This window comes from Halobacteriovorax sp. RT-2-4 (assembly GCF_047085445.1).
Taxonomy (GTDB): Bacteria; Bdellovibrionota; Bacteriovoracia; order Bacteriovoracales; family Bacteriovoracaceae; genus Halobacteriovorax_A.
This window is the reverse complement of record NZ_JBKIXY010000001.1, coordinates 1047705-1105375: the sequence shown is the minus strand read 5'-3', so window position 1 is coordinate 1105375 and position 57671 is coordinate 1047705. Positions and strand designations below refer to the sequence as shown.

Below are 57671 nucleotides of genomic sequence, written 5' to 3'. Positions count from 1 at the left end.
CAGCCTACATCTAAAACAACCTTATCTTTTAAATTTGGAAGAGATTCTTTTAGTCTTTCCCATTTTTTATCTGAGCGCCATTCGGCATCAATATCAAGCTCACCAACTTGAAAAGGTCCTTTTCGCCATGGAATAAGCTTTGTCGCAGTCTCAAGGGTTTCGCTCGAGTTCTCTTGAAGAGATGGGATGACATCAAAGATCTCTTTGTATTCTTTCTGATATTTTGTGCGAAACATTTGAAGCTTGTCTGCTTTAAGTTGTCTTAAAGATTCAATATCAACACGATTACCAAATTTTTCTAAATACTCTAAACTATCCATTCTCTTCCTATTTGATACATAGGTAACAAGCAAAATTATACCATCTAAAAATCATTTCAGATTTCTTAAAGCCTGCTTCATCTAACATTTTAAGTTGTTGTTGTGGAGTTAAGGGCCTAAGGACATTTTCTAGGGCCTCTCGTTTTTGAGCAATCTCCATCTCACTATATCCATTTCTACGTTTGAAATCATAATAAAGATCAATCAAAAGATTATCAATTTGCTCATCTTGGCAGATAATTTTTTCGGCCAAAATAAAACAGCCATTATCATTAAGCCCGTTATAGATATTTTTAAGAACATTAAGGCGCTCTTCAACTGGTAGAAATTGAAGAGTGTAGTTCATGATTGCCATACCGGCATTTTCAATTTTTACATCAGTGATCGACTCTTCTAATAACTCAACATTATCTTGTAGACCGTGAGACTTAAGCTTCTGTGCTGCCTTTTCAAGCATCGGTCTTGAAGTATCAATACCGATAAACTGTGGAAGCTCTTTGTCGTTTTGGCGAAAGTAATCGGCCATTAAAAGCATCGTCGTTCCTGTCGAACAACCAAAGTCATAAACTGTTCCAGATTGATAGAAGCGTCTAGTTAGGTCGATGATGATTTTATGAATCTCATGATAATTTGGAATACTTCGCGATACCATGTCATCAAATACAGAGGCCACATCTTGATTGAATTCAAAATCTGATATCTTTTCAATTTTCTTTGCAAAAACTTCGTCTTTGCCAGCGTTTAAAAATTTATTTTCCATGTGGCGAAACTAGAATATCTTTTGGATATTGTCCAATCTAGTATAAAAAATACTCCTTCTTTCTTCTTTAATTTCAATGATTTACTGATACGCGTGATTTTTTACTATGAATAAGCAATATTTATTGGTATGTAAACAAAATATATATTAAAAAACAGCGCAGGTTCTATGAATAATGAATTGGATAGAGGAGAAGCTTTTAACGAAACGCTAAGAGTTTTATCCCATGATTACTCGGGTCATATGCATTTAATTAGGTTTTGTATTGATGAATTGATGCAGGATCAGGATGAAAATAACCCATTTGTTAAAAAATTAAATCAAGGTCTTGAACGCTTTGAGAATGATTTAAATCTTCTTAAGCAATCAACACCTTATTTCTTAGATGAAGAAGTTCCAATTAGCAAAATCGCTACTAGGGCCTTCGGTCAAGCACGTATCTACTTAAAGAAACATTTTGCAGATTTAACTTGGAATATTGCTAATGATGTAACCGTAAAAGGTTCACAAGCTAACGATTTATGTGAAATCTTGTTCTCTTTTGCCCACTTATTCTCAACTTTGGCAAAAAAAGAAGGAAGAGATACATTCCATATCACCTTAGAAATTAAAGACGAGTTAAGAAAATTAATTTTTATTAAGTCAGAATTAAACAAATACTTAAGACAAGAGTTAGATTCCATCTTAAACTTAGGTGACGAAAACGAAAAATCATTAAGAAGATACATCGGAATTCATAACTTTTTAGCAAAGGGAAAGGATTACGAAATTCTTGATGGGGACAACAATTTATCGGTGAGGTTTGAATTATGACAATGGCAACGGACAAGGAAATTTGGATTTTAGAGGATGATGAGGGATGTCGTTTTGTTTACGAACAAACTCTCGTTCACCGCTACAACAACTTAAGATTTTTTACTTCTATTGAAGAGTTTCAAAATGCTCTATCAAATACTGAAAAGAATCCAGCACTAATCATTGCAGATCTTATGCTTGATGATGGTAACTTCATGACTTACTTAAATCATTCAAAAGATCGTCGTTTAATGGTGATTCCATTTATCATCGTTTCAAGTATCGATGATATTGATGCACTGAGATTCTGTTTTATGGAAGGTGCACTTGATTACTTAACAAAACCATTTAAGAAAAATGAGTTAATCGTTAAGATTGAAAATGTATTCAATGGTAGTCCAAGAAGAATGGTTCAACCAATTGCTCACAAGTCGATGCTGCTAGATGGTAAAGAAGTAGAGCACTTAACTAGTAAACAAAAACAACTACTGGGACTATTTATTAATTCTCCACATCGTATCGTAAGTCGCGATGATATCTTAGATAATGTTTGGGGAGATACAACTGTTCACCCAAAAACAGTGGATGTTCACTTATATAACCTAAGAAGAAAGCTTCATGACTACGGTTATATTATTCGTTCAGAAGGTGGCGGTAAGTGGTCACTTATTCCTGATACATATGAAAAAGTTGCAAGTTCAGATGAGTCAAATGTTTCATCTAGTTCTAATGACAGTGATAATTCTGTTTCAGAAAATACATATTAATATTTTTTTACATAAATCGCCTCTAATAAAATAGAGGCGATTTTATATTTAGAAGAAGTTGATTTAAAACAATCATTATCGCTATGATTGAGACGAGACGCCAAGTGAATAAACCGAATAGTAGCTTTCGCAAGGAGCTATTAAATTCGAATATCCATTACTGTCACATCGATTTTGATGGAGATTGCATTTATGTGAATGATTTATATCTCGGTTATGGGTTAACTGTTGGCACTAATTTATTTCAATATACTCCTGATGAAAAGAAGGGGTTCTTTCTTGAACAAGTCGAAAGAGTAAAGAATGGTGAAGCTTGCCACTTCTTTTCTGAATCAATCAATTTATTAGGCGAAAGAGATCAGTGGGAGATTTGGCTACAGCCAGGTTATTCAGCTACAGGGACAAGCCCGTCATTTATTGAGGTTTACAGTCGTAATATTAATGCCGGAGCTGAGAATTTTATCTCGACTCTGTTCAAAAATTTCTATACCGCCACCGATGATGATTTATTCATTCTTAATAATCAACTTGTGATCTTAGATATAAATAAGGTGACAAAGCAAAGTCTTGTGGGAAACAAGTTTTCAGAAGTTATCTTTGATGATGAAGAGTATTTGTTCTTCTTAAATACTTTTGAACAAGCAAAACGTTTGGACGGCGTGGCCTTAAAAGTTACTCATCCTATTTATCGCAAGCGTCGTTCTAAAAAAAGATTTTGTCGTATTAGTGTAACCTATATTGTTATTCAAGGTGTTGGACGTTATATGGTTCAAATTCGCGATGTTCATCAAGAACATATCAATCGCGTAACTTTGAAAATGCAAGAAAAGCAATTTGAAGAATTTGAAAGATGGCGCTCTCTTGGACAAATGTCTGCAGGAATTGCACACGAAATAAATAATCCATTATGTATCATACGCATTCAGGCCGAACAGTTGAAAGATCGTTATGCTGGTAAGATCAAGGATTCCGATCCTTCTTATATGAAAAAGTTAGAGAGTATTATTAAGCAAGTGGATCGCATTGAAAATATTGCTAATAGTTTAAAGATTTACTCTCGCTCCTCAAACTCAATTACTAAAGAGATACATAACCTTGATAACTTAATACAGGATTCATTGGGATTATTTCAGGCCCAAACTGGTCGAGAAATTTATATTGATTTTAAAAATCCGTTTAGTGACTTAGAAGTAGCGTGTAAAAAAAATGAGTTCTATCAAATCATTTTAAACTTGCTCACTAACTCTTATCAGGCGGTTCATCAATTTGAATCTCTTGAGAAATGTTGGATAAAAATTTGGGTTGAAGAGTCAATGTTAGATCAGTTCACTATCTACGTACAGGATGGTGGTGATGGGATCAAAGATAATGTTGCTAAAGATATCTTCACTCCATTCTTCACAACGAAAGATGTCGGTGAAGGAACAGGTCTTGGCCTTAGTATTTCGAAAAAGTTAGCATTAGAAAATAATATGATTTTAGATTTTGAAAAAGACTTTGAGTATACAACGTTTTCAATATCGCTAGGCCAAAACATAGTAAGGCCTAGCGTCGATGCTTAAATAATCAATTAGCTATTTAGAACTTCTTGTAGTTGTCCAGATTGGAACATCTCAGTGATAATATCATTACCACCTACAAGCTCACCCTTGAAGTAAAGTTGTGGGTAAGTTGGCCAGTTAGAGTAAACTTTTACACCTTCTCTAATATCCATATCTTCTAAAATGTTAAAAGTCTTATAAGGTTTACCAACAGAGTTTAGCATTGCAATTGTATTTGCTGAAAAACCACACATTGGCATATCAGGTGTACCTTTCATGAATAAGAAAAGGTCAGCAGATCCAATTAGTGCTTCGATTTGCTCATTTAGTTCTTTTGATTTATCGGCACCAGAAACAGCTTCTCCTTGATTGATAGGAGTAGATTCTTTACCTAGAATGTTGAATGGATTATCGCTCATATTGATTCCTTTATTTCCTGAGTTTCATTTGCTCCTATCTTACCTAATAATGGTAGTTTTGGAAATAGCTTAGGGCAAGTGTCAGAAATTATAGATGTTCATTCAACCAGTTACGTAGCTGAATCACTTCATCAATATCAATTTCATGCTCCATTTCATAGGCATGGAATTGTGCATTGGCCCCTAGGCTTACAAGATGATCAATTCCGGCCTTTGTTTGATGAATGTCAATTACTGGATCAAGGCTTCCATGAGCGCAAAAAATAGCCGTTTCTTTGAGGCATTTTGACAATTGCTGAGGTCTTCTTTCTGGATAAATTCTAGGGGACATTAGAACAATTCCTCCTAGTTTGTGATCGAGTTGATAGGCCGTCTCAAGGCTCACGCAACCACCTTGAGAAAAGCCACCGATAAAGATGTCCGAGTAGTCGATATTGCTATTTTTTTCTACAATCTCATCAATAATCTTCGTTAGAGTTTTTACGCTGTTTTCAATACCAGGCACTGGATTATTAGGTGGAATATCGTACCAACTGTAACCGAAGTAGTACTTCTTTGGCGCGTTTAAGAGCAAGTAGCTTAGACCGGTTACATTTATTTCTTGTGTGAATATTTTGTAAGACTCAAGGCTATCGCCTAGGCCGTGTAAGATAATCATAACCTTCTGGGCATTAGTAGGTGTGATGTCACTTGCAGGGATATAAAAAGAGTTTAGTAGTTGTGTGTTTAAGTCAGTTTTCATAGGAGAAAAATAGGTGATTGTGTGTTTTTATTCAAGTTTATTCTAAATTTTTTTTATGAACGGTCGATAGAATACTATCTATTGAATCCACGGAACACAGGAGGAAAATGTGTCAACAACTAGTATTTTAAAAGTTGAAACAAGAAAACCGGGAAGATCAACAACTCAAATGAGAAAAGACGGATATATTCCAGGAACTATTTATGGAAAAGGTTTTGCAGGAGCTCAATTTATGGTTCCAAAGCAAGGTCTTTCAAAATTCCTACATACTTCTGGAAAGGTATTTGAAGTAGAGTTTGAAGGTAAGAAGCACCTTGTAACTCTAGCAGATGTTCAAAGAGGTCACCTCGGGACAGACTTTGTACATTGCTCATTCCATAAGGTATCTGCAAAAGAGAAAGTAGTTATTTCTCTTCCAATCCACTTTGTAGGTGAAGCTATTGGTACAAAAGCAGGTGGTCTAGTTAACTTCAATATGCATGAAGTTGAAGTAGAAGGTCTACCAAAAGATATGCCAGAATTCTTAGAATTCGATATCACTGGTCTTGAGCTTGATGGACACTGGGCACTTGAGCACTTCTCTCTACCAACGGGTCTAGCTTGGTCAATCGATCCAACTGCATCAGTTGTATCTTGTCACCTTCCGAAAGTTGTCGTTGAGCCAGAAGTTGAAGAAACTGAAATGGTTGTTGAGACTCACGCTGACGCAGCTGAAGAAAAAGAAGAAGCAGCTTCATAATTTAAAAATCAATTATGATATAATGAGGGGAGACCAAATGGTCTCCCTTTGTTTTTTGGAGCATACTCAATGAGAAGTTTAGAAACGTGGCTTGAGATGTACGGTGAATCTCATCAGAATAAAACAAATCAACGCATTCACGAAGTATGTGTTCCATTGATTACTTGGTCACTATTAGGAATGCTTTGGGCGATTCCAAAGCCTGCACTCTTTGGCTATTTTAATTGGGCATGGGCCTTTGTTATTCTTGCTAGTCTTTTCTATCTTTCACTAAAAAATTTAAAGGCCATCACTGTCGCTCTTAGCTTAGTGATTCCATTTATGCTCTTAACACAATTCTTTCTTGTTAATTTTTTAGCGGAATATTTTTTTATTACTTGGATTGTTGTCTTTGTTGTTGCTTGGGTTGGGCAGTTTATTGGTCACAAAATAGAAGGAAAGAAGCCTTCTTTTTTTGAAGATCTTCAATTCCTTCTTATTGGACCTATTTGGATTTTTCTAGGTAAGAAGTCCTAGCGCTAGTTGCGCCAGAAATCTTCATGATAATTAAAGTTTGTTAGCTCTTTCACCTTTTGAAGGTAGATGTGAATTTGCGGAGGAAATTGATACTCTGGAAAGATGTACATTCCCCATATATGTGATGCTAGAAGGATATCTAGAATCGTAAACTTGTCGCTTTCATAGTAAGGTAAAAGTTTTGCTGGAAGCTGAGTCAGCGTTTGTTCAAAGCTATGTAAGTATTCTGCTTTATTTTGCGCAAGTAAGTGAAATGGGCCACGTTTAGCAGACTTTTTATTAATAAAGTATTCTCTTGCCTCTGGAGTGAACTCTTTTGACCACGCCCAGTAAGGCATGCATAAGTTATGAACATCTTTTCCAAGTTGATCGAGGTAATCATTAAGCAGCTTAAAACTTTCGCTATCTAATTTTGATAGATTCAAATCTTTATCGCTGTGAATTGCAAGGGCCTTGATAATATCAAGTGATTCGTTCATAATGACGCCATCAATTTCCATAATTGGTAACATCTTTGTGCCAGTAAGCTCGACAGGTGTCTTCTCATCATTGTAATCTAGTACAATTGATTCATACTCGATTTCGAAGAAACCAAGTGCCATGCGAACTCTTACACAAAATGGACAATGGATATAGTGATATAGTTTCATATAAATTCCTTTCGGGTTTATGCGTCATTACGTATTAGTAAATAATAGTACAATATTGTTAAGAATTATTTAAGGAAAAACAATGTCATTAGCAATGCTCTATAAAGAAAGAAAATTTTGGCCTCTATTTTGGACGATGTTCCTTGGTGCCGCAAACGATAACGTATTTAAAAATGCTCTAATTATCTTAATTACATATAAGAATGTCTCACTCTTTGGACTTGGTGCAGAATCATTAGTCGCTTTTGCTGGTGGTGCTTTCATTCTTCCTTATGTTTTATTTTCTGCTACATCTGGTCAAATTTCAGATCACTACGACAAGGCGCAAGTTATTAAGGTAACAAAATTTACTGAGCTTGCATTTATGCTTTGTGGAGCGATTGGTTTCGTTACAGAGAGTTACGGACTGTTAATGTTTACACTCTTTTTAATGGGTGCTCAGTCGTCATTCTTTTCACCAGTTAAGTTCTCGTCTTTAAGGACAATTTTAAAAGATGAAGAGCTAACGACAGGAACAGCACTTATTGGTGGAGGAACTTTTATTGCAATTCTTATTGGTACAATCATTGGAGGGCTTGCCGCTGCAGCACCTGATGCTACTGATACGGCCGCTTTTGCAATCCTAATATTTGCGGTACTTGGTGTTATTACAGCACGTTTTCAAAATAAAATTAACGATATTAATAATGATGTAAAAATTGATTACACATTTGTTAAACCAACATTTCAACTTCTCATTAACTCTGTAAAAGAGAAGAACTCTTTCCGTGCAATGATGGGAGTTTCATGGTTCTGGTTTCTAGGCTCATTTGTTCTTTCAGTTATGCCGGCCATTATTAAAAATGTTTTCTACGGAAGTGAAATGGTTGCCTCAATCTTTATGGCGACATTTACAGTAGGGATGGGGCTTGGTTCTTGGATTTGCTCAAAGCTATCTGGTAAGAGAATTGAAGTGGGAATGGTTCCTGTTGCAGCAGTGGGGATGTCGCTAGCTGTTTTTGATCTTTACTATGTTTCTACACAGTGGCCAATGTCAGTGACAGGCGCTTTGATGCCACCTGCTGAATTTTTTGCACAACCACTTGCTCTAAGAGCAATTATTGATCTTCTACTTATTACAATATTTGGTGGGAATTTCTATATCTCACAATTAACTTTTATGCAGCATAGTGCACCTCTTGAGAAGCTTGCGAGAACAATCGCGGCCAATAATATTTGGAATGCTATCTTTATGGTTGTTGCAGCTGTTTCAATTATTCTTCTTAAGAGTGCTGGCGCAACGGCTCTAGATAATCTACTCATTCTTGGTGGCCTTAATCTGATCTATGCAGGAATTTGCTACTACTTCTTCCATGAAGAAATGTGGCGCTTTGTTGTGCAGCTTTTTACGACTTTTCTTTATGATATTCAAATTGAAGGTGAAGAAAATATTCCAAAAGAAGGAAGGCTTGTTATTGCTGCCAACCACACATCATTTGTTGACTGGGGTGTTGTCATGAGTCTTTCTCCAAGACCTATTCGCTGGGTAATTGACCACCGCTATTATAATATTCCAGGGCTTAAGCAATTCTTTATGCAGGGACATTTGATTCCGATCGCTACAAGAAGAGAGGACCCAAGGGTTCTTGATGAAGCTTATTCAAAACTAAATAGCACTCTAAATGAAGAGCGCTGTGTAGGCTTCTTTCCTGAGGGGTGGATTACTCGTGATGGTGAGCCTAGAAAGTATCAGCCTGGTATTAAGAAGGTTGTAGAGCAAACGAATGCTCAAGTCGTTCCAATTGTTATTAAAGGTCTATGGGGAAGTTTCTATTCTTTTTCTGGAAAAGGTGTTTTTAAAGGAATCCGTTGGAATTTTTTAAAACGTAGAAAAATCAAAGTAGTTATTCTACCTTCTATAACACCTGAAAATTTTTGTTATAAAGATCTAGAAGAAAAAATGGTCGTTGAATATAAAAAGCCTCTGTAAAACAGAGGCTTTTTTTTAAGGTGTCACGATATTAAATGTATTAGGAAAAGTATCTAATGTTTCATTAAGGGCATCGAAAACTTTCTTATCCCCACTATAGTTAATATTTTTCTCATCAAGCTCAGCAAAGGAAACTGCTCCCATTGCAAGTTTAACTAATTGTCCATGCTTTAAGTTAATTGATGCATTATCATCTGAAGCGAGCTGGCGATTTTGTTCTTGAGGTCTTTTCTTTGAATAGTTAAGAACACTATTTCTAAGGGTTAAGTAGTACCTTTGATTCCTATCTGTAATATTTAATTCCAGTGTTAAGTCTGTGCCATTGGCCTTTTCAGAATTAACTCTAACAGAGAGATAATCTAAGAGTAATTCAGCATCCATTTGAGATAAAATTGCAGGTGAAGCCGTTGCCGGTGCTGGCCGACCAACTCCGTAACGTAATTCTTGAGCTGCTTGAACATAGAAATTTCTCCAAGTCGCATTCTCGGATTGATAGGCCAATTGTTCATAAGTGTCTGCCAGAAGTTGCTTTGCTTTCACATTTTTTGGTTGTGCAAAGACAAGCTTATTTAAGACTTCTGCAACAAAGCGATACTCCCCAATTTTATAATCTTTGATGGCCATTTCTAAGACGTCTCCGGCTCCTCCCATATAAGCAATCGTTCTCTTTGCTGATTCTACTTCTGGGAGCGGATTTAGGTGAGCAGGATTACCATCAAAGAAGCCAAGGTATTTATCGTATACTGCACGTGTATTGTGACTTAGGCTTCCGTAATAGCCACGATTGGCAAAGTTTCTGGCGAGATTTCTATTTAACTTAATACTATCTGATAGCTCAGTTCCAGAAAGACCTTTGTTTAAACGGTTTACGGACTGATCATGAATAAATTTGTACAAGTCTCTTTGAGAGGCCATATGAGAGACGACTCGGTCATTTCCAAAAGTTGGCCAATGATGAGAATTAAAAAGGACTTCAGCCTTACTGTACTTTTCAAGCCCTCTTTGAATATGCTTTGACCATTTTAGACTATCTCTTACCTGTGCACCTCTTAAGGTTTGTATATTATGCATTGTATGGCTTAAGATTTCTGCTCCACAAAGTGCATTGTCTCTTGGGAAGTAGGCCATCATCTCTGTTGGAGCTTCCGCTCCTGGTGTAAACATGAACTCAATAGTTACTCCGTCTACGACTAAGCTTTTATCTCTATCAATTATTGTTGTGGGTTTAGCAATGGCGTATTCACCATTAGCAGTGTAGCTTCCTAGTCCTGTCCCAACAGAGCCTTGAGGCCCGAAGTCTAATGTTCGAGCATACATATATTCTGCACGTCGACTCATGGCCGTTCCTGCAATGACATTTTCACTTACTGACTCATAGACAAAATCCTTGGAAGCGATAACTTGAATCTTGCCGCTTTCAAGTTCACTTTTACTCGCAACTCCGTAAACTCCACCAAAGTGATCGATATGAGAGTGAGTGAAAATAACTGCTGTCACAGGAAGATTTTCTACATTTTTTCTAACTAGCTCTAATGCAGTTTTCGCAGTCTCTGTTGTCATTAAGGGATCAATAATAATCCATCCTTTTTTTCCACGAATAAAGGAAACATTTGCAAGATCAATTCCTCTTACTTGGTAGATATGGTCAGTGACACGAAAGAGTCCATTGATTGATGTTAGTTGCGATTGACGCCAAAGACTTGGGTTTACTGTTTCAGGTGGCTTTCCTTGTGTGAGGGAAGGAAATTTAGCAGGATCAAAAATCTCTTTCATTCCATCTTTTGATTTAATTGGCCCTTCAAGTTTTGCAATAAAACCCTTTTGAGAATCTTTAAAGTCTCGATCATCATCAAAGTTTAACTCTTGGGAAACGGCCTTGTGAGAATCCAGAGTGTGCCTTGATGCAGGCTTAGGATCATTAGTGAATGAATATCTTTCAGCTCGGGTACAACCTAGTAGTGAGATTAAGAGTAGGGCGGGGGTAATGAGATAGAGTAATTTTTTGGAATGAAACACGATTCCTCCTTATTGCATTATTAGAGTTACTTGAAGGGGATATCGGTTTTAGCGTATTTTAAAATGGCCTAAGAAAGGTAATAAAAAAGGCCTCATTTCTGAGGCCTATATTTAATTAGAATTGATTAATCATTGCATCTGCATCAAAGCCAAATTTCTTATAAAGCTCAAGTGCAGTGTATGAAGACTGACCAAAGTGGCCATCATTTCCAAGTGACTTCATATTAAATTCAAGTCCTTCTTGTTTTAGAGCATGACAAAGCATTGCTCCAGCACCAGCTGTTAGTTGGTGATCTTCAACAGTTACAATTTTATTTCCATTCTTTGCTAGCTGATCCTTGAATGTTTCAACATCAATCTTGTTAATAAATGGATTATTGATAACAGTAATATTTTTACCTTTTGCTTCAAGTTCTGTCGCTGCTTTAAGAGCTTGTTGTACAAGTGGACCGTGAGTTACGATAATTCCGTCCGTACCTTGTCTTAGAACTTGAGCTTTGGCCCAACCGTAGTTTGCACCATCAATATATGAAACTGGATGTTTTTCACGGCCAAAGAAAAATACAGTTGTTTCTGGTGTTTTTCCTTTGTTTACTGCTTCTTCGTATCTCTTAATTGCTTGATACATTAGGCTTTCAGCTTCTTCTTTCGTTGAAAGAGCAATGACTGTTGTATTTGGAATTCCTGCTACAGCAGAGAAGTAAGTTGTTGCTTGGTGTGAAGCACCGTCAGCAGCATCTTGGAAACCTGTATGTGAGAACAAACAAATCACAGCACCTTGAGAAAGCTGAGACATGATTAAAGGAAGATTTCCTTTTGTTACACCAAATTGTGCAAAAGTATCAACAACAGGAATGAATCCTTGTTTTGCCATACCAACTGCTGTTGAAACCATATTCGATTCTGCAATACCAATATCAACATAGTGATTAGGGAATTCTTTATGGAAGCCTGAAACACCAGTTGAACCTGCAAGATCTGAAGTTACAGAAAAAACTGGAAGCCCTTCTTTTGTTGCTTTAATCATAGCATTTGCAAGACCTGGCTGAACCTTGTCTGAAGGGGCCGAAGACTTAGAAGCCTCTTTTGGAGCTGGCTTTGAAGATAGGATTTCATTTGCCCAATTTTTAAACTCTTCTGGACAAGTTTCACCAGTATAAATTTCATCAAGAAATGAAATTAATTTTTCATCATATGCTCCAAGAGGATAACCATGACCACCAGACTTTGCTTCTTCAGTTGATTTTACACCGTAACCTTTGATTGTTTTGATAACAAGAGCAATTGGCTTAAGTTCATTTGATTTTGCTTTTGCAATATTTTCTTCGATTGCTTGATAAACTCTTTCTAGGTCGTGTCCTTCTTCAACTCTTACAAGATCCCAACCCATTTCTCTAAGAGCAAGGAAGCTTCCTTTCATATCGAAGCTATCTTCAGTAATACGCCCACCAAGTTTTGTATTATTATCACTGATAATCATAACAAATGGATTCATTTTACCTTTTTGTGCAAGACCAGGAATTGCGGCCATCGCTTCACGAGCTTCACCTTCCATACAACCACCATCAGAGATTGTACAAACAGTTACACGATCATTTCCAATTGCCTTATCTGCAAGAGCAAGACCTTGTGCCTGAGGAAGTCCTGAACCAAGTGGGCCATTTGAAATGAAAACACCTTCTGGATTTAAGTGAGCTTCACCGTGACCAGTAAGTTTTGATGTTATTGAACGGAAGCCTCTTAGACTTTCAAATGTAAGTCCATCAAAACCAAGATTTGCACGAAGAGCGTAAATTCCATTTTCTGCGTGACCAGCATCGTTTACGAAGTTAAATTTCTCAAACCAATTTGGTCCTTGTGAGAACATAATCGAGTGAAGAGCACTCATCATCTCTGCGAAGGCCGCAGGTCCACCCCAGTGGCAAGCTGCTCCACCAATAACTGCGTGTTGATTCATTAGGGCCACAAGAGCTCTTGTTGCTTTTGGGTCTGCAAGAGTGATTTCCTCTCCCGCTAAGTTATGAATTTTAGTTGCATAGATTGGGGCATTTGTTGGTGCCGTTGCAAGATGATTTTTTACTTTTAATGGGCTGATAGTTGCAGTCATTAACTTCTCCGAATTCGTTGATTTTCAATAACTTATAAAAGGTATCATGAGGGAATTTTTTCTGGCCAGAGAATATTTGCTGACCCATTAGATTGGCACTTTAGGCCAAATGTGTAAAACCTAAATACTTGAAAATACAGTAACTATAAATTTATTAAGTTTTATTTTAGAATGACGATAAAATCTATAGAAATCGTTGTTAAACAGTTTTTATGTATCTGAAATAACATGAAGGTGATAGCTATGTGTGATGCGTGTTCAGCTGCAGGGCGTAACTGGTCTTTGGCCAACGGACCTCGCAGAAGTAAAATGATTAAGGCAAGACTATACTCAAGCTTCAATGGAAGAGAAGTTAAAATTAAACTTTGCTATCTGTGTTCCATCAAATTATTTATGGGTGGAGAAGAACTCTTTTTAAAAGATAATCCTTCATTAAGTTATGAATTATCGACTCAACACGCTGGTAGTGAATTTGATTTTTAAGCAATATTAATTGACCCATTATTTTTAGAATAGATACAATACCACCTTAGCAAGGTGGTTTTTTTATGCAAAATTTTTCGCAATTTCGTTCCTCGTTCGTGAATGATGAATTTCTCTATGGTGAAAGCTCTATTGAAGTCCTTAATAAATACGATCAAAGTATTTTAAATGAAGTTGATCTCTTAGCTTCTCACCAATACGAAAAGGTTATTCAATCTTCACAAAATGCATTCGAAGAATATAAAAATTTTGATAGTGCCCAAAGAAGTAAATTACTATTTAAGCTTGCTGACTTTTTAGAAGAAGAGGCTTCGTTCTTTTCTCATTTAATATGTATGGAAGCGGGAAAGCCAATATCGTATGCAAAGGGTGAGGTTGCTCGTTGTGTGGAAACAATTAGGCTCTCTGCTGAAAAAGCTCGTCATCACAGCAGTGAAACACCTGACCTTTCATATGGGCCTGGTGCAGATAAGATGGCCATGATTCGCCATGAACCGGAAGGGATTATTTTTGGTATCTCTCCATTTAACTTTCCACTAAACCTTGCACTTCATAAAATCGCTCCTGCACTTGCTGTCGGATGTAGCATTATTGTTAAACCATCACCACAAACTCCAATTACTCTACTTGCTTTTGCAAAGCTACTTTCAAGAGTTGGTTTTCCAAAAGGAGTTGTGAATATTGTTATTTGTGAAGATGCTCTTGCACAAAGATTTTTAGAAGATGAAAGAATTAGTGTTTTCTCTTTTACGGGAAGTGCAAAAGTTGGTTGGGCGCTAAAGGCCTTAAGTGGAAAGAAGAAGTGTCTTCTTGAGCTTGGTGGTAATGCGGCCGTTATCGTTAATGACGTTGAAGATATGGAAGCTGTGACAGCTCAAATCGTTAATGGCTCTTTCTTATATTCAGGACAAATTTGTATCTCAACTCAGAGAGTTTTTATTGCCAGTGAAATCTTTGATGAATTTGTTGAATTATTTCTTGAGCAGGTCGAGACAATTGGTTCAGGTGACCCAAAAGATGAGAGTGTGATTAATGGCCCTGTCATCAATGAAGGTGCTCTTGAGAGAATTCATCAGTGGGTACAAGAGGCCATATCAAATGGGGCCGAGCTTCTGTGTGGTGGGCATATTATTGATGAAGACCACCATATTTATGCTCCAACAGTTTTAACTAATACAGATTTGGATATGAAGGTTGTTTCAGAGGAAATCTTCGGTCCTGTCGTGATTTTAGAGCCTTATGACTCATTTTCAGAGGCCATTGAGCTTGTAAATGATTCAAAATATGGACTCCAAGCTGGTGTTTTTACAAACAGCTTAGTAAATATGAAGGAAGCAAGTCAAAGAATCGATGTTGGAGGAATTATCTTCAATAACGTCCCAGGATTTCGCATGGATGCCATGCCTTATGGAGGGATAAAAGATTCTGGACTTGGACGTGAGGGAATCGCGTATGCGATGGAAGATTACACTCGAAAGAAGTTAATCTTATTCTAAAAATTTAGAGGGGAGAGAGGATGAAATCACTACTTTTACTACTAATTAGTTTATCTGCATTTTCATACGCACCAGATTGGGGACGTGATGCTAAAATTGAAAAGGGTGAGAATCGCGAAAACCTCTACCAACTATCTCAAGATGAATACGAACAAGTAACTCAAGATGGACTAAAGCACGCACTGGTTTGGCCAGTTAGTGTAACAGGACTTCTTATTCCATATGAAGCTTTTAATAATTTCTTTGAACTACGCGACGAAAAATTTGTAAACTTTGTTTTAACGACACTTGGTGAAAAGAAGTTTGGTGTTAATAGTGTTGAATCTTTCTATCAATGGCTAGGACTTAATCCATATAATAATGAAGATGCAACGGGGATTTATCGTATCCCTTATCCAGAAGGGCACAAGCCTGATTATTATATGGGAGCTAGTATTGTTGATACTCAGTGGGGAAAAGGGCTAACTTTTAGCTGTGCCACTTGTCACTCAGCAAGCCTTTTTGGAACAACTGTTATGGGCCTAACAAATAAAACAGTGAAGGCCAATGAACTTTTTGTTAAAGCAAAAAAACTTCTTCCATTTATTCCGACGAAGACATTTCAAAAAGTAACAAATGCAACAGATGGTGAAGTTGCAATGCTTAAGAGAACAAAGAAGAATATCCACTCTGTTGGAGCAACATCACCAATGGTACTTGGACTTGATACTTCACTTCCTCAAGTTGCTCTCTCTCTTGCTCATCGTAAACAAGATGAGTACGCATCAAAGTCTAAACTTAATGAAGTCTTTCCAAGATTTAATCCTCTTGTTTCAACAGTTGCCGACTCTAAGCCAATGCCATGGTGGACGCTTAAGTATAAAACTCGTTGGCTATCAGATGGATCAATTGTTGCAGGTAACCCAATCTTCACAAACTTCCTGTGGAATGAACTTGGGCGTGGAACAGATTTATATGAATTAGAAAAATGGTTACAAGATAATCCTGAAATTATTAAAGAGCTTACGGCAGCGGCCTTCTCAACAAAAGCACCACGCATTGATGACTTCTTTGATGTGTCACGTATTGATATTGAATCAGCAAAGCGAGGACAAAAGCATTTTGAGAATCGTTGTCAGAAATGTCACGGAGAATACCAGAAGAATTGGGATCTTCCTTTTTCTGCACTTATGTCCAAGAGTGAACAAATTAAGACGAAAAAGCTTATCTATCATGAAAAGACACCTGTTAAGGATGTTGGAACAGATCCTCTTCGCTATCAAGGTACAGCATACTTTGCTGAGGCTTTAAATGAATTAGCAATTTCTAAATGGATGAAAACTGTTGTGGAGCCACAAAAAGGATATGTACCACCACCACTAAACGGAATCTGGGCCCGTTGGCCATATATGCACAATAATTCAATTCCAAATCTTTGTGAGCTAATGACTCCGCCAGCGCAAAGAGTAAAAGAGTTCTATCAGATCCCAGCAGTTGATCCGATGCTAGACTTTGATTATGATTGTAATGGCTTTCCTGTTGGAATGGATATTCCTGAGGAGCGCAGAATTAGAGAAGCTTACTACAATACAAAGTTACCAGGGCTTTCAAACTCAGGTCACTACGAACGAATCTTTACGGATAAAGAGGGTAATGAACTACTTAGTGATGAGGATAAATCGGATCTTCGTATGTTCTTAAGAACATTATAATGACATTTTATCTCGATACTTATATTGCTCATCGTGGTTTACACGACGAAAAAAAACCTGAAAATACGATGGCCGCTTTTAAGGCGGCCATTAAACATAATTATGCTATTGAGTTAGACGTACACTTATCAAGTGATGGCCATGTGGTGGTCTTTCACGACGAAACCCTAGAGCGTCTAACGGGCAGCAATGGCAAAGTATCTCAATACACTCTCGATAGCCTAAAACAGCTCTATATCAAAGAAACAAAAGAGAAGATTCCTACTCTTAAGGAAGTCCTCGATCTTGTTAATGGACAAGTTCCACTTATCATTGAATTGAAGGTTATCGAACACAATGGAGAGCTTGAGTCTGAAGTCATGAAACTTCTTCAAGGCTATGAAGGGGATTATACGATTCAATCCTTTAATCCATTTTGTTTAAAGTGGTTTCGAAAGCACTATCCGGCCGTTATTTTGGGCCTACTTGTAACAAGAGATTTTAGTGATACAAGCCTTAATCCTCTCAAGCAAAAGATTCTTGAGAATATGACTTTTATTCCAGTTATCAGGCCAGATTATATTGGACTAGATATCGATACATACTCAAAGCTACAGCTTAGCATTATCAAGCATTTTACTTTTAATAATATTGTCTTTTGGACAGTAAGAACTAAAGAACAAATGAGGACAGCTAAGCGATTAGGTGCTAATATTATATTTGAGAATATTAAACCTTGAGTTAATTTATGAAAAAAATCGTAATTACAATTATCATACTTGCCATCGCAGCTGGTGGTTTCTACTTTTTCAATACAAAACAATCTAAGACAAATATTGCTAACGATAAAAACTCTCTAGAAGTGATGACTTCTCAAGTTAATGTCGTCGAATTTGAGGATACTCCTGCTAAGAAAGTTGCTGCAGGAAGTGAGGAGGCCCAAACTCTTGGTGCCAATGAGGGAACTCCTAACCTAGATCTTGATGTTGTTGATGATGAAGAACTTGAAAGAAGGCTAGAGGCAAAAGAAGAAGAATTTGATCGCCTTGAAGAAGAGTGGCTTACAAATGTAAAAGAGTTATTTATTAATGACCTTGGGCTTACTGAGAAAGAATATAAAGATTACCTCAGTATGAGAGAGGGTCTTTTCAATGATAAGGTTTCTGCATTTGAAGAAATGCATGATCAATTAGAAGAAAAGTATGGTGAAAACTATACATATAATCCAACTGAAGAAGAAATGGCGTTTGATCGTGAAATTCAAAAAAAGTATGACGATCTTCTACTTCAAAAAATTGGAAAAGATGCTTTCATTAAGTATCTTGAACTAAGAGATCGCACAAATGAGAAAATCTTAGAGGCGACAAAGGCAAATGACGCCGCCATGCTAATGGAGTTTTAGGGGCCGAAATGGAAAAATGGATTATTAAAGAGAGAAAGAACGTTTACCGCGGAAATATCTTTTTGTATGAAACCATTGTTGCCAATCATCCTACAAAACCAATTGGTGCAGGCCCTTATGATATTATCCGTCTTGCTGATTGGGTAAATATTGTTGCCATTACCGAAGACAATAAAGTCGTTCTTGTTAAGCAGTATCGCTTTGGAAAAGATGTAATCACAATCGAGACTCCTGCCGGTGCAGTTGAGCGCGGAGAAGATCCACTTGCTGCAGCTAAAAGAGAGCTAGAAGAAGAGACTGGCTATATTAGTGACGAGTGGGAAAGCCTAGGGCCTGTAAGTGTTAACCCTGCCTTTATGAGCAATACTGCTCACTTTTATCTCGCAAAGAATTGTCGCCCAGATGGGAAGCAAAATTTTGATGAAGATGAAGATATCGAGCTAGAGCTTGTTGCTGTAAATGATCTAAAAGATAAACTACAGGAAATAGATCACTCTCTTTCGGAGCTTTGTCTAAGTCGATACCTACTTAAGTCTTAGTTTCTTTTGTTCTTGCTATACTTCTTAGGTCTTGTTTGTCTTGTCTGGCCTTGAAGTTCAAACCAATCACTTTCATCAATTTCGTGATAATAGTCTGCTTCTTCAACAAGCAGGCTCGAAGTCGTCTCAGGGATTGAGGCGATTTCAACACGGACACCTTCTGCTCTTAAGTGGCGAACTAATTCGATATAATCAGAATCACCTGAAAGGATAATAATCGTATCAACCTTCGAGGCAAGCTGTGTCGCTTTAATTGTCAGAGGGATATCGGCACTCTTATGACATGGAATTACTGATCCATAGTAGTGATTGTGCAGACGCTCAGTTAGTTTAGAAGAGATATTCTTTCCTTCTCTAAAATAGATAAGGCGATTTAGCCCTCGATTATCTAAGAGTTTTGGGATGAGCGTATCAAAATTAACCATGGTATTTGAGTTATTTGTTACGCTGTGAATACTTCTTTCGATATTGTTGCCATCGATTAGGATGGCAACAGTTTGATTAATGAAAATTTCCATAAAATGCTTCACTTCCGTTTGATTGAACGTAGTCAGCGTGACATTTCTTAATTTGTGCTTCGATCATTTCAATACTCATTCCTTTGAAAATCTCGTTTAGCTCATCTTCATCAACGTCAGATCTACCTAGAGCACAAGCAGCTAATTCTTCTTTAAACATAATAGAAGGATCTTCTGGCTTACGCTTGTCAACTAAGAATCTCAATAGCTCACTGATATCAAGACGCTTGGCCTCAAAATCATTGAAGTATTTCTTAAACCATACGTGAGTCCAAGCGATATTAACTACACCTGGGTCTTTATGGTACTTTAATAGGTAGAAAAATGCTGTACGTCCAAAGGTCTTTAATTTACCTTTTAGTTTAGCAATACTAATGATTGCGTTCTTATATGCATCCTTATAACCACGATCTAATTCACCGCGGTCTAGTTTATTATCTGCATTTCTATCAAAACGAATATAAGTCGATTCGATATTTAACATTGCGCCAATAACAAGTGTGAAGTCTTTCTTTCTCCACCAAATCTTATCAACATCTTCAACACTTCTTGAGAAGATCTCAACACCTTTGATAAATTCAACAACATGCTCTCTGCTGTTGTTCTTTACATACTCTTTCAGGCGAGGGAAGTACTTTGAAAGATTCAGCTCGCTCTCACCAAATAATTTATCAAAGAATTTTGTACGAATACACTTTGAGTCCATTACAGAGAAGCCTGCTTCATCAACTCTAGTGTCACACTCTTTCTTCTCATAAAGATTTTCTTCTAAAAGAGTCGTGATCTTAGCTGCAGTAAAGATAAGTTCGATAAACTCACTTACTTCATCTAGGTTAATGAAAAGGTCACCACCAGAAGTTGCCTGGAAAAGATCCGATAGAAGAAGAATATTTTCACCAAAAGTTTTAAAGTCTTCAGTCCAAAGTCCCATTTCTTCAAGAGCGGCCTTAAGTCCAACTAGTGCGTTGTTAAGTTGGTTATCTGATAAACCTTTTGACTGTCTTGGAGGAGTTGTATCACCCTCTGTCTTATAACCCTCTAGCATGTGTGGAAGCACATTTCTAAAGAGCATGATCGAATTGAAACCAGTCTTGTTTCTTACGATATTCGCCTGATAAGTAGGGAATCCGTCTTTATTTCTAAAGTAGCGATAGTCACGAGCAACTTTAGTAAACTCTTCAATAAGAACAACATATGATTTCTTAGTGATGTACTTATACTCTGGAACTTCTCTCTCCGTTGGGTACTCACGACGATCAATATAAAGTGGCTTAGGCGAATTCATTCTCTCGTCAAAGAACTGGAAAGTTGAGTCTGAGAATAAAAGTGTCTCAAAAGCACTATCTGCAATATCTAGGATGCGATTAACAGCATCACTTGTAATCATTAGGTCAAAATTCTCACTTCCCGGAGGATCAAGCTCTGAACAAATCCACTTAGAACTACCTTGCTTATCGGCATCGTAAGCTGGGTTTGGTTTACATGGAATTGGATACATCAGCTCTGAGCGAGGGATTGGATCAAAAATACGCTGAGTAAAGTCGATTAGTGTACGCTTAAAATTTGAAACTTTAAGAAGTTCACTTTCATCCTTTGGATTATCCGACTTGCGATTAAGCTCTTTAATTAGCTCATCACCAAATGAAAGGATCTCTTTTGCTGTAAAATAATTCTTCTTCTCTTCAATAGGGTGGAAGATTGAGCGAGTCTTACGAAGCAGCTCAAGAACTTTTGCAATATTTTGAACTGATTGAGTATCATCAGAGAAGTCCGTAAAGAAGGCATCATAAAGTACTTCTGCTAGAGATTCTGATTTCTCAGTTAAATAATAAAGATCATCACGATTTAGAATAAGGTTATTTCCACCTAGTACTAGACCTTTAAGTGCCATGGCCTCTGAGTAAAGCTTCCAGTTAAATGGTTCTTTAAACATTCCGCTTGATTCTTTAAGACGAGCAATAAGTGACTTGATAAGACCATCTTGGTTAACAAAGTCTTTATCCAGTAGGTAATTAGCTAGTTCCGTTTTAATCGAAAGGAATTGATTTACATATTCCTTTCTCGAAATAACTTTTCTTGCCGTCTTTGAGTCTTCATCTTTAAATAGCTTAACATTCTCAATGTGCATATCAAGGAATGCTAGGTAGCGGTAAACGATTGCAACAACATTTACAGTTGATTTAAATTGCTTAAATGAAAGATAATCAATTTCTGGAGCAAGCCTTAGAATATTATCTTTATAGTTAAGAACAAGATTCTTAATGGCGATTCCCTTATCAAGGTCTTCTGGCTTACTAAAGAATTGTTCAATTAGCTTATTAATATCTGTAACAGTAATTACTTGGTCATTTTCAAGATCACTTAGAATAAGGTCTTGAACTGATCTAACTTGAGCTAAGAAAAAGTTGTTCTTTTCTAGTGGAGTCTTCTCAAGGTATTCCTTTGCAAGAAACTTAAGGTCAAAGAATAGGGCCGCAAGTGGATCTGTCTTTGTCAGAAGTGTCATTAACTCTGGGAATAGGAGAGTTTCACGGCTACCACCAGTTGTTACTACTTTCAGTGCCATAAATGACTTAACAACATCTTCGATTAGGTCGATGTCATAAAGCTTGATCGTATCATTAGCGAACTTAAGAACATTCATCTCGTGGTCACGAGGGATTGAAATATCTTCGTCTAATAACTTCTTTGCATTCTCACTTAGGCGCCCAACTTCGGCACGGAATTGCTTTTTAATCTCAACTTTTCTATTGAAGTCTTTCTCTTCAATGTCTTTAACTAGATCATTTAAGACATTTACTGACTCAAAAGATCTAAGTGCAACGTTAACAACTCCAAGAGATAGCTCAACGTCTGCATAAGAGAAAACTTCTGGGTTTCCACGAATTAGATCTCTCTTTGCAAAACGAATAAGTGACTTAAGTTTAACGTTGGTATCTTTAGTCGTACCGAGAATTGTTGAAATAAAGTCATCATCTTCGTTAAAGAATTCATCAATGATATTGTTGATATCGGCAATCGTGATGATATTTTCTTCTTTTTGGTGCTCGTAAACATAGAGCTTAAGCTCTTCTAGGTTATTAGCAAGCTTGTTGAAGTATTCTGATCCATCTTCGAAGTATTCCTTTTTAAGGAAGAAGATATCGATTGTATTCTGTAGGAAAACTGGGAAGAAAGTAAAAAGTTGGGCAAACTCATCTGAGTCAACGTAGATACGTGAACCACCAAGAAATAGTTTCTTAGCAAATAGAAGAGAGTTTAGAAGTTCCTTACCAAGTTTGAAGTCTTTTAGGTCTCTTGTAATGTCGAGGATTAGACTTTGAATATCGATGGCCTGTGCAGGTCCAGGAATTTGTTGAAGGATTTCATTTAAGTTTGAAGAAAACGCATCGGCCTGTGCTCTTAAGATGGCAGAGGTCTTATAGTAATCTTCTTTTGATTTAACATCTTGTAGGTCTTTAACTGTTGCAACGATTTTAACGGCTGAACGGTTAAACTCTTTTAGGATTTGAAAGAAAGAATCAATCTTCGTGCGAGACATTTGTCCCGGAATATCTCTTTGTAAAAGAGTGTTTAATTTAAAAAGAAGATCAAGGCCTTCAATAATATCGTCAGCAGAACCTGCTGGGTTATCCATATACTTGCGAGCAAATTTCACGATATCTTCACGGAAGAAGAAACGATTATCTCTGGACTCAACATATTTGAATTTATTTAGTGTATCTTGAACGCAATTAAGGTCTTTTTCGATATTAACTTCGAATAATTTTTTGATACGATCCGTGTCGATTTTGCAACTAGCTGAAATTCCGTCATACTCGGCGATGTCTGCACCTTCGACAGGGTCATCGTTGACGAAACCACAAGACGAAACTAGTAGTGCTACCAGAAGGTAGGTAATGAAATCTCGTAATTTCAATAACTTATTGTGTTTAATCATAATTCCCTCACCCAAATTCTAGAAAATTTCTAGTTAAATGAAAAGGAATAACCGAATATTTTGAAATGTTTTTACGTATTGCGTTAAAAGTGTGCACAATTCCTAACACTATACTGTCAAAAGTGTTAACACCCAAGGTAATAGATACCAAATCCGAGTTAAAGACTTCTATTTACGAATCTTTTCTGATTTAATTAACTTTAATGAATAAATTCATCAAAAAAATTACATTACTATGCGTGTCGCTTTCTGGCCTTGCTGTCTACGCACAGCTAGATGGAAGTGTGTCATATGAGAAATTTCAACGATTAAATGACCCAGCTAAAAAGTCTGAGTATGACGATTGGGCCCAAATCGAAGGAAATTACGAGACAAGAGCGTGGAATGGTAAGGTTTATGGTGAATTTGCTGCTAGGGCCTATGTTACAAAAGAGCCTGCTTTCAACTTTTCAATGCCTGAAGCTTATATTGAGTTTAAAGATGAAGATAATCGTATCTCTCTTGGCCGCCAGCTTCTTAGATGGAATGAGAACGAAGATTACTGGCTACTTAGTACTCTAAATCCAAACCAAGGTTTCTACTTACTTTCTGAAAAGAAAGAAGGTCTAGTTGGTATTCAATACGATCGCAAATTTAATAAGAATTTAAATTTTTCAGTTTTCTTCTCATACTTCTTTGTTCCAGGAATGAATCCAGGGCTTGAAATTGAAGATGGGAATGTATCGAGTAAGAGTGAGTGGGTAAGACTTCCACCAAAGTACACTGTGCTTGAAGGAAATGTTCTTCCTCTTTATTACACGATCGATATGCCTAATATCTATAATGATGTTGTAAAGAATAAGTCTCTTGGTTTTAGACTTTCTGGAACGAATGAGCAGAAGAGTTCTGAGCTTTCGGCCTTCTTTATCTATAAGCCACAAAATAGTCTTCAAATGAATGCTGATGCTCGCTTTGACCAAGATCGCGACGTTATTGCAGTTGATGCTTCACCGGTTGTTAACCACCATCTTTATTATGGGATTCAATATAAGCAGCAGTTAGGTGACGTGCAAATGGTTGCCGGTGTTGATATGAGTGATCCGACGGCAACTTTTGGAAACGACTTTAAGGTTGTTGACTTTAGCCGTGAAGAAAATAAGAAATTCGAATCTGAGTATTTCAATATTGAGCCTAACTACGAAAAAGAAAGTTACGCCTCTGTCTCATTTAACGTCAATCAAGGTTACTATATGTTTTCTTTAAACTATATCAACCTTCTGACAAATAATGAGCGTGGATCAGATGATTTCTTCTCTGATACTGCGAAGTGGAGTAATGCTCTTGGTATGCGTGGGCGTTATTATTTTAATGACTTCATCAATGTGATGGGGGACTTAAAGTATGACTTTGATCGCGATGATATCATCCTAAAGGCTGAAGCGACTTATGCTTTTTGGCGTGGCGCTGCTAGTTTAAATTTAGGTGCCGAGCTGATTAAGTCGCCAAATAAGAATTCTTATTGGTCGGCTTACCGAGCTAACGACACCATCTATTCGTCTTTGAAGTTTGCTTTCTAAAATTTGCTTTCTAAGCAGTTCCTGTCTGAACACTCCATAGTGCTTTATAAAGACCTTCTTGAGCGATAAGTTCTTCGTGAGTTCCACGTTGTTCAATCTTTCCTTCATTTAAAACACAAATCTGATCCGCATGAATAATTGTTGAAAGCCTATGGGCAACCATGACAGTAGTGCGTCCTTTTGTGATCGTTTTAAGAGAGCGCTGAATGGCCGCTTCTGTTTCATTATCAATGGCACTTGTGGCCTCATCAAAAATGAAAAGTTTCGGATCCTTTAAGATGGCACGTGCAATGGCAATACGCTGTCTTTGACCACCTGAAAGTTTTTGCCCGCGCTCACCAACGATTGTCTGATAGCCGTTAGGTAGAAGCTCGATAAAGTCATGTGCCTCTGCAAGTTTTGCGGCCCTCATGGCATCAACTTCAGATGCTCCTTGCGAGCCGTAGATGATATTTTCTAAGACAGTCCCATGAAAGAGGTAAGTTTCTTGTGAGACAAACCCAATGTGAGAGCGCAGTGAATTCTGCTTTAGCTCTCTAATATTGTGGCCATCAAAATTAACGGAACCAATTTGTGGATCATAAAAACGCTGAAGAAGTTTAAGCATTGTGGACTTTCCTGAGCCTGTTGGCCCAACAAGTGCAATAGTTTGTCCTTCTTCAATTTTAAGATTGATATCTTTAAGGCCAGTGTTGTCTTCTTCATCGTATTTAAAGTTAATACCACTAAATTCAACAGCTCCTTTAAATTCTTCAAGCTCTTTATCACCATCAGTTACTTTAACTTCTGTTTCAATTAGCTCCATCACTCGAGATGTTGAGGCCATTGATCTTTGGTAAAGATCAAAAGTTTCACCAAGTCTTGTTAGTGGCCAAAGTAGTCTTTGAACTAAGAAGATTAGAACAGAGTAAGAACCAACTTCTAGCTTTCCATCAAGAACATCGATACCACCGATGATTAGAGTGAATAGGAAGCCACAAAGAACGGCCATTCTAATGATTGGACTAAAAGAAGAAGAGACGCGAATGGCATCTTTATTGGCCTTAGCATATTGATTTGATTGCTTCTCTAAGCGGTCATATTCGAATCTTTGAGCAACGTATGACTTAATCGTCATCATCCCTGCAATATTATTTACAAGCATACTCGCAAGTAGTCCGGCCTCACTTCTAACATTTTGATAGCGAGGTTGTACCTTCTTTTGAAAGTAGAAACTTCCCCAAAGAATAAATGGGACAGGTGTTAATGATAGTAGGGCAATTTGCGGAGAAAGATAAAAGAAGATTCCACCGATAGAGACAACTGTTGTTAGGGTTTGAATAATATCATTGGCCCCAACATCTAAGAAGCGCTCTAGTTGGTTGATGTCGTCATTTAGAATTGTCGCTAAATTCCCAGAGTTATTATCTTGATAGAAAGAGATGTGTAAGTTTTGAAGATGATCGTAGGCTTCCATACGAAGATCGTGTTGAACTTCTTGGGCCAGTCCACGCCACCATAGTTTTAATAAGTATTCAAATAATGACTCCAGGGCCCAAATCACAAATGTGAGAAAACCTAGAATGTAGATTTGTTCAACTTTGTCTGTCACTCCCATGCCTGCAAGGAATGAGTCTTCTTGCTTGACGACTGTATCAACGGCAAGACCGATTAAAAGGGGAGGAGCAATGTCGAATACTTTATTTAAAACTGAAAAGAACGAGGCCGTATAAATTTGGCCGCGCTTATTTTTAAAATGATTGATTAGTTTTTGTAATGGGGATTGAGTTTCCATTTAGACCTCGTATGCGTGTACTTTTATGTGTATGCATTATGGCCTATTATTCTCAATTTGAAAAAAGTTCCTCAGGTGTACTCAGATTATATTGAATCGAAGTGCTTTTTAAGTACACCTGAGGGGAATTTAGTCACCTTTCCTAGTGACTTACTTAGATTACTAAACTGCTGGCAAATTCAAAATTTCCCTTTCGTTCCTTATCTTTTGAAGAAGCGTCCCTCGCTTCTACAATAGTGCTTGCCTCTTCTTGGGCAGCTTCTGCAAAGTAGTTATCAATAGTTTGCTCATAGTCTTTTAGTAGTACTTCTTTAAGTTCTTCCTTAGATACTTTTAGAACACTACATACAGTATTTAGTGAACGTAGTGGTACTGAGCAAAGCCCACGTTCAATATTACTTATAAATTGCCCGTTCTTATAACCTAGGCGGTACGACAATCCTTGTTGTGACACCTTAGGTGATAAAGAACGTCTTTTGACTCTAATTAATTCAGCGATGTTCTCAAACACTCTTCTTTCTTTCATCCATAACCTCCAGTTTTATTATTTACCAACTATTGTTATTGGTACAACATGATGATAATATGTTTAGGCAATATTATTTACTTACAAATACGTAAGGTTTACTATGTCAATAAAATTAAAGGCTTACACATCTAATCATAAGAAAATCTTTAGGGAGGCGGAAATCGAGGCCCTCTATGGTGCCAAGTTTGAGTATTTAGATGAATTACCATTTGACCTTCGCCCTGGAGAAATTCTGCTTTTAGACCTCGATGAGATCACTGATGAGTTCATTGATATGGCCCAATATACAAGAGTTAAGTTCGTGACGCTGGTTGATACGCTTAAGCAGCACAACTTAAATCGTTTGCTTCCAATTGGTGGAAATTTATTTGCTGTTAAGGGCACACCATTTGAAGACTTCATGGAAATTCTCACAAGTCGCATTCATCAAATGGAGATGTTTAAGATACTTCACCTAGTTAGTCATACCGATGTTGAATTATTTCGCTTTATTCTAAGGGCAGGTAATGGAGAGAAGTCTAAATTAAGTGAACTTATTTTTGGCTCCACTAGTGAAAGTACGATGGACGTAAATTTAAGTCGTTTAAGAAAGAAGCTGCGTGATCCAAATATCGGCGATGACTTCTTTCGTATTATCACAAAGAGCGGAAGACTCTATGTGGTCAGTCGTTTAACGAATTACGAAATACCAAAACATTTATTAGAAAAAATTAAGATTCCTACCTAGTCGTTTCAAGTAAAATTACTTAGAGGTAGAAATGAAAATTTTGGCATACACAAGTGATAAGAGAAAACTCTTTCATGCGGATGCTATTGAAGAAGCGTTCGGACTTACAATTGAATACTTAGATGTCCTACCTTCTCAAACAGGAGTTGGAGAACTTCTTATTATTGAACTCGATACAATTCCAGATGAGCTCATTGAAGAAATCAAATATACCACTCTAAAATTTGTCTATGTGATCGATGACTTTACTCAGCCAAACCTTAATCGCTTTCTACCGCTTGGAGGAAACCTGTGTGTGCTAAAGAGCATGGGGGAGAAGGAGTTTATCGACGCCCTCTATGGCCGCTTTCACTTAATGGAAATTTACAAACTCTTTCACATCATAAGCCGAACTGACATGGAACTCTTTCGTCTCATCAATCGCGCGGGTAACGGAGAAAAGGGAAAGCTTACAGATATTCTCTTTGGTTCAACTAGTGAGAACACAATGGATGTGAGTTTAAGTCGTCTTAGAAAAAAACTTCGCGACCCTGAAATAGGAAATGACTTCTTTCGTATCATCACAAAGAAGGGAAGACTCTATTTAGTAAATCAATTAAATCACTATAAGATTGAAGATTATCTAATTGTGGAGTAAGTCTTATTTCTGACAGTGAGGACAGTAGTAAGTCCCACGTTGAGCAAGTGTGATCTTCTTAACTTCTGTCTCTTTACAAAGTCCACAAATCTTTTGATAGAACACCACAAGATTTTTTACACCTTCTCCTTTTTCACCAAAGGCATCTTGATAGCCACCAGAGAAAGTCGTGCCACCAGTACTAATAGAATCATCTAAAACAATCTTTACGGCCATGAAAACTTTTTCAAGCTCAAGCTTTGTAAGTGTCTTCATACGACGAGTCGGGCGAACTCCCGCACGGGCGCATATTTCACTGGCCATATAATTTCCAACACCAGAAAAAAAGTTCTGCTCTAAAAGAAACGGCTTTAAAACTTTATTAGGCCTTTCTTTTTTAAGCATCAAAAGATACTCAAGTGTGAACTCTGCTTTTGAAACATCAGGTCCTAAGCGCGTAAGCCAAGTCGCTTCATTTGGTGGAGAGTAGAGGTGAAAGACTCCAAAGCGTCTCGGGTCGATGTAGCCCAAGTGCAGAGGGCCTTTGGCATTTGTTCCTATGAGTTTTATGTGAGTGTGTTTTTCTGTAATTTCTTGCGTAGCAATTCGCCACGACCCCGACATCCCTAAACCTGAAATTGCACGCCATTCATTTCCGTCTTGATCAGTGAAGAAAAAGCGCAGAACTTTTCCTTGGCGCTCCACTCGCTCAAGAGTCATGCCTTTGGGGTTGAAGTCCTTGTCTTTCACAATCGAGTCACTCACGTCAGAGTAGACGACGTTTTCGATCTCCATTGGGAGAACGTGTGAGATTTGTGATTTGATGGTTTCGACTTCGGGTAATTCTGGCACTTTGAAAATCCTCTTTTGTGTGAGGAGTAGCTTAACATTTTCGAAAATTTATTTGAACTTTTTTTGACTTTAAAATCTTGAGGTGCAGTTTAGGTTGGAATTGTAAGGTGTTCATTTTGTTATTGGGGTGGGTTCGGGTGGTGCGTATGTTGCTGGAATTATTGAGGTTTTGGTGGTGTACGGGGTTAAGTTTTGGGTATTAACGAGCGAAGAGTATAAAAGTCAGTTATTAATAAAGCCTTATTGCGAGGGAGAAGATGTGATTGATAAAGAAATATCAGCAGGAATATTTAGGCGAATTGTTGCAAACTTTATTGATGGTGTATTTATCATATTAATTAGTGCAACAATTACACTTCCTTTCAGTTCTTACTTTGTTGGAAAAGATTTAATTGCAAATATTATTTTTATGATCTTTACGCTTCTATACTTTTCATTTTTTGAAAGTAGTGAGAAGTCAACATTTGGAAAGAGGGCCCTTAATATAAAAGTCATTAACGAAGATGGTGCTCCTCCGAGTTATCTTAGGGCATTCGGAAGAAGATTTATTATAGCTGTTGTATCTTTTAATATGGTATTTGGAAGCTTGCCTATATTTATAAACCCATCATATGCAAAAGTGACTCAACCGATCTTTTATAGTCTTATAGGTATAATAACGGTTGGTCTTTTGCTTTTTACATTCTTTCATCCTCAAAAGAGAGGAATACATGATCTTCTTTTTAAAACTCGTGTGGTGTTAAAAGAAGAACGAAATGTAGCTTTTTCAAAATTTAAAAACTTTACACCTATAGCGAGCTCCATTGCTGGTCTAGTTTCTTTGATCATTATCTCTGGTGTAACTTATGTCTATATGAATCCTAGCTTTATTATGAGTGATAGCACTTATAATGAAATTAATTTCTTAAGAAAAAAGATTTCTCATTATATCGACAATGAAAATGTCCGTGTTACATTTACAAACTTTACTAGTAGTTCAAGTAACAATAATGGAACTTATCTTAATGTGACGATTCTTGTTCCAGAATTAAAATACAAAGATTTAGCTTATCAGGAATCTCTCATGGCTGATGTTAGTAAGGCAGTTATGGAGTTGTACGAAGTTGATGATTTTAAAAATGTAAGTGTGACTTTCTATAGACAGAAGTACTTCGGAATTATTGAGTTTAAGGACTACGATAAAAAAACACTTGATTTGCAAGAATACAGTAAGAGAGTCCCTACTTCTGTGTAGTGAGGATATAGTGTTGTAGTAAAAAATGTATATTAACTTGAATAAGAGGCAATTTTGAATAAAGCTAAAAATATTATTACTTCGTATTTTTATCTACTCGTTCTATTTTTATTTTTCATTACGTGTACGACAGTATCTGAAATAACTAATAATAAAGATTACGATAATGAAATTAAGACTGCCCTTAAATTATCTTCCTTGATTTATAAAACTAATGATGGAAATCTTTTATGTGAAAATAATAGCGATTGTAAGTTATCAGGTCACATAGGACATGCGGGGATGTATATCCAGGATGATAAGGTTTATGTAGTATTCAAAGGAACTGACTTCTTTTCTAAAGAATTATTTTTTAACTTCTCAAGTCATTTAAAATTAAAAATATTATTCCTTGTGATTTGTTCTCTGTTCCTTTTGTTTCGTAAACAAATTGAGTTACGAAGGAATAGAATGTTTGCTAATTATCTTCCTAATAATTTAATCTTGCTTGCTAAGGTTGTTAGTTCGATTACGGTTATCCTGTTCGCATCATGTACTTTTTTATATTTACTTCATTCATTTAAAAATGATATTTCATCTTATTTAGCTAGCGAAGTTTCTTTAACAAAATCATATAGTATTGAACCAAAAGTTAGGGAAAGTTTAGGTAAACGAAAGTTGATTGTAACAGGGCATAGTAAAGGTGGTGTTGAAGCATCAATTTTTTTAAATAGATTCAATGATGTCAGTGAGAAGAGGCTTATTACTTTTGCTTCTACATTCACACCAACTAACTCATATAAATCTACTAATTATTTGACTGGGTTTGATTTGACACAGTACTTTATTTCAAATCGAATACATAATGCGGGGAATGACTATAAATATATAGAAAGTATGCCGTTCTTTTATGTTATGTCTATTTTTCTTTTTCTTGCTTTAGCTGTATTTTCTCCAATAACTCTATTTTTCCTCTTAAAGATTGCAATTTTTAATTTTAGTGGAAGGGCGAGTTATGTTAAGTTTTATAGAGGTTTATATCAGAACTCTATTGTAAGATTTCTTCGTGAACATCGATTAATAGTCACTCTTTTTGTAGATGCTACCTTACTTCTTTTGATATTTTTATCTTTCGCATATTTTGGTCATAGTATAATTTTATTCGAATTTATTATGCTTTAGGTTTTTCTTATAACACAAGTAAGGCATCAGTTTCGCTCTGTACAGAAACGCCACGAAAAGGGATCTGAGACCTAGTTTTCAAAAATATATTTAGAATGAGGAGTCATGTGAATTATTTAAAAATAATTAATTTGAGAAATTTTCTAACTGTTTTAATTGCATTGATAAGTATCAATGTTTTTTCATCGGACGAAATCAATGAGATAAAAAACATGAAAATAGAGAACTTAAAATTGCAGAAGAAACTTTCTGCTAAGGAAAGTGAGTATAATCAACTTAGTATTAGTATTAAGAGAGAGATAGAAGAATATAATTCACGATTAGAACGTTTAGAAAAAATAAAAAATTATAAAGAGATGATACTCAGTGCTGTAGAGGAAAAAGGGATAGAGAAAATATCGGAAAATGATTTGAGTAGGTATCATTTAATTAAGAGAGAGGAAATGCTACAGAATAGTGTAGAGAATATCGGTCATGCATTTACAATCTTCTCGACATTCTTAGCTCTGATTTCTATTTTTTTAGGTGGGGTTGGATATATCTTTAATAATAAACTGAAAGAAGCTAAAGAGCATTTAGATGAGTTCAAGACAGCTCAAAAAGAAACGATGGATTTCAATAATTATATGTCTAAAAAACGCCACGAGTTAGAAGAGCAAGCACATAAGTATAGAGAACATTATGAAGATAGTAGAAAAATGATTCAAAAAATTGAAAATGGTACAAAAGCTTCTAAAGATATAGACAAGTTGATTGAGGAACAAAATCAACGAATATTAGAACTAGAAAAGTTTGGAGTTACACTTTCATATAGAGATTTATACGACAGAGCAGAGGCTGAAAAGGTGAAGAATAATTATATGGAAGCATTACTGTTAATTAATAAATCTATAGAGCTAGAGCCCGATTATATTTATTCACTTTATTTGAAGATTGATATTCTCATTGGATTAAATAAAGCTGATGAGGTAAGAGAATTGGTAAATATACTTAAAGCTAGAGATAAGAACAACGGGACAAGATTGTCATCTCTAGGACATTCAATGAGTAAGGTAGGGGATCACACAGCAGCGTTAACTCTGTATGATGAAGCTTTGAAGTTAGAACCTACTCTATTTGCTACATATATAAATAGGGCGATATCATATACGCATTTGAATCAGTTTGATAAGGCTGGTGAGGATTTAAAGAGGGCATCTACTATTAAACCAAATGACAAAAATTTAATGTATAATTTCGGATGCTATTACGCAAGAGTTAAAAATAATGAGCTTGCATTGGATTATTTAAAAAAAGCAATTGATATGGATGATAAGTATATAGAAATGGCCCATAATGATCCAGACTTCGAATGTCTGAAGGATTGTAATAACTTTATTGAAATGACAAAGAGAGTTTGAAACTCTTGTATGTGTTTTTTATTTCCAACAGCATTTCTTCATAATGTGTTATATGGTTCCAAGTGCCTTTTCTTTACGCAAGGTCAATGAAAATGTACCAGGGATCAAATTTTAAAGTTAATCTTTCGGAGCTGTAATGAATAACTGTATATTTTGTAAAATCTTAAAAGGTGAGGCTGATGCCAGCTTTGTTTACAAGAGTGACAAGGTCACGGCATTCATGGACCTCAATCCGATTAACAGAATAGTATCCAGGTGCTTTTTCATTACGCAAGGACAACGAAGTAGCACCTGAGATTAGTTTTTATTGAGATATATCAATAACGAATTTCAATGAATACCAACTCTGGACGACAGTTAAACCTTATCGGTAAAATTGAATTACCTATTCCTCGACTGACAAAGAGTTCTTTGTTTTCCTTCTTATACCATCCCGAAATATAGTTATCTGTGCCATATGGAGTCCATAAAGGGCCGTAGAGTGGAATTCTTACTTGTCCACCATGTGAATGTCCTGCGAGAGAGAGGGGGATTGAGTTGGGAATGGTGTCGAAGAAATCAGGAGTATGAAAGAGTGCGATATTTAGTAGAGAACTATCTACACTCTTTAATAATTTGGTTGCAGGTACTCCAATTAGATCATCAAATCCAATTAAGTTTAAATCTTTGTCTATTTGTTTCATTGAATTAGTCAGATCGATAATGCCTGCTTTTTGGAATAGTTCTTCTTTGTTTGGGAGTTCTTCCCATATATCCCAGTTACCTTGGACAAAGTAGACTCCTTTAGGAGCTTTCATTTCTCTTAGTACTTCTAGGTAACCTTCATATGTTCCATCAGGCGTCGCTAAGTCTCCTGTGATAACTATAATGTCAGGCTTTTCTTTTTGTAGAGCTGAAATTACTTTCTTTTCAATTGTACCTAAGCCCTTAGTATGGAGGTCAGAAATGTGTGCTATTTTAAGAGTTGTCTTACCATCATTATATTTACGATTGTAATGGCTAATCTCTAAGTCACTTGGGCAATAGTAAAAGCTATATAACCCTATAACGAATAGAATTAGAAGAAAGGCGAGTTTTTTATTCATGACTTATTTTAGCATCATTTAATAATGTTGAAATATTTTTTATTTGCATGATAATATTCTTATGAACGAGATAGAGAGAGCAAAACAAATTAAAGTCCTTTTGAGTCTAGCAAGCGTTGATGACGACATTCATCCGTACGAAATTCGCTTTCTAACAAAGTTTATCAAGTCTCATTTTAGTGAAGAAGTAGCACGTGAATTAATAGGTGAGATAACAAATCCTAAGCGTAGCTATCTTTCAGTATTTAAGACAATTGATAATTTTTATCATCGAGGCGCTACGTTAGAATTAGCGCGATCGCTTCTTCACATGGATAAGAAGTTCACACCTGAGGAAAAAGTAGCTTTTGATCTTCTAAGTCAGGCGCATCGTGAAATGTCAGGTGACTTAATTGAGACGCAGAAGAAGGCAATGACCGAATACTTAAAAGCTGAGAATGAAAAGGAGTACAATAGAGAAACAGCAAGTGTAATAAAGCTTCTCAATCAGCGTTTTTACTATCAGCATACTTTCTCTTTCGGTTTTTTGTTTTTCAGATTAGCCTATTTAATTTCGAGGTTTTTTAGAAGACGTAGTCGTTTAGCATTTGTTATTGGCTTAATACTTGCCGTCTGGATGCTTGTTTTGATGGTGGAAAGAATTATTCTATCTGAATATATAAAAAAAGCCTTTGCTGTTAATTAAACTATTGGAGTCGTAATGAGTAATTGTATATTTTGTAAAATCCTAAACGATGAGGCTGATGCTAGCTTTGTTTACAAGAGTGACAAGGTCACGGCATTCATGGACCTCAATCCGATTAATAAAGGGCATGTACTGGTTATCCCTAATGAGCACCATGAGAGATTCTCTTACGTAAATAGTGATATGGTTGCTGAGATGTTTAAAGTAGCTCAAAATATACTAAAGGCCATAGAGAAGTCTGACATATCTTGCGAGGGAGCGAATCTTTTTCTTTCAGACGGTGAAATTGCTGGCCAAGAAGTTCCACACTCTCATCTTCACATAGCACCAAGGTTCACAGGTGACGGTCATCGAATGGGCTTTTCAGGCACTGATCCTGATGAGTCATCAAGAGACAAGTTAAATGAAACAGCTAAGTTAATAGCTGATAAACTTTAAAACAGTTCTCGACTAATTCTCATTTAAAGTTCTAGGTAATTTCCCTTAGAAGCCAATGAAGGATTGGGCAAGAGTGGTTATAGTCGAATTTGGGTAATGCTTTGATTTCAGAAACTTAGACAGTGCGAATCTATGATAAAATATCTTTATGAAAGACGGTGAGTTCAGATTTGGGCCCGAATCAAAAGATGAATTTAAAAAAGATATGATTGAATTAATTTTCAATCTTTGGGAGCTATGGCTATTTGTTATAGTTCTAATTATTGTCTTTATCCGCTTTCTCTTCTAGAGGAGTCTATGGAATATAAGTATACACAAACGTTTATTGGGAAAATACATGCCGCTCTGGTTGCTCCGACAATTCCGCTGCTTATCATTTTATATTATCTAAAATACATTAAAGACAAAGAACCTAATCTTTGGGGACTCATAATTTCATTTATTGGCCTAGGACTTTTTCTAAAGGCCAAATTTTCAATAATAAAGAACAAAAAGCTTATCTCATTTGGTTGTGATCTTATGGACCAAAAGAACTCTTTATTTTACTTTGTTGGTTGGCTTCTAATGATTGCTGGGTACTTTTTATCTTGGAGTTAATTCAATAAATAGTTCCAGATGCTTTTTCTTTACCAAGTTTAACGAAAAGGTTCCTTGAATGGATCAACGCCACTATCAAAAGCTCCTTTAAATAAGCTTTCAGTTGCTTAGATGATGAAAACAAATTAATCCAAAAAATCAGGATTAAGATCCTGCTCAAAGATCCACTCAACGACATCATTGTAGTGCTCGATGGACTTGGCCTTTTTCACTTTCTTGTAAACCTTATGCTCATTTTCAAAGATATCTTTGAAGTAGAGCCAATGGCCACGCATCTTTTGTAGGTAGTCTGATTTGGCATTATCCATTGAGAGGTATTCTTCAGTCATTAGCTTATGCATTTCAATGAATTTTGCCAGATAGGTTTGTTCGTTAAACTTAGAACCTTTGATTTGGGCCATGAGCGCTGGATTTGAAAGGCCCGCGCGTCCTACCATCCAGCGATTAATCTGCGGAAATCTTGCCTTGTAAGTCTTGAAGTCTTCAACTGTATTAATGTCACCGTTATAGCAAGGAGGTGTATTTAAAAGAGGTAGGCACTCTTCAAAAGCATCAAGGTCAACACCGCCAACATAGATCTGTTTTCCGTAGCGAGCATGGATTGTGAAATCATTAATTTCTAATTTATTAATCATGGGAATGATCTCTTTAATTTCTGAGACATCCTCACGCCCAAGGCGAATCTTAACCGTAAATTCGATGGGACATTTTTCTTTAATTCCTGTTAAGAGCTTTTCTACTTTTTGAGGATGAAGAAGAAGTCCTGAGCCTTTTGTTCGATTGGCCACCATTGGATATGGGCAGCCCATATTCAAATTAACTTTCTTAACACCAAAGTCTTTATAGATATTGGCCACATAGAGGAATTGATCAATTTCCTTTGTAAGAATTTGGGCCGTTGTAGGAATGAGATTTTTTTCGGGAAGAACATCGTGGAGTTGACGTTCATTGAGTTCATTTGATTCTTTCGTCACGATATAAGGAGCGATGGCACTATCAGCGCCAGAAAAGGTCTGCTCCAAGGCATTGCGATAAACATAGTTGGTTACGCCGCGAATAGGGGCGAGGACCAGGTGATCATTAAAACTCATTTGTCTTTATTACTCTAAATTTATTATTTGTCATTCAAATGATTGATAATTTCAGGGTTAAGCATTTGATACGATCTTGAAATTGTCATATCACTTCCCACTGTGCTTCTATTTTTGTATCCGTATATCTCAGCACCATTACCTCCAACCTGAATGAGTGTACCGATATAATATGTTTGCTTGTATGGGTTTTCGATATCTTCCTCTGAAAGATCTGTATCGATTAGAAGAGCACCGCCACTTGCACCAGAAAATGAAACAGTTTCAAAAGTAATACTTGAGATGTGATTAAACTCGTCTGATAAAGACCTATTAAGGTGGTTGTAAGTAATTTGGTCGTCGTAAGTTAAGACCTCTCCATTCTTTCCAAGGTAGTCATCAGTGCTATAACCGGCAGCGATAATTTTTGATTTCTCATTATAGAAAATCATATCACTTGGATCGAAGGCCACTTCATTCTCATAAAGAGCAGGTGTAATCGTTGAAAATGGAATTTTGTACTTCATAGAAAGTAGAGCATTGTCATGGTCAAGGTTTAAGTCTTCTAGAGTAAGGTCTGCTGCGATTTTCTTTCCACTCTTTGTCGTCGTTATCCATGTGATATATTTGATATCATACTTTGACTTTGTCTTTGTATTTCCAAAGCAGTGTCCAGCGGAGCTAATTGTACGGCTAGATTGTCCCGGTTTGGCCGCAATTAATGTTCCCGAACAGCTCGCTCTATCTCCATTTGAAAAACGAATATCAATTCTTCCTACCGCATCTAAAATTTTTGGTGAGTTCTTATTCTTTTGCTTTCTACGATCGATCTTTTTAATTTCGCTTAGGTCTGTATTGATATCAAGATTGCCTCTCTTAATACGAAGGGCATTTGTCGCAACTTCTATAAGCTTAATATTTCCGATGATCTCAGCTGAAGGGTCGATGCTCTTCTTATTAAAATCGCAGTCACTTGCTAGTGTATTAAAAGTAAACACTGTCATTAAACTAATCAAATTTATAAGTGAAAGCTTCATATAAATCCCTTAATTATAGGTAGTTTAGCTATATATAGAGCAATTTGAATGCCAGAAATAGGGTTCCATTACCTCCTCTGGATATAGTGTTGCTACGATGGTAAGAAATAAAATAATCTTATTATATAATCACTTAATACTTATTTTTCTTATCCATAAAGTTTGATCATTATTAGTTCAACTAAATGGAGGAAAAAATGAAATCTATCATTATCATGGCCTGTGCGCTCTTATCACTAAATACTTTTGCACAAGATATTTTCACCGCTAAGGGGAAGGCCCTGTACTTTCACACTCATTCACGAGTCGCTAATATATTAGCAGGTAAGCATGCTGAGCTTGATGCATTTGAAATGGCCCTTGATTCTATTGTTAATATTTGTGGGGGCGAGAGCTTTAGGCTACATGACGACGTTAAGTTTCATCATCGTATTGACTTCCAATCACCAAGTATAATGGCGACTGCTGAACAAAAGTTTTCTTGCATTAATTTCTAAAATTTTCTGTTTCGGTTATACTAAGAGAAATTAGTTTAACTAGGACTTAGATTTGGAAAGAGATTTGAAAGATGTGGGCCACTTTGTTGATATTACAGAGATCAATGATGATCACTTTAATGAAGAATTAAAGATTGGTGGAACAAATGCAAATATGTCAAAGCACTTTGGATTAAAAAGAGTAGCGGCACATTACTTTAAAATTCCTCCGGGGTATCGAACATCTGAGCCTCATGCAGAAAGCTTAGAAGAAGAATTTGTCTATGTGATCTCTGGCGAAATTGATCTTTGGTTAAATGGAAAGATTAAAAAAATGAGCAAAGGTGACAGCATTGGCTTTCCTGCGGGGACAGGTGTCGGTCACTGCTTTATCAATAATTATGATTCTCCTTGTGAGCTATTTGTTTCAGGGGATCGAACTAAACCTGATAACCAATACCACTTTCACTTAGATCCAAGTTTAAAAGCTGAGTGCGGGGATAAGTGGTGGGACGATATGCCCAAGCAAATTCTAGGGGGACATGATGGACTGCCTGGTACATTTGCTGAGAGCTTAAGAGATGATTCTATTGAGGTCTATAATGGATTTGATAACCTAACGAATGATAGCTTTTCTTATCCAGGAGATACTGAAACGTTCTCAAATGGTGTTTGCTTAAGCCGAAAATTTGGGATGAAGAATATCGCAATTTGGCTTGAACGAATTCCTGTGGGGAAGAGGACGTCATGGCCACATGCCCACTCTGTGGAAGAGGAGTTTGTCTTTGTTCTTGAAGGTGAGCCTCATGTCTACTTAGATGGTCAGGAGTCAGTTGTTAAACCATTTACTGGCATTGATTTTAAGGCCGGCTCAGGTGTTGCCCACACCCTTATTAATAAATCTAGCGACTTTATTTACTATCTCTGTGCAGGGGAGTGTGAGCCTGACAATGATAAGATCTACTATCCAGAGCACCCTGCTCGAAACGAAGAAATGCGCCAGAAGGGTGAATTGTGGTTAGAAAAGGCATCTCGTTCTTAAAAAAATCAACTTTTCAACCTATGTAAAGGAAATCAAAAAATGGCCACGCTATATTAACTCCATAATCAACAAACGATAAAGGAGAAAATATGCGTATGTTATTTAAAATTTCAGCTTTACTACTTACTCTTGGTCTAGGAACTAATACTCTGGCCAAAACAAATCAAAGGGTTCTAATTGTCGTCACAAGCCACGATAAATTAGGTAATACTGGCAAGAAGACAGGTTTTTGGTTACCGGAATTAACACATCCTTATTACGAATTAATTAAGGCCGGTATTAAAGTTGATATCGCCAGCCCACAAGGTGGAAGTGCACCGATTGATATGAATAGTTTTGCCGAAAAGGACAGCTATAATGATCGCTTCTTAAAAGATGCGAGTCTTATGGCCAAGGTTATTCGCACGATTCCACTAGCAAAGATTAATCCAAAAGATTATACAGCTGTGATCTATAGTGGTGGCTCAGGTGCAATGTGGGACTTCGCCAATAATAAAGAAGTCAATCGCATCTCAAAAGAGCTTTATGAAATGGGTGGAGTTGTCTCAGCAATTTGTCATGGAACGGCCGCGCTTTCAGATATCAAATTATCAAATGGAAAGTATCTTATTGATGGGAAGAAGTTCGCTGCTTTCACAAGAGAAGAAGAGGCATTGATTGAGCAACTCGATATCATTCCTTTCTTACTAGAAGAAAAGCTTGCTCAAAGAGGTGGAAAGCATATCTATGGAAAGGCCTGGAGTGAAAATGTTATCGTCGATGAAAGATTGGTTACAGGGCAAAATCCCGCATCTGCCAAAGAAGCAACTCTAAAAGTGATTGAGCTGATAAAGAAGTAGGGGGCATTTCGCCCCCCTAATTTAGTTTAATAGTCTCTCCATCTTCAGGAATGATGACTCTCTTACTTGCTTCTTTACCTATTAATTCCTTTAATTCCCTTCGTGATAATCGGCAATGATCAAGAGCATCCATGTGGTTTGCAATGATTGTTCCTGTGCTTATCTCGATTAATTTCTTTATGTCTTTCTTAGGAAGAAGTAGTGGTGAGCCAATATCAAATTGGGCAACTCCTGTTGGCGCTACGATATAGTCAGGTTGTTCTTGTTTGATAAACTCAATAATTCGAGGTGTAAGAACAGTGTCTCCCATAAGGTAGAGAGAAGGTTGATTTGGTAATTTAATAAAATAACCAACTCCATGCTCAAGGAAAGGATAGAGAAAGCCTCTTACGTGTTGGGCCGGAATTTGACGAATTGAACCATCAAAGAATTTATCTTTTTTTTCAAGTGGCCATGATTTGATTCCTTTTGACTCTAAGTATTTTGCATCTTTTTGAGTCGCAAATGTAGCAATATTTTTTCTTCTTAAAAATTTTCTACCGGCACTATCAAGATGATCGAAATGCCCTTTTTGACAATGAGTAATTAAGGCATGAGTGATCTGTCCCTTTTGCTGATGAAACGTTTCCGGAAGTTCAACTGTTGGGTTCTTTACGCTTGAACCAAAGAAACGAAGACGTGGCAGCATGCCTTTATTAGCAAGCATTGGGTCGACTAAAATAAGATTTTCTTTGTAGCTAATCAAAATTGTTGCATTTCGCACTTGAGTTATTAACATATAAGCTCCTTTGAATTTATAATAGGGTATGGAGTAACTCCACAGTAAAGGGAAAATATGAATATTTCTGAACTTGAGAATATTAGTGGTTTATCAAGAGATACGATTCGTTATTATGAGAAGATCTCATTAATATCACCTCCGCAAAGAGATATTAATGGTTATAAGATCTATACAAAGATAAACTTGAAAGAGATTCGTTTTATCTCTAGTGCAAAGGAATTGGGCTTTACACTAAGTGAGATTAAACGTGGGATGGACTCTTTTATTAAAAAGGGTAAGCCTTGTGAAAATTTCAAAAAGAATCTTGAACAGAAGAAGGCCATTATTAAAGATAGAATTAGTGAAGATAAGGCCAAGTTAAAGAAGATCGAAAAGTTTTTAAAACTAAATTAATCCATCTAACATACTGATATCTTGAAAAAGTGGCGCGTACCTTCTTGTCAATACTATTTGGTTAATATAGCCTTTGAATTGTTATGGTTAAGACAAAACACCTTCTAATACAATTTCTTATTCTCTTTATATGGTCTAATTTGAGTATTGCAAGTGAGATTAAAACAATTGAGATCTCAACGCCTGAATGGAAAGATTTTACAAATAAGGATGGAAGTGGCCTCTACTTCGAAATTGTTAGGAAAGCTTATTCACTCTCTGATATCAAAGTTAACTATACCTTCGTTCCTTGGCCTAGGGCCGTTAAGTATGTGAATGAAAATCACAAAGATGCCATGCTTGGAGCATACAATACAGTCAAAGAGTCAATTTACCCTCAATATCCAATCGATGTTGAGTACACACTGGTCGTCTTCAAAAAGGGGACTTTAAAAGACTGGCAGGGCCAAAAGAGTTTAGCTGGTAAAAGAGTTTACTGGGTTCGTGGTTATGATTATCACAAATATTTAAAAACTAAGATGGACTGGAAAGAGCTTCAGGATACGGATAATGGTCTTAGGCTTTTAGAAAAGGGACGTATTGATTTCTTCATTGATTCTAAAAATACGATTATGCCGAATTTTAAGGCGCTAAAGCTAGACCCTTCCAAGTACGTAATGAAGCCTGTGATTACAAAGAACCTCTATGTTAGATACGCTCGCACAAAGAAGTCTGAAGAGCTAATTAAGATCTTCGATAAGAATATGGAAACTCTTCTAAAGTCAAAAGAGCTCGAAAAAATCTATCAAAAGTGGAATCATGAAATGCCTGATTTCTCAAATCTAAGTAAGTAGTAAGTAAGAGTTTCATAATATTAAAAATTAAAATTAAAAAAATAAGATTTTGAAGCTATATTACTAGTCATGGAAGAGAATTATACAGATATTTTAGAAAGGATTTATTCCGAGATTTCACCTATTATCGGAAAAGGTAAAGTTGCTGACTATATACCAGAGCTTGGAAAGATTGATCCTAATCAATTTGGAATGTCTATTTGTACTAATGATGGACACGAGTATATTATTGGGAATGCCCAAAAAGCGTTTTCTATTCAATCTATTTCTAAAGTTTTTTCTCTTGTTCTAGCTTATCAAAAACTAGACGCCAAACTTTGGTCACGTGTTGGCCTAGAACCATCTGGAAATCGTTTTGATTCTCTTGTTCTTCTTGAAAACGAAGAAGGAATTCCTCGCAATCCATTTATTAATGCCGGTGCAATCGTTGTTATCGACACACTTATTGATCTCTATAAAGATCCTGTAAATGAAGTTTTAAAATTTATTCGTGAGTTAAGTGGAAACGAAAATATCTTTATTAATGAATCTGTTAGAATGTCAGAGCTTGCTACTGCCAATCGAAACTATGCGCTAACGTACTTCATGAAAAGCTATGGCAATATCAATAATGAAGTATCGAAGGTAATTGATATTTATACAACGATTTGTTCTATTGAAATGTCATGCGTTGATCTGGCCAGATCGTTTAGGCTTTTTAGCTCAAATGGGCAAAACCCGTGGAATGGAAAAAAGATATTAACTAAGAGCCAAAATAAGAGAATGAATGCCATAATGATGACGTGTGGCCTTTACAACTCAGTCGGTGATTTTGCGTACCGAGTAGGGATACCTGCTAAGTCTGGAGTTGGAGGTGGAATTGTCGGCGTTATCCCAAATGAAATGTCTATCTCAACTTGGTCTCCTGCTTTAGATTCCACTGGTAACTCTCTGGCCGGTATCGAAGCTTTGGAATTATTTACAACTTATTCTGAGCAGTCGATCTACTAATTACTTAAAATTGTAGCAGACACTCTTTTGCTTTGAATGGAGCGAATTCTCCACCATTAAGTAACTCTTCAAAACATGGGGCCAAGTCGTCTTCAGATAGATTCTTATCTGCCGTTAGTTCCAAACAATTAAATGTATAAGTTGCAAAGTCCTTTGTCTCTTTTGCCATTGCTGTACAAAATTCGGCAGCAGGGGCACTAAAATTCGAATTAGCTGCGTAACTTAGGCAGTGGTACCCATTAAACGTTGAGTAGTTTGCCAATACATCACACGTTTTTAAAATATTATTATCAAACTCTTTATTTACAGAAACTTCAACACAGGCAATAGCATTGACTGAATTCTCTTTAACTTTCTTTGCGATATTAATGCAGTTTTGAGTGGCATTCTTTGGAAATTTTTTACCCGCAGCTTTTTCTACACAAGTCATGCCATAGATTACTGAGTGGTTTGCAATTTCAGAGCAGACAGGAATAACATTGATATCGAGAGGCCCATCATTTTTAATGATTTTGTTACAAAGAACAGTGTCTTGCGCATGGTTTTTACCAATCTTCTTACATAGTTCTTTAGTCGCAACACTTAATTCACTTTCACTAGCAAATGCAAAAGATGAAAGAGCAAAGATGATGATGTATTTTCTAATCATAACAATTCCTAGGCAATCAGTTTTTGTTTAATATAGATTAGAGAGCTAGGATAAGTACAGCGTAGAGTTGAATGTATGTATAATTTATTGACTGAAAACTTAGATTTTCGTCCAACACATATAGCGCTCATCAGCAAGTTCTAGTAGCTGTTGATCTTCGGCCGTATCACCATATGCGTAGATTTTATCGAAACTAGATAGGTCATACTTCTCTTTGACCCTTTGTGCCTTCATATGGCCTGTACAGTCCCCACCGTAATAGCCACCTGTATATTTGCCATCCTTAGATTCTAGGGAAGAGCAAATAAGATCAAAACCATTAGCTTCACACCAAGGAGCAAGATAGAGATCCAAAGAGGCCGACACAATAACAATTTTGTTTCCTAGCTTCTTATGGCGATCGATCTCTTCTTGTGCATTAGTTCTAATAACCTTTGGAAGAAATGATTGAGAAAAGTTTTGGCCTTGGTGCTTAAGAGTTGTGGTGCTTTGTCTTGAATAGGCATATCTAACGATAAGCGCACGCATCGTTGGGCCTGATAAGAGTTTTAACTTATAAGCAAGAATAAAAGGGGATAATAGGAGCTTTCCAAGACGTAATTTCTTAGGACCTACTGAATAGAAAATAAATTCTGTAAATGTGTCTTTGAAGGTAATTGTTCCGTCAAAATCAAAGAGGGCCAAATTCATTTAGAAATTCTAAGGTAAGGTATTCGGCATGTCATGAAATAAAAAAGCCCTACTCAGTGAGAAGGGCTTTTTTGTTATGCCGCACACGCAACGATATGCTGTACGCAGAGTGGTCATTCTCCAACAAGAACTAGCACTAAATTTATATTAGCAGTAAAACAGATTCATAGTTTTAATTTTGGTTAATTTTTCATTAAAAGATCAGCTACTTATATGGTTAACCTTGAGATAAGAATTGCTCAATACTCTAGATTAAATAAGTCTTATGGGGTAGTATTCCACTAAATTTGGGGAAGATTTGAACGTCAGCAATAAAGCAGTCCATGCATACATAAATTACATCGTTGAAAATAATGATGATCCAAAGGTTTTCTTTGAAAATCTAGGGCATGACTATGACATTATTAGCGATGAAAAAAAGTACATGACGTGGAATGATTACCGTCTCATTACTGAAGCTTTAAATGATAAATATGAAAAGTTTTACGAGGCGATGACGAAACATGGACTCACTAATAAGTACGTAAAACGTGTCTTAGATATTCTTTCACGAATGATCAGCTTTCGCTTTGTGGGTGACTTTATCTTAAAATACTCATTTAAGACGTTCTATACGGACGCAGTTAAGATCGAGTTAATAGAAACAGGCAAAACCACATTTGATATTAAGCTGACCTTTGATCGTCCTGAAGATATTTTTCCAGTTTTTGTGGATATGTATCGAATCGTTTTCTTGGCCTTGCCAAAGCTAGTGTCTGATTCGATGTCATGGGATGTCGAAATAAGCCAAGATAAAAATATTCTAATTTATCACGTTAATGAGCACATGGGGGCGCCTTCAATCTTTGCATCCCTCCAAATTGTTATCCTAAGGTTATTTAAGCTCGATAAGTATTATAAGAATCTTATAATTGAAAATCTTCAACATACTAATGATCTTGAAAAAAAGAATTTAGAGCTTGAGACGGCCGAAAGGAAAATCCGCGAGGCCCATAAAGAGGTTCTACTTGCCAATAGAATCATAAGTCACGATATTGCTAATAAAATGCTCATTGTTGAACATGTGAAGAGATTAATCGCACGTGGCGAAATTGAAAAGGCCAGTCAAAAACTAGATATCTATTATAAGTCGGTTAAGGGAATAATTGAAAATACACGAAATGTGGTTGATGATAATTCTAGCTCATTTTTGATGACTGATGTTGTTGTTTGGGACTTATTAGAAGAATTAATTTTTGAATACCAAGATCAATCAGTAGCGAAGAATATTAAGTTAAGAATTGAATCAGAGATTGATAAGAGCTTTACTATCAGAACTAATAAAGAGGCCTTTAAAGATAGTATCTTGGGTAATATCCTACAAAATGCAATTAAATTTTCGCCTGAAGATTCTGAGGTTTGTTTTCGAATTGAAATGACTGATAACGAGTTCTTCCTTTCATGTAAAGATAGTGGTATCGGGATTGATTCAGGTCTTGTTAACGAAATTAATAGAAATGAGGATAAACTCTTTAAAAGTACTCTTGGAACTCATGGTGAACAAGGGCGAGGCCTTGGCCTTTTTATCATCAGAAAAGTATGTCGCGAGTTAGGTCTTAATGTAAGATTTGTTTCAGAGCTAGGTCGTGGTACAAAAGTAATTATTTCCAAAGAAGTCGCTTAATAAAATATTTATACCCATACAAAAAGAGAATCGTGTTGTTTCATCATGTGATGGCAGGGGATATCCACTTCCTTTATATTTGGATAGATTTTAAGAGTATGATTTAGGGCCATCGAAAGATTAAATTCTGAAACTTTATGCTTTGAACTCGTTATGACTGGTACAAAGCTACAGGCAATTGCTTTGGTTGAAATAAAGCACCCTTCTACATCATCTTTTTTTAATACGTATAACACATCCGCCTCAAGACTTCCTTTCAGAACAAAAACGAGAGTAGCATCATCTCTTAATTGTTTATGAAAAACACTAGGTAGATCATAAGCTCCGGCCGTAAAGATTGCTTTGTCATAAGGAGCATCTTCAAGGAAGCCCTTTGTTCCATCTCCTTCAATTACTTTTACATTTTTAATGCCCATTTTATCTAATGATATTCTGGCTCTCTTAACTAGTTCTGGAATAATTTCAACACTTATAACTTTTCCTTCTCTTCCTACAATATGTCCCATCAAGGCAGCATTCCATCCACTTCCACAGCCAAGTTCAAAGACTTTTTGACCTGGCTCCAAATTTAATAAATCGAGGATTGTTAGAACGAAAGAAGGTTGAGAAATTGTTGAGACAACTTCTTGGTTGCCAAATATCGCCAGTGGGTGATCGGCATAGAGTAGAGGAAGGTAGCGCTCCAAATTATCATCATCTAAGTCGACCCAGTTATCTGGATAATCCTTAAATTTAGAGATGAAAAGATGTCTAGGAATTCGGTAATAAGCATCGATCACTTCTTCTGATAGGCCAGTATTTTGAGCGATAAATCGATCTTGATGATTTTTAATTAACTCATTCATGAGTATAGATTATTGAAAAATTGAAATTTTCTCAAAGCAAGTTTGGTAAAGTAAGAACTTAAGAAATATTAGGACTTCGTTGTCATGATTTTTTGTTTCGTTTATATTTTATTAATGAAAATTGAAACACAAAGACTTCTTTTAGCAATTCCTGAACTTGGTGATGAAGTTGCCACTCTTGAATTTTACAAAAATAATGAAAACCATCTTGCTCCATGGGATCCCAAGAAACCCGATGACTTTTTCATGTTAGATTACTGGGCAAAGAAGATTCAAGATGCCAAAGATGAGTTTCAAAATAAGACTTCGGTTCGATTCAATATTTTTTTGAAAGAAAGTGGTGAATTAATAGGTATGGTTAACTTCACAACACTTGAGCGTGGACCTTTTCAGAATTGTCGTGTTGGTTATAAATTAGGTGAGAAGTTTCAAGGCTTTGGATATATGAACGAAGCACTTTCTTGTGGGATCAATTATATGTTTAATGAACTAAATTTTCATCGAGTTGAGGCCAATTATATTCCTGAAAATATTCGAAGTAGTAAAGTTCTTAAATCCCTTGGATTTGAAGAACATGGCATTGCTAGAAACTACCTTATGATTGCAGGAAGCTGGCAAGACCATGTTCTCACTAGTAAAATCAATCCAAATTGGAAAGAATAACTAAGTTAAGGCAAACTTGGTATTTCTGATAATTGCTTCATAATCTCTTCTTTTGTTTCAAGAGTAGATAGAAAAGCGATAATATCGTCACGATCTTGTTTTGCAATATCGATTCCAAGCTGAACCTTACCCATGATGTAGACGGCCTGGTCAAGATTTGCAACACTTCCATCGTGAAAATATGGAGCAGTCTTAGTTACATTTCTAAGCGGTGGAACCTTAAAGAACTCTTTATCATCTTCATTCTTTGTAAAATTATATCGGCCTAGGTCCCTTTTTTCGGATTTTGTGTACTTGTAAGGATCTTCAACAACACCAAATTTCTGATACATCTCACCACCTACAAGTTGACCACTGTGACATCCAATACAGCCATAATCGATGAATTTCTTAAGTCCTCTCTCTTCCTGTACTGTCAGACGCTTAACATTTCCATCAAGATAATCATCAAAACGAGATGGCCCAACAAGTGTTCTCTCAAATGCACCAATTGCTTTTGCAGATAAGTTAACAAGAGACTTCGCATCTTCACTTTCTAGTTTTATATTAAATGCTTTAAAGAAATCTTGAGCATAATTATTGCTAATTAACTTCTCTTTTAAGTGCTCTTCATTATCAAGGTCAAAAGGGACTTTGATAAAGAATGACTTTGCTGCTTGCTCCTCAACATCTTGTCTATTTCCATCCCAATGTTGTGAGATTTGACCTGCAGTATTTATTAACGTTTGTGCATTTCTAGGAGCAGAACGATCTTTTGTCCCTCTAGACTTTTGAAGGCCATCAGAGAAGTGTAGCTGTGGTAGGTGACATCTTGAACAGCTAACAGTCCCATCCTTACTTAAGCGTGTGTCATAAAAAAGCTTTTGCCCTAAGGAGATAACTTCTTCTTTTGGTTTATTTTCACCAAAATAAGTGAGCTTATTTAAGCTCTCTCCAAAAAACTCGGATAATGGTGGCCTTGTCGTTTTGCAGGATGTGAATAATACTAGACCAATTAATAATATTTGTTTCATTTTCTTCCTCTTATCAGGTTTATTAGTTATGTTTTCTAGTCCTTCGAAGCATTAGCATCTTTTGTTACATAATTTTTTAAAACTTAATAATTTCATATATTTACTAAGATGATTGACTAAAATACTAAAGTAAGTTGAATTTTGAACCGATAAAGTACTTATGAAAAAACTAAGTATTCTTCTTATCTTAATAACTTCCACATCAGTCACTGCTAGAAATGAGGTCGATCATTATAAACACTCGCAAAAGTGTCCATCTGGTTATCTCTACAAGCTTACTGAAGTGAATGGTAAGAATAAGACAACAACATTTAGTTGTGTGGCCGACAATGGCGAGGTTCATCCTAAGTTCTCATTTAAAATTGCAAATTGGAAAAGCGGTGACTATCTCTTAGAGGAAACAGTTGATAAAGTCAGGACAAAATTCACATACGACAATGAGGGGAGAGTTAACTCCGTCACACAATCTATCAATGGTGTGAATTTTTCTAATAAGTGTGGGTTTGTCTATAAAGGCGGTAAACTTGCACCAACTAAAGATCCTCAATGTAAAGAAATACAAAAAGAGTACGGTGGACTGACAGAATCAATCAAACACCAAGTCTTCTGTGAGCCAAACGCTTCTGAGTCAGAGTGTACGACAGCTGACGGCCGCGTTTATAGGCCTTCAACAAAAGAGACAGGTGTTCTTAGATACTTCTATGAAAATGGTCATGTCGTTGATGAACAAGAAGTTGTACCTGCTCGAAAATCAAGAGCTGTTTCTAAGTAATCTATTTCTTCAAGAAGAGTGAAATGCGAGATAAATCTCTATGGTGGATTTTAATTCTTTTAAGCTAAGCAAATGTATTCAGGATGCACTTGTTGATATTGGCCATGTTAAACCTACTCCTATACAAGAGAAGTCGATACCCACTTTACTTGAAGGCCGTGATTTATTGGGAATCGCACAAACGGGAACTGGAAAAACCGCGGCATTTTCTTTACCAATGATTGAAAAATTCATGACATGTGAAGTGCAACTTATGCCTAATCACTGTCGTGCTATTATTCTTGCTCCAACGAGAGAGCTGGTAACTCAAATTAACGAAAGTATTCTCTCCTTTTCAAAAAATGGCAACGTTCGTTCGACTGTCATTATGGGAGGGGTCAGTAGTGCCCCGCAAATAGTTGCTCTAAATGAAGGCGTCGATATTGTCGTAGCAACTCCTGGGCGATTTATCGACTTAATGGAGCAAGGATTCATTAAATTATCCCAAGTTGAAACCTTTGTCCTTGATGAAGCGGATATGATGCTTGATATGGGATTTTATGAAGGTGTTGTTGATATAGCGAGTAGGCTTCCAAGTATACATCAGACAGTTCTATTCTCAGCGACTATGCCAAAAGAAATCGAGACACTAGCAAATCAAATATTAAATAAACCTGTAAAAGTTGAAGTCGCTGCGCAATCTTCAACAGTAGATAAGATTGAACAATCTGTTTATTTTACATTGGCAGAAAATAAGAATTATCTCCTTTTAAGTTTATTAGAGGATAAAACAAAATCGCGAATTATAATTTTTTGTAAGGCCAAGTATGCCGTTTCTGAAGTTGTCGAACTTCTTGCACGCAGCGATGTTAGTGTTGGGGAGATTCATAGTAATTTAACGCAAGGACAGAGGAATAAGGCGATTGAAGACTTTACTTCTGGTGCCATTCGAGTTCTTGTGGCAACCGACATTGCTTCTCGAGGTATTGATATCAATGATGTAGATCTTGTTATTAATTATAATATGCCGGAAGATGCAACATACTATGTTCACCGTATCGGACGAACAGCAAGGGCCGGAAGAGAAGGTGTGGCACTATCATTATGCAGTGAAAAAGATTTGCCTTTTCTTCGTAATGTTCAAAAGCTAATTGGAAAGAATATTTCTCAAGTATTAGATCATCCATTTCATCATGATTATCCTTTATCTAAACCTAAGGACAAAAAGAGATATCGGGGTCGTCGAAGGCGCTAATATCATCCAAACTTTTCTTTAGATTTCTTAAACCCATGTCTTATGCATTTCTTTTATAATGAAATATCGTTAATAAAGTGAGGCGTCATGGTAAGCCTAATGGATGAGAAAGATAAAATTAAAATTATTAAAGAGATTTATAATATAAATCAGCACTTAAGTGGTGCAGATTACATAAAGAGTCTCTTAAAGAATATTGCTACCTATCTAGAGATTGATTTTATTTTTGTCGGTCGCCCAAAAGAAGGTGATCCCAATATTATTCTTACAGATTTTGCTATATCTAATGGGCAATTTATTGATAATTTAGAATATGATCTTGAAGGGACTCCTTGTCATGATGTAATTACGGGGAAACGAGTTTGCATGCATCCTGAGAATGTATGCGTAGACTATCCACAAGATCTAATGCTTCAGAATATGGAGGTCGATGCTTATATTGGTGCTCCTGTCTTACTTCCTTCTGGCGATTTTCTCGGTTTGATTGTTCTTTTGAATACAGCCCCCATAAAAGATCCAACCTTTGTGGCAACAGCTGTTGATTTATTTGCAAGTCGCATCGGTGTCGAGCTTGCTATGATGAACGCAAATCAAAAAATTGCTGACTTAAATGAGATTATTGCAAAAGAAGTAAGTGAGAAAGAAGAATTCATTAAAAAGTCTCATGAGACAATGCTTCAACAAGAAAAGTTGGCCGCGCTTGGTAGATTAACTACAGGCATTGCTCATGAAATTAGGAATCCTCTAAATCTCATTTTAAATGCAAGTAAAGTTGCTATGGTTCTTAAAGAGCGCTTGAGTGGTGATGATAGTAAAGTTTCAAAAGATTTGAGTAAAGCGCTTGATATTATTTCAACACATAGCTTAAGAATTAAAAATATCCTAGATGTTATGTTGGATACCAGGGTTAATGGAAAGAAAAAGTATTCATTACATAAGCTTATTGAAGAGTCTTTCAAGTATGCCTATCATGCTTCTTCATTGAAAACGGATGGTGTTGATCTCAAATTTGAATACTCTCTAAATACAAGTGAAGATTTACATGTATTCACTAATGATATTCAATCAGTCTTTTTAAATCTTTTTGAAAACTCAATATATTCTCTGGATAAGAAGTTTAAGAATATAGATGGTCAGGCCATGTTGTCTGTTCAAACCTTTGATCAAGATCATTATATACTAATCGAAATTAAAGATAACGGTGAAGGGATTCCAAAAAAATTCCTAAATAATATCTTTGAGCCATTTTTTACGACAAAGTCAGGAAGGGAAGGTTCTGGGCTTGGTATGTCTATCATACAATCGATTATAGAGAAGAATAATGGTGAGATTTTTGTCGAGTCAAAAGAAGGCGAGTTTACAATTTTTAAGATTCGTTTTCCTAAGGAGATTTCGTGATTAGGGTTCATGTACTTTTAGTTGATGATGAAGAGGATGTGCTATTCATCTTTGAGCATATTTTTGAAGACTGGGTTAAGGCCAATAAAATGCTTCTATCTTTTTCAACTTCTGGTGCCCATGCTTTAGAGATTTTGGAGAGTGAAGAAGGTCAGGATATTATTTTGATATTAACAGACATCAATATGCCTGGTATTGATGGTTTTGAATTGTTAAAAGAAGTTAATCATAGATTTCCAAATATCGATACGATAATGATTTCAGGCTATTCAAGTAACGCATACAGAAATAAGGCAAAAGAGCTAGGTGCCCTCGATTATTTTGAAAAACCTGTGGATTTCGATAAACTCATTAATTTAATGAGTGAACGCTATCCTGAACTTAGAACTTGAAATACAGTGAATAATTTCAATGTTTAAGTGTTTCTTCAAAAGTTTTAGTTAACTCATCCAAAAATAAGTGCTAGTTTGAAAATATGTTCTTTCAAAAAGCCGATAAAAAATGGAAAAAGGTTCTAGCAGGACCGATCGATCAACAAAGTAAGTTTTTAAATAAGATTTGTCAGGTCAATAGTCGAGATGCTCTTGTTTTAAGAGAGAGGTTCTTTGATAATATTGAGTTCCCACTCATGACTGAGATCTTCAAATCTGTTAAAAAAATTATTGCTCGTGGTGAGTTTGATCCAAGTTTCCGTGATTTAATTTATGACAGGCTTCTTCGTATTATAGATATTGAACATCTTTATCCTGAAGAATATGAAGAGGGGAATGAGTGTAATGGTGACGATGATAATGTTATCTTTGGAGAAAATTATCACGTTTATACGGCCTGCTATGATGATCTTGATCTCTTGATTAGTTTTATCAATTCTAGAAGTGATATAAAAAGTGTATGTGATCTTGGTTCTGGAACAGGACGTGCTTTACTCTATATGGCCTTAATGATGGATAAGAAGCTTGATTATCTAGGTCTTGAGTTAGTTGAGGAAAGAGTTGAGTTCACAAATTCAGTTGCTAGCTATTTTAAACTAGATAATGTTAAATTTGAAACTTGTGATTTCCTAGAAAATCCTCAGGCTTTTGCCGGCCGTGATGTTTACTATCTCTACGATTCAGTTGGTACAGATAACGTTCCAAGGCTTATTGCTCACTTTAAGGATCTAATTGATTCTGGGGCCAAGTTTTATCTGCTATTTATTTCTGGTTGGGATGAAATTATGCTGAATGCACTGGACAATCTTGCTGGCCTTGAGAAGTTAGAATCTCATCAAAGCCGCAAGCAACAGGGACGCGTTGTAAATTTCTATCGTTCTTAGAAACGATATTCAACCCCAATATTAAAACTAGTTTCAAATTCATTACTTTCTTGTCCTGTTAGGCTGTATTGATGCCTTCTTTGGTTAAGTGTACCATTTTCGGCCTTGGCCTCAGCAAAGAAAGAAAAACCATTTTTTCTTCCAACATCGTATTGAGATCTAATTGTAGCACCACGGCCATCTTGATCGTTAAAATATGTCTTAACTGTTGTTTGCCAACTATCTGACTTATATGTAAATCCTAAACCTACTTCGTTAGCTGTTTCTCCAATTAGTGGTGTTTCAAATGAAAAGTGATATGTCATGCGAGATTCAGTTAGAAGGCTCGCTGAGATTTTTCCACTAACTCCTTTATTGTTTAGGAATGCTGCAAATTCTGGCCATGTTACTTCGCCCACTGGTGTTTTGAATGCATACGTGTCAGTGTAGTGTTTATTTAACATAATTTCGTCACTAAAAGCGTTTACGGCCTCCCATGTTCTACCTGATAAGAGTGTCGCTAAGAAAGAAATATTCGAGATATACTCTTTTGTAGAATCAATTTCATCTGCATGGATGATTCCTTGCTGATGAAGTGCTTGCGCGTAGTGGGCGAGGTCACTCATATTCGAATTTGGATCGTATTGATAGTAAACTGTCGAGATGACTTTATTCAATATATAGTGAAGGGCATCACTTTGATCAAACCTGCGATTAATAATACTTTCTTCTGCAATCTCTTCTGCTAAACGCAGTTGTGAGTTAATGCCAGCTGCTGAAATAGCTGCTTCTTGCTCGGGACTTAATGTATCTACTGTGTAGCTAATAGCACCTCGATTATATGTTGACATGAATGCTAGATAGAATGCACCAACACTATCAAAAGAGTCGTTTCCAACCCATAGCTTGATATCTTTTCCGCCGAATTCTTTTATTGCCTCACCATGAGCAACTTCATGTACTAGGGTGTAATTTGTTCGAGTTATCCACCATGAAACAAGCTGATGCGCCATATTTATTGAAGCTCTAACCGCAGTATGCTCATTGTAGTGTTTATGATCAGTTATAACGTTGTAAAATACTTTACTAACGTTACGAATATTATGATACCACTCGATGGCACCTTCACGATTAAAGCGACTTTTTGAAAAGCTTAGTGTAGAGATTTTAAATTTCCCAACACTCTCAGCAATTTCTTCTAGGTCTTGATCACTGAGGTCTATCCCATAATCAAATCCCGTCTCGTTAACTAGATTCTTTATCTCAAAACGCTCTTTGTCTTTTTGGGAAGCGTAGATATTGTCCTCGCTATTATTGTCAATAATTGCACAATATGTAGACTTCTGACCAAGAATTAGACATAGAAATAAGACGTACATCACGCTAAGGATGTGATTTTTAGTATTCATCAACTTCATGAGTATTATCATAGCAAGTCTAGCGCCAAGTTAACTGGCTCTAAAGTACAAGTGATAGCAGTCCAATCTTTGAATATATAGAGTTAATTTAAGTTTTATTAAATCCATTTGCCAAATAATATATACTTGGAGGCAGCATGAAAAAACTGGTTATCTGCTCAGACCTTCATGAAGGTTCTGAAAAAAATATTCGTTCAGGTTTTAATTTTGCTAAGGCCCTAGGATTAAAACCTTCTCTCTACCATATCGATACAATTTCTCCTCAGATAGAAAAACAATTTCACGCGTCTTCGGCCCTGTCGCGTCGAATTGAAGATCCTATTTGGAAAAAGAGAATTGAAGAAACATCTTTAGAGATGGTGAACGCAACCCTTGGACGTCTTGATATTGATAAAGAAGATATTGATTTTGAAAACTTCGAGGGATCAATAAATGAAGGAATTGAGCATTTGAAGGAAGACCCTGAAATGGAGGTCCTGTCTGTCGGTGCCAGTCATCACGGTGACCTACATCGATTCTTTCTCAATACATTTGCAGAAAAATCTCTTTTTAATTTGAATAAGGATGTTCTTATCAATAAATCTGGAGTCGATACATTTAAAAAAATAACTTATCTTATTCCTTATGAGTCAATCGATGAAGATGATTTGGCAAAAGTTGCAAATCTTGCAAAATGTAACAACGCTAAAGTTCATATGGATTGTATCGTTCCAATTAATTTTGTGAGCTATAATTTGGAAGTATTCCCTGATGGGCCTTTTCCTCGAGAAGTCCTTTCTAATGAGATGTCTGAGCTTCATAAGGGAGCCGAGGATGAGCTTCAAAAGGCACAGGCACTGTTAAAGAAACAAGGAGTAGAAGCGAGCTATACATTAAAGATGATTCTCAATGCTGAACCAGCACGTCGTCTTGAAGAGTTACTTAAAGAAGAAAAGTCAGATCTTGTGGTTTTAAAACCACAGCATTATATTTTTGAACACCTTTCTCTTGGTAGTGTTACTTTAGATATAATGAAAAGAACTGATTGCAATATTTATCTTCTACATGTTTAGCTTAAATCTTGTTCAATAGTTGATTTGAGTTCACTAAAGTCTACAGGCTTATTAAAGTAGTGCTTAATATCAAGTTTACTCACTTCTTCTAGTGTTTTTTGATCACCATAAGCAGACATCATATAGATGATGATATGTGGATATTTCTTTTTAACTTCTTTTACGAGTTCTATACCATTCATATCAGGCATATTTATATCGGTGACGAGTACAGTTATGTCTATACCTTTATCACTAGCTAGTTTTGTAAGAGCTTCCTTTCCTGATAATGCAAATTGTGTACTTAGCTTTCCTGCTAGAACATCTTCTTCATATATCATTTCGATAAGTTCAAGTAGAGCTTCTTCATCATCAACAAAGAGTATATTAATCGCCATCGCTATGCCTCCACCTTTCCTTTGGAATACTTAAAGTAACTTCTGTCCAATTACCAATATCGCTTTTAAATGAAATATCAATTTTATCGTTATGTAGTAAGAATTTTGCAATTGCCAGCCCCAATCCACCACTCGTTTTTTGTGAGGTTGCAGAATAAAAGGGGAGAGTGACACTTTTTACATATTCTTGTGAGATGCCTATTCCCGTATCTTTAATTTTAAGTAATAACGATTGATTGTTATTATCAATTTCGATATTTATACTTATTTCTCTCTTGTTGTTTTTACTACTCTCTTGAAGTGCATTGATTGAGTTTTTTATTATGTTTTTTAGAGCTTGAATAAAGTTTTGCCCGGTTATGAATAGGTTATAGTTAGAGGTTTCTTCGGAAATTGATAAGTGTATATTTTGTTCTTTTATTTCTTGCTTATAATCGATAGTTAAACTTTTTTCGATTAGTTTACTTACATTGAAAATTTCTTTGATATTAGATACGGAACGAAAAGTTAAATCAATTGTTTCTACGATATCATTTATTCGAGTATTGGCATCTTTCATAACAGACAGGAGCATATCAATTCTCTCTGGACGACGCTCTTTTCTAAAAATCTCAGCTCTAAGTATTTGGTAAGAATTTAATGTCAGTGTAAGTGGATTTTTTAATTCGTGGGCCATACCTTTTGTGAGCTCTAAAATGCGTTGAAAGTTCGCTCTTTCAATTTCACCTTCTTTTTTCTTAAGAAGTTCTTTTGCTTGCTTTTCAACGATCTCCATTAGCTCCATTTCTGTAAGTTTTTTAATTGTGATATCACAGATATAGCCTTCAATAGCAATTAGGTTGCCATTCTCATAAATACCGATGCCTTGCTCCCACACATAAATATAATGACCTTTCTTATGTTTAACTCGATATTCAATGGTAAAGAATGTGTGATTTTCAATAGCAAGTTGGACTTCATTCCAAACTCTAAGAGCATCATCAGGGTGGTAGATATCAGCGAACGATAATTCATTGTTATTGATTAATTCTTCAGGTTTATACCCAAGAATCCTTTCTACTCCTGAAGTCATAAATAGCATTGTCCACTGTTTATCATT

At 36.2% G+C, this 57671-nt stretch carries 59 protein-coding genes (2 of these 59 cut by a window edge); 36 read left to right on the top strand and 23 right to left on the bottom strand.

Translation table 11 applies throughout. The features are described from left to right. Both cmoB and cmoA read right to left on the bottom strand, forming a co-directional pair. On the bottom strand, nt 1–320 hold the 5' portion of the coding sequence (gene cmoB, locus ACMAYL_RS05190) for a tRNA 5-methoxyuridine(34)/uridine 5-oxyacetic acid(34) synthase CmoB (protein WP_103216588.1). 610 nt of this gene lie to the left of the window's left edge; 320 of the gene's 930 nt are visible here — the first part of the coding sequence; the start codon lies at nt 318–320; the stop codon falls past the left edge of the window. Nucleotides 321–327: 7 nt separating this feature from the next. After that, a complete protein-coding gene (cmoA, locus tag ACMAYL_RS05185) occupies nt 328–1080 on the bottom strand; it encodes a carboxy-S-adenosyl-L-methionine synthase CmoA (protein ID WP_103216589.1) in 753 nt (250 codons plus the stop codon). Nucleotides 1081–1248: 168 nt separating this feature from the next. Here cmoA and ACMAYL_RS05180 point away from each other — a divergent pair, with 168 nt between their 5' ends. The 3 genes from ACMAYL_RS05180 to ACMAYL_RS05170 all read left to right on the top strand — a co-directional run bounded on the left by ACMAYL_RS05180 (nt 1249) and on the right by ACMAYL_RS05170 (nt 4204). Continuing rightward, nucleotides 1249–1893 (top strand): hypothetical protein, encoded by a 645-nt coding sequence (locus ACMAYL_RS05180; protein WP_146037753.1) that lies wholly within the window; start codon nt 1249–1251, stop codon nt 1891–1893. Continuing rightward, the gene (locus ACMAYL_RS05175; protein ID WP_103216591.1) at nt 1890–2642 is read left to right on the top strand and encodes a response regulator transcription factor; all 753 of its coding nucleotides are present in this window, start codon (nt 1890–1892) and stop codon (nt 2640–2642) included. Before ACMAYL_RS05180 ends, ACMAYL_RS05175 begins: the two co-directional genes overlap by 4 nt. Nucleotides 2643–2746: 104 nt before the next feature. Further along, complete coding sequence (locus tag ACMAYL_RS05170; RefSeq protein WP_158246767.1) at nt 2747–4204, top strand: two-component system sensor histidine kinase NtrB; 1458 nt, start codon at nt 2747–2749, stop codon at nt 4202–4204. An 8-nt stretch (nt 4205–4212) separates the two neighbouring features. Here ACMAYL_RS05170 and grxD read toward each other — a convergent pair whose 3' ends face one another. After that, nucleotides 4213–4602 carry a Grx4 family monothiol glutaredoxin gene (grxD, locus tag ACMAYL_RS05165; protein WP_103216593.1) on the bottom strand — a complete coding sequence of 130 codons (390 nt, stop codon included), beginning with the start codon at nt 4600–4602 and terminating at the stop codon, nt 4213–4215. An 88-nt stretch (nt 4603–4690) separates the two neighbouring features. Continuing rightward, nucleotides 4691–5344, bottom strand: a complete 654-nt coding sequence (locus ACMAYL_RS05160; protein ID WP_412470837.1) for an alpha/beta hydrolase — start codon at nt 5342–5344, stop codon at nt 4691–4693. Between the two features lie 109 nt (nt 5345–5453). Here ACMAYL_RS05160 and ACMAYL_RS05155 point away from each other — a divergent pair, with 109 nt between their 5' ends. Beyond that, on the top strand, nt 5454–6083 hold the full coding sequence (locus ACMAYL_RS05155) for a 50S ribosomal protein L25 (RefSeq protein ID WP_103216595.1): 630 nt from the start codon (nt 5454–5456) through the stop codon (nt 6081–6083). Nucleotides 6084–6152: 69 nt separating this feature from the next. Next, nucleotides 6153–6599 carry a DUF962 domain-containing protein gene (locus ACMAYL_RS05150; RefSeq protein WP_103216596.1) on the top strand — a complete coding sequence of 149 codons (447 nt, stop codon included), beginning with the start codon at nt 6153–6155 and terminating at the stop codon, nt 6597–6599. Nucleotides 6600–6601: 2 nt separating this feature from the next. On the opposite strand, the gene grxB is transcribed toward ACMAYL_RS05150, so the two are convergent. Further along, entirely contained in the window at nt 6602–7249 is a 648-nt protein-coding gene (grxB, locus tag ACMAYL_RS05145; protein ID WP_103216597.1) for a glutaredoxin 2, read from the bottom strand. Between the two features lie 82 nt (nt 7250–7331). Here grxB and ACMAYL_RS05140 point away from each other — a divergent pair, with 82 nt between their 5' ends. Continuing rightward, nucleotides 7332–9218 (top strand): MFS transporter, encoded by a 1887-nt coding sequence (locus tag ACMAYL_RS05140; RefSeq protein WP_412470836.1) that lies wholly within the window; start codon nt 7332–7334, stop codon nt 9216–9218. Nucleotides 9219–9233: 15 nt separating this feature from the next. Here ACMAYL_RS05140 and ACMAYL_RS05135 read toward each other — a convergent pair whose 3' ends face one another. Together ACMAYL_RS05135 and ACMAYL_RS05130 are read right to left on the bottom strand one after the other, a co-directional pair. After that, on the bottom strand, nt 9234–11234 hold the full coding sequence (locus ACMAYL_RS05135) for an alkyl/aryl-sulfatase (protein WP_412470835.1): 2001 nt from the start codon (nt 11232–11234) through the stop codon (nt 9234–9236). A gap of 115 nt (nt 11235–11349) precedes the next feature. Then, the gene (locus ACMAYL_RS05130) at nt 11350–13341 is read right to left on the bottom strand and encodes a transketolase C-terminal domain-containing protein (protein WP_412470834.1); all 1992 of its coding nucleotides are present in this window, start codon (nt 13339–13341) and stop codon (nt 11350–11352) included. A gap of 243 nt (nt 13342–13584) precedes the next feature. Here ACMAYL_RS05130 and ACMAYL_RS05125 point away from each other — a divergent pair, with 243 nt between their 5' ends. The 6 genes from ACMAYL_RS05125 (at nt 13585) to ACMAYL_RS05100 (ending at nt 18931) form a co-directional block, all read left to right on the top strand. Next, nucleotides 13585–13824, top strand: coding sequence for a hypothetical protein (locus ACMAYL_RS05125; protein ID WP_103216601.1), 240 nt, complete (start codon nt 13585–13587; stop codon nt 13822–13824). A gap of 65 nt (nt 13825–13889) precedes the next feature. Beyond that, on the top strand, nt 13890–15320 hold the full coding sequence (locus tag ACMAYL_RS05120; RefSeq protein ID WP_392991152.1) for an aldehyde dehydrogenase family protein: 1431 nt from the start codon (nt 13890–13892) through the stop codon (nt 15318–15320). Between the two features lie 20 nt (nt 15321–15340). After that, the gene (locus ACMAYL_RS05115; protein WP_103216603.1) at nt 15341–17011 is read left to right on the top strand and encodes a hypothetical protein; all 1671 of its coding nucleotides are present in this window, start codon (nt 15341–15343) and stop codon (nt 17009–17011) included. Continuing rightward, on the top strand, nt 17011–17730 hold the full coding sequence (locus tag ACMAYL_RS05110; protein ID WP_103216604.1) for a glycerophosphodiester phosphodiesterase family protein: 720 nt from the start codon (nt 17011–17013) through the stop codon (nt 17728–17730). The genes ACMAYL_RS05115 and ACMAYL_RS05110 overlap by 1 nt, the downstream gene beginning before the upstream one ends. A gap of 8 nt (nt 17731–17738) precedes the next feature. Continuing rightward, nucleotides 17739–18392, top strand: coding sequence for a hypothetical protein (locus tag ACMAYL_RS05105; protein WP_412470833.1), 654 nt, complete (start codon nt 17739–17741; stop codon nt 18390–18392). Between the two features lie 8 nt (nt 18393–18400). Then, nucleotides 18401–18931: an NUDIX hydrolase gene (locus tag ACMAYL_RS05100; RefSeq protein WP_103216606.1), complete on the top strand. Its 531-nt coding sequence runs from the start codon at nt 18401–18403 to the stop codon at nt 18929–18931. Here the strand turns inward: ACMAYL_RS05100 and ACMAYL_RS05095 are convergent. Both ACMAYL_RS05095 and ACMAYL_RS05090 read right to left on the bottom strand, forming a co-directional pair. Then, nucleotides 18928–19449 (bottom strand): NYN domain-containing protein, encoded by a 522-nt coding sequence (locus ACMAYL_RS05095; RefSeq protein ID WP_103216607.1) that lies wholly within the window; start codon nt 19447–19449, stop codon nt 18928–18930. The genes ACMAYL_RS05100 and ACMAYL_RS05095 overlap by 4 nt on opposite strands. After that, the gene (locus ACMAYL_RS05090) at nt 19433–23389 is read right to left on the bottom strand and encodes a hypothetical protein (protein ID WP_412469817.1); all 3957 of its coding nucleotides are present in this window, start codon (nt 23387–23389) and stop codon (nt 19433–19435) included. The genes ACMAYL_RS05095 and ACMAYL_RS05090 overlap by 17 nt, the downstream gene beginning before the upstream one ends. A gap of 203 nt (nt 23390–23592) precedes the next feature. Here ACMAYL_RS05090 and ACMAYL_RS05085 point away from each other — a divergent pair, with 203 nt between their 5' ends. Beyond that, nucleotides 23593–24945, top strand: a complete 1353-nt coding sequence (locus ACMAYL_RS05085; protein WP_146037754.1) for a hypothetical protein — start codon at nt 23593–23595, stop codon at nt 24943–24945. A gap of 10 nt (nt 24946–24955) precedes the next feature. Here ACMAYL_RS05085 and ACMAYL_RS05080 read toward each other — a convergent pair whose 3' ends face one another. Further along, on the bottom strand, nt 24956–26719 hold the full coding sequence (locus ACMAYL_RS05080; RefSeq protein WP_103216610.1) for an ABC transporter ATP-binding protein: 1764 nt from the start codon (nt 26717–26719) through the stop codon (nt 24956–24958). A gap of 154 nt (nt 26720–26873) precedes the next feature. After that, nucleotides 26874–27245: a hypothetical protein gene (locus ACMAYL_RS05075; RefSeq protein ID WP_103216611.1), complete on the bottom strand. Its 372-nt coding sequence runs from the start codon at nt 27243–27245 to the stop codon at nt 26874–26876. Nucleotides 27246–27348: 103 nt separating this feature from the next. Here ACMAYL_RS05075 and ACMAYL_RS05070 point away from each other — a divergent pair, with 103 nt between their 5' ends. Further along, nucleotides 27349–27975: a hypothetical protein gene (locus tag ACMAYL_RS05070; RefSeq protein WP_412470832.1), complete on the top strand. Its 627-nt coding sequence runs from the start codon at nt 27349–27351 to the stop codon at nt 27973–27975. 31 nt (nt 27976–28006) lie between these two features. Continuing rightward, nucleotides 28007–28612 (top strand): hypothetical protein, encoded by a 606-nt coding sequence (locus ACMAYL_RS05065; protein ID WP_412469814.1) that lies wholly within the window; start codon nt 28007–28009, stop codon nt 28610–28612. A gap of 3 nt (nt 28613–28615) precedes the next feature. Here the strand turns inward: ACMAYL_RS05065 and ACMAYL_RS05060 are convergent, their stop codons facing one another. Next, nucleotides 28616–29443 (bottom strand): Fpg/Nei family DNA glycosylase, encoded by an 828-nt coding sequence (locus ACMAYL_RS05060; RefSeq protein ID WP_412470831.1) that lies wholly within the window; start codon nt 29441–29443, stop codon nt 28616–28618. 259 nt (nt 29444–29702) lie between these two features. Between ACMAYL_RS05060 and ACMAYL_RS05055 the strand changes: the two genes are divergently transcribed. The 3 genes from ACMAYL_RS05055 (at nt 29703) to ACMAYL_RS05045 (ending at nt 33238) form a co-directional block, all read left to right on the top strand. After that, nucleotides 29703–30677, top strand: coding sequence for an RDD family protein (locus tag ACMAYL_RS05055; protein WP_412470830.1), 975 nt, complete (start codon nt 29703–29705; stop codon nt 30675–30677). Between the two features lie 54 nt (nt 30678–30731). Next, nucleotides 30732–31838, top strand: a complete 1107-nt coding sequence (locus tag ACMAYL_RS05050) for a hypothetical protein (RefSeq protein WP_412470829.1) — start codon at nt 30732–30734, stop codon at nt 31836–31838. Nucleotides 31839–31945: 107 nt separating this feature from the next. Further along, complete coding sequence (locus ACMAYL_RS05045; protein WP_412470828.1) at nt 31946–33238, top strand: tetratricopeptide repeat protein; 1293 nt, start codon at nt 31946–31948, stop codon at nt 33236–33238. A gap of 317 nt (nt 33239–33555) precedes the next feature. Here the strand turns inward: ACMAYL_RS05045 and ACMAYL_RS05040 are convergent, their stop codons facing one another. Continuing rightward, on the bottom strand, nt 33556–34323 hold the full coding sequence (locus ACMAYL_RS05040; RefSeq protein ID WP_412470827.1) for a metallophosphoesterase: 768 nt from the start codon (nt 34321–34323) through the stop codon (nt 33556–33558). A 61-nt stretch (nt 34324–34384) separates the two neighbouring features. On the opposite strand from ACMAYL_RS05040, the gene ACMAYL_RS05035 reads away from it, so the two are divergent. The 4 genes from ACMAYL_RS05035 (at nt 34385) to ACMAYL_RS05020 (ending at nt 36043) form a co-directional block, all read left to right on the top strand. Then, nucleotides 34385–35008 (top strand): hypothetical protein, encoded by a 624-nt coding sequence (locus tag ACMAYL_RS05035; protein WP_412470826.1) that lies wholly within the window; start codon nt 34385–34387, stop codon nt 35006–35008. A 15-nt stretch (nt 35009–35023) separates the two neighbouring features. Further along, nucleotides 35024–35446, top strand: coding sequence for an HIT family protein (locus ACMAYL_RS05030; RefSeq protein ID WP_412470825.1), 423 nt, complete (start codon nt 35024–35026; stop codon nt 35444–35446). Between the two features lie 148 nt (nt 35447–35594). After that, nucleotides 35595–35735: a hypothetical protein gene (locus ACMAYL_RS05025; protein WP_412470824.1), complete on the top strand. Its 141-nt coding sequence runs from the start codon at nt 35595–35597 to the stop codon at nt 35733–35735. 8 nt (nt 35736–35743) lie between these two features. Further along, entirely contained in the window at nt 35744–36043 is a 300-nt protein-coding gene (locus tag ACMAYL_RS05020; RefSeq protein ID WP_412462869.1) for a hypothetical protein, read from the top strand. A gap of 125 nt (nt 36044–36168) precedes the next feature. On the opposite strand, the gene ACMAYL_RS05015 is transcribed toward ACMAYL_RS05020, so the two are convergent. Further along, on the bottom strand, nt 36169–37134 hold the full coding sequence (locus ACMAYL_RS05015) for a tRNA-dihydrouridine synthase (protein ID WP_392991190.1): 966 nt from the start codon (nt 37132–37134) through the stop codon (nt 36169–36171). A gap of 23 nt (nt 37135–37157) precedes the next feature. Beyond that, nucleotides 37158–38150 (bottom strand): hypothetical protein, encoded by a 993-nt coding sequence (locus ACMAYL_RS05010; protein WP_392991191.1) that lies wholly within the window; start codon nt 38148–38150, stop codon nt 37158–37160. Nucleotides 38151–38347: 197 nt separating this feature from the next. Between ACMAYL_RS05010 and ACMAYL_RS05005 the strand changes: the two genes are divergently transcribed. From ACMAYL_RS05005 to ACMAYL_RS04995, 3 genes are all read left to right on the top strand, one after another. Continuing rightward, nucleotides 38348–38647: a hypothetical protein gene (locus ACMAYL_RS05005; protein WP_392991193.1), complete on the top strand. Its 300-nt coding sequence runs from the start codon at nt 38348–38350 to the stop codon at nt 38645–38647. A 52-nt stretch (nt 38648–38699) separates the two neighbouring features. Beyond that, nucleotides 38700–39668 carry a cupin domain-containing protein gene (locus ACMAYL_RS05000; RefSeq protein WP_412470823.1) on the top strand — a complete coding sequence of 323 codons (969 nt, stop codon included), beginning with the start codon at nt 38700–38702 and terminating at the stop codon, nt 39666–39668. A gap of 89 nt (nt 39669–39757) precedes the next feature. Further along, nucleotides 39758–40507 carry a type 1 glutamine amidotransferase domain-containing protein gene (locus ACMAYL_RS04995; protein WP_412470822.1) on the top strand — a complete coding sequence of 250 codons (750 nt, stop codon included), beginning with the start codon at nt 39758–39760 and terminating at the stop codon, nt 40505–40507. A 16-nt stretch (nt 40508–40523) separates the two neighbouring features. On the opposite strand, the gene ACMAYL_RS04990 is transcribed toward ACMAYL_RS04995, so the two are convergent. After that, complete coding sequence (locus ACMAYL_RS04990) at nt 40524–41285, bottom strand: MBL fold metallo-hydrolase (protein WP_412469802.1); 762 nt, start codon at nt 41283–41285, stop codon at nt 40524–40526. Between the two features lie 57 nt (nt 41286–41342). Here ACMAYL_RS04990 and ACMAYL_RS04985 point away from each other — a divergent pair, with 57 nt between their 5' ends. The 3 genes from ACMAYL_RS04985 to ACMAYL_RS04975 all read left to right on the top strand — a co-directional run bounded on the left by ACMAYL_RS04985 (nt 41343) and on the right by ACMAYL_RS04975 (nt 43504). Next, entirely contained in the window at nt 41343–41681 is a 339-nt protein-coding gene (locus tag ACMAYL_RS04985) for a MerR family transcriptional regulator (protein WP_412462864.1), read from the top strand. A gap of 140 nt (nt 41682–41821) precedes the next feature. Continuing rightward, nucleotides 41822–42514, top strand: a complete 693-nt coding sequence (locus ACMAYL_RS04980) for a substrate-binding periplasmic protein (RefSeq protein WP_412470821.1) — start codon at nt 41822–41824, stop codon at nt 42512–42514. A gap of 69 nt (nt 42515–42583) precedes the next feature. After that, nucleotides 42584–43504, top strand: a complete 921-nt coding sequence (locus tag ACMAYL_RS04975; protein WP_103216628.1) for a glutaminase — start codon at nt 42584–42586, stop codon at nt 43502–43504. Nucleotides 43505–43508: 4 nt separating this feature from the next. Here ACMAYL_RS04975 and ACMAYL_RS04970 read toward each other — a convergent pair whose 3' ends face one another. Further along, nucleotides 43509–44153, bottom strand: a complete 645-nt coding sequence (locus ACMAYL_RS04970; protein ID WP_412469800.1) for a hypothetical protein — start codon at nt 44151–44153, stop codon at nt 43509–43511. Between the two features lie 99 nt (nt 44154–44252). Further along, nucleotides 44253–44843, bottom strand: a complete 591-nt coding sequence (locus tag ACMAYL_RS04965; RefSeq protein ID WP_103216630.1) for an HAD-IB family hydrolase — start codon at nt 44841–44843, stop codon at nt 44253–44255. A gap of 298 nt (nt 44844–45141) precedes the next feature. On the opposite strand from ACMAYL_RS04965, the gene ACMAYL_RS04960 reads away from it, so the two are divergent. Next, nucleotides 45142–46506, top strand: coding sequence for an ATP-binding protein (locus ACMAYL_RS04960; protein ID WP_412469799.1), 1365 nt, complete (start codon nt 45142–45144; stop codon nt 46504–46506). A gap of 8 nt (nt 46507–46514) precedes the next feature. Here the strand turns inward: ACMAYL_RS04960 and ACMAYL_RS04955 are convergent, their stop codons facing one another. Further along, entirely contained in the window at nt 46515–47351 is an 837-nt protein-coding gene (locus tag ACMAYL_RS04955; protein ID WP_412462860.1) for a protein-L-isoaspartate O-methyltransferase family protein, read from the bottom strand. Nucleotides 47352–47465: 114 nt separating this feature from the next. Here ACMAYL_RS04955 and ACMAYL_RS04950 point away from each other — a divergent pair, with 114 nt between their 5' ends. Beyond that, the gene (locus ACMAYL_RS04950; protein WP_158246771.1) at nt 47466–48014 is read left to right on the top strand and encodes a GNAT family N-acetyltransferase; all 549 of its coding nucleotides are present in this window, start codon (nt 47466–47468) and stop codon (nt 48012–48014) included. Between the two features lie 5 nt (nt 48015–48019). Here ACMAYL_RS04950 and ACMAYL_RS04945 read toward each other — a convergent pair whose 3' ends face one another. Continuing rightward, nucleotides 48020–49027, bottom strand: a complete 1008-nt coding sequence (locus tag ACMAYL_RS04945; RefSeq protein WP_412469798.1) for a cytochrome-c peroxidase — start codon at nt 49025–49027, stop codon at nt 48020–48022. Nucleotides 49028–49187: 160 nt separating this feature from the next. Between ACMAYL_RS04945 and ACMAYL_RS04940 the strand changes: the two genes are divergently transcribed. The 5 genes from ACMAYL_RS04940 (at nt 49188) to ACMAYL_RS04920 (ending at nt 53746) form a co-directional block, all read left to right on the top strand. Next, nucleotides 49188–49799, top strand: a complete 612-nt coding sequence (locus tag ACMAYL_RS04940) for a hypothetical protein (RefSeq protein ID WP_412469797.1) — start codon at nt 49188–49190, stop codon at nt 49797–49799. 40 nt (nt 49800–49839) lie between these two features. Continuing rightward, a complete protein-coding gene (locus tag ACMAYL_RS04935) occupies nt 49840–51033 on the top strand; it encodes a DEAD/DEAH box helicase (protein ID WP_412470820.1) in 1194 nt (397 codons plus the stop codon). Between the two features lie 87 nt (nt 51034–51120). Further along, nucleotides 51121–52431 (top strand): sensor histidine kinase, encoded by a 1311-nt coding sequence (locus ACMAYL_RS04930; protein ID WP_412469795.1) that lies wholly within the window; start codon nt 51121–51123, stop codon nt 52429–52431. Continuing rightward, on the top strand, nt 52428–52823 hold the full coding sequence (locus tag ACMAYL_RS04925) for a response regulator (protein ID WP_103216638.1): 396 nt from the start codon (nt 52428–52430) through the stop codon (nt 52821–52823). The genes ACMAYL_RS04930 and ACMAYL_RS04925 overlap by 4 nt, the downstream gene beginning before the upstream one ends. 83 nt (nt 52824–52906) lie before the next feature. After that, nucleotides 52907–53746, top strand: coding sequence for a methyltransferase domain-containing protein (locus tag ACMAYL_RS04920; RefSeq protein ID WP_412470819.1), 840 nt, complete (start codon nt 52907–52909; stop codon nt 53744–53746). On the opposite strand, the gene ACMAYL_RS04915 is transcribed toward ACMAYL_RS04920, so the two are convergent. Further along, on the bottom strand, nt 53743–55143 hold the full coding sequence (locus tag ACMAYL_RS04915; RefSeq protein ID WP_412469793.1) for a hypothetical protein: 1401 nt from the start codon (nt 55141–55143) through the stop codon (nt 53743–53745). The two genes, ACMAYL_RS04920 and ACMAYL_RS04915, sit on opposite strands and share 4 nt — an antisense overlap. Before the next feature lie 137 nt (nt 55144–55280). Between ACMAYL_RS04915 and ACMAYL_RS04910 the strand changes: the two genes are divergently transcribed. Then, nucleotides 55281–56195, top strand: coding sequence for a universal stress protein (locus tag ACMAYL_RS04910; RefSeq protein ID WP_103216641.1), 915 nt, complete (start codon nt 55281–55283; stop codon nt 56193–56195). Here the strand turns inward: ACMAYL_RS04910 and ACMAYL_RS04905 are convergent. Together ACMAYL_RS04905 and ACMAYL_RS04900 are read right to left on the bottom strand one after the other, a co-directional pair. After that, nucleotides 56192–56572 (bottom strand): response regulator, encoded by a 381-nt coding sequence (locus ACMAYL_RS04905; protein ID WP_103216642.1) that lies wholly within the window; start codon nt 56570–56572, stop codon nt 56192–56194. The genes ACMAYL_RS04910 and ACMAYL_RS04905 overlap by 4 nt on opposite strands. After that, on the bottom strand, nt 56562–57671 hold the 3' portion of the coding sequence (locus ACMAYL_RS04900) for a PAS domain-containing protein (RefSeq protein ID WP_392991225.1). It continues 66 nt past the right edge of the window; 1110 of the gene's 1176 nt are visible here — the last part of the coding sequence; the start codon falls outside the window, past its right edge — the gene reads right to left on this strand; its stop codon occupies nt 56562–56564. The genes ACMAYL_RS04905 and ACMAYL_RS04900 overlap by 11 nt, the downstream gene beginning before the upstream one ends.

Coding starts and splice junctions, on each gene's coding strand:
- cmoA (WP_103216589.1), bottom strand. CDS start 1,080: ATGGAAAATAAATTTTTAAACGCTGGCAAAGACGAAGTTTTTGCAAAG.
- ACMAYL_RS05180 (WP_146037753.1), top strand. CDS start 1,249: ATGAATAATGAATTGGATAGAGGAGAAGCTTTTAACGAAACGCTAAGA.
- ACMAYL_RS05175 (WP_103216591.1), top strand. CDS start 1,890: ATGACAATGGCAACGGACAAGGAAATTTGGATTTTAGAGGATGATGAG.
- grxD (WP_103216593.1), bottom strand. CDS start 4,602: ATGAGCGATAATCCATTCAACATTCTAGGTAAAGAATCTACTCCTATC.
- ACMAYL_RS05160 (WP_412470837.1), bottom strand. CDS start 5,344: ATGAAAACTGACTTAAACACACAACTACTAAACTCTTTTTATATCCCT.
- ACMAYL_RS05150 (WP_103216596.1), top strand. CDS start 6,153: ATGAGAAGTTTAGAAACGTGGCTTGAGATGTACGGTGAATCTCATCAG.
- grxB (WP_103216597.1), bottom strand. CDS start 7,249: ATGAAACTATATCACTATATCCATTGTCCATTTTGTGTAAGAGTTCGC.
- ACMAYL_RS05140 (WP_412470836.1), top strand. CDS start 7,332: ATGTCATTAGCAATGCTCTATAAAGAAAGAAAATTTTGGCCTCTATTT.
- ACMAYL_RS05130 (WP_412470834.1), bottom strand. CDS start 13,341: ATGACTGCAACTATCAGCCCATTAAAAGTAAAAAATCATCTTGCAACG.
- ACMAYL_RS05125 (WP_103216601.1), top strand. CDS start 13,585: ATGTGTGATGCGTGTTCAGCTGCAGGGCGTAACTGGTCTTTGGCCAAC.
- ACMAYL_RS05120 (WP_392991152.1), top strand. CDS start 13,890: ATGCAAAATTTTTCGCAATTTCGTTCCTCGTTCGTGAATGATGAATTT.
- ACMAYL_RS05115 (WP_103216603.1), top strand. CDS start 15,341: ATGAAATCACTACTTTTACTACTAATTAGTTTATCTGCATTTTCATAC.
- ACMAYL_RS05110 (WP_103216604.1), top strand. CDS start 17,011: ATGACATTTTATCTCGATACTTATATTGCTCATCGTGGTTTACACGAC.
- ACMAYL_RS05105 (WP_412470833.1), top strand. CDS start 17,739: ATGAAAAAAATCGTAATTACAATTATCATACTTGCCATCGCAGCTGGT.
- ACMAYL_RS05100 (WP_103216606.1), top strand. CDS start 18,401: ATGGAAAAATGGATTATTAAAGAGAGAAAGAACGTTTACCGCGGAAAT.
- ACMAYL_RS05095 (WP_103216607.1), bottom strand. CDS start 19,449: ATGGAAATTTTCATTAATCAAACTGTTGCCATCCTAATCGATGGCAAC.
- ACMAYL_RS05090 (WP_412469817.1), bottom strand. CDS start 23,389: ATGATTAAACACAATAAGTTATTGAAATTACGAGATTTCATTACCTAC.
- ACMAYL_RS05085 (WP_146037754.1), top strand. CDS start 23,593: ATGAATAAATTCATCAAAAAAATTACATTACTATGCGTGTCGCTTTCT.
- ACMAYL_RS05080 (WP_103216610.1), bottom strand. CDS start 26,719: ATGGAAACTCAATCCCCATTACAAAAACTAATCAATCATTTTAAAAAT.
- ACMAYL_RS05075 (WP_103216611.1), bottom strand. CDS start 27,245: ATGAAAGAAAGAAGAGTGTTTGAGAACATCGCTGAATTAATTAGAGTC.
- ACMAYL_RS05070 (WP_412470832.1), top strand. CDS start 27,349: ATGTCAATAAAATTAAAGGCTTACACATCTAATCATAAGAAAATCTTT.
- ACMAYL_RS05065 (WP_412469814.1), top strand. CDS start 28,007: ATGAAAATTTTGGCATACACAAGTGATAAGAGAAAACTCTTTCATGCG.
- ACMAYL_RS05040 (WP_412470827.1), bottom strand. CDS start 34,323: ATGAATAAAAAACTCGCCTTTCTTCTAATTCTATTCGTTATAGGGTTA.
- ACMAYL_RS05035 (WP_412470826.1), top strand. CDS start 34,385: ATGAACGAGATAGAGAGAGCAAAACAAATTAAAGTCCTTTTGAGTCTA.
- ACMAYL_RS05030 (WP_412470825.1), top strand. CDS start 35,024: ATGAGTAATTGTATATTTTGTAAAATCCTAAACGATGAGGCTGATGCT.
- ACMAYL_RS05025 (WP_412470824.1), top strand. CDS start 35,595: ATGAAAGACGGTGAGTTCAGATTTGGGCCCGAATCAAAAGATGAATTT.
- ACMAYL_RS05020 (WP_412462869.1), top strand. CDS start 35,744: ATGGAATATAAGTATACACAAACGTTTATTGGGAAAATACATGCCGCT.
- ACMAYL_RS05015 (WP_392991190.1), bottom strand. CDS start 37,134: ATGAGTTTTAATGATCACCTGGTCCTCGCCCCTATTCGCGGCGTAACC.
- ACMAYL_RS05010 (WP_392991191.1), bottom strand. CDS start 38,150: ATGAAGCTTTCACTTATAAATTTGATTAGTTTAATGACAGTGTTTACT.
- ACMAYL_RS05005 (WP_392991193.1), top strand. CDS start 38,348: ATGAAATCTATCATTATCATGGCCTGTGCGCTCTTATCACTAAATACT.
- ACMAYL_RS04995 (WP_412470822.1), top strand. CDS start 39,758: ATGCGTATGTTATTTAAAATTTCAGCTTTACTACTTACTCTTGGTCTA.
- ACMAYL_RS04990 (WP_412469802.1), bottom strand. CDS start 41,285: ATGTTAATAACTCAAGTGCGAAATGCAACAATTTTGATTAGCTACAAA.
- ACMAYL_RS04985 (WP_412462864.1), top strand. CDS start 41,343: ATGAATATTTCTGAACTTGAGAATATTAGTGGTTTATCAAGAGATACG.
- ACMAYL_RS04975 (WP_103216628.1), top strand. CDS start 42,584: ATGGAAGAGAATTATACAGATATTTTAGAAAGGATTTATTCCGAGATT.
- ACMAYL_RS04970 (WP_412469800.1), bottom strand. CDS start 44,153: ATGATTAGAAAATACATCATCATCTTTGCTCTTTCATCTTTTGCATTT.
- ACMAYL_RS04965 (WP_103216630.1), bottom strand. CDS start 44,843: ATGAATTTGGCCCTCTTTGATTTTGACGGAACAATTACCTTCAAAGAC.
- ACMAYL_RS04955 (WP_412462860.1), bottom strand. CDS start 47,351: ATGAATGAGTTAATTAAAAATCATCAAGATCGATTTATCGCTCAAAAT.
- ACMAYL_RS04950 (WP_158246771.1), top strand. CDS start 47,466: ATGAAAATTGAAACACAAAGACTTCTTTTAGCAATTCCTGAACTTGGT.
- ACMAYL_RS04945 (WP_412469798.1), bottom strand. CDS start 49,027: ATGAAACAAATATTATTAATTGGTCTAGTATTATTCACATCCTGCAAA.
- ACMAYL_RS04940 (WP_412469797.1), top strand. CDS start 49,188: ATGAAAAAACTAAGTATTCTTCTTATCTTAATAACTTCCACATCAGTC.
- ACMAYL_RS04935 (WP_412470820.1), top strand. CDS start 49,840: ATGGTGGATTTTAATTCTTTTAAGCTAAGCAAATGTATTCAGGATGCA.
- ACMAYL_RS04930 (WP_412469795.1), top strand. CDS start 51,121: ATGGTAAGCCTAATGGATGAGAAAGATAAAATTAAAATTATTAAAGAG.
- ACMAYL_RS04920 (WP_412470819.1), top strand. CDS start 52,907: ATGTTCTTTCAAAAAGCCGATAAAAAATGGAAAAAGGTTCTAGCAGGA.
- ACMAYL_RS04915 (WP_412469793.1), bottom strand. CDS start 55,143: ATGAAGTTGATGAATACTAAAAATCACATCCTTAGCGTGATGTACGTC.
- ACMAYL_RS04910 (WP_103216641.1), top strand. CDS start 55,281: ATGAAAAAACTGGTTATCTGCTCAGACCTTCATGAAGGTTCTGAAAAA.
- ACMAYL_RS04905 (WP_103216642.1), bottom strand. CDS start 56,572: ATGGCGATTAATATACTCTTTGTTGATGATGAAGAAGCTCTACTTGAA.